The sequence below is a fragment of the Binatus sp. (SeqCode) genome (assembly GCF_049584895.1).
Taxonomy (GTDB): domain Bacteria; phylum Desulfobacterota; class Binatia; order Binatales; family Binataceae; genus Binatus.
The window spans coordinates 1-41,553 of the sequence record NZ_JBAUYR010000004.1 but is presented as its reverse complement, the minus strand read 5'-3'; the positions used below and the strand labels follow the sequence as shown (position 1 = coordinate 41,553).

General features: G+C 59.1%; 39 protein-coding genes and 1 tRNA gene. 19 read left to right on the top strand and 21 right to left on the bottom strand.

What is annotated here, in order from left to right; all coding sequences use genetic code 11:
* The first annotated feature begins 145 nt into the window (after positions 1–145).
* Positions 146–1,279, top strand: coding sequence for an AAA family ATPase (locus WB650_RS01070; protein WP_423959098.1), 1,134 nt, complete (start codon positions 146–148; stop codon positions 1,277–1,279).
* A gap of 6 nt (positions 1,280–1,285) precedes the next feature.
* Complete coding sequence (gene recO, locus WB650_RS01065) at positions 1,286–2,068, top strand: DNA repair protein RecO (RefSeq protein ID WP_423959096.1); 783 nt, start codon at positions 1,286–1,288, stop codon at positions 2,066–2,068.
* Between the two features lie 3 nt (positions 2,069–2,071).
* Here the strand turns inward: recO and WB650_RS01060 are convergent, their stop codons facing one another.
* The 12 genes from WB650_RS01060 to WB650_RS01005 form a co-directional block, all read right to left on the bottom strand.
* The gene (locus WB650_RS01060; RefSeq protein WP_423959094.1) at positions 2,072–2,674 is read right to left on the bottom strand and encodes a histidine phosphatase family protein; all 603 of its coding nucleotides are present in this window, start codon (positions 2,672–2,674) and stop codon (positions 2,072–2,074) included.
* A 57-nt stretch (positions 2,675–2,731) separates the two neighbouring features.
* A complete protein-coding gene (locus tag WB650_RS01055; RefSeq protein ID WP_422304934.1) occupies positions 2,732–3,511 on the bottom strand; it encodes a slipin family protein in 780 nt (259 codons plus the stop codon).
* 83 nt (positions 3,512–3,594) lie between these two features.
* Positions 3,595–4,932, bottom strand: coding sequence for an NfeD family protein (locus tag WB650_RS01050; protein WP_423959092.1), 1,338 nt, complete (start codon positions 4,930–4,932; stop codon positions 3,595–3,597).
* A complete protein-coding gene (locus WB650_RS01045; protein ID WP_422304938.1) occupies positions 4,929–5,720 on the bottom strand; it encodes a uracil-DNA glycosylase in 792 nt (263 codons plus the stop codon). The genes WB650_RS01050 and WB650_RS01045 overlap by 4 nt, the downstream gene beginning before the upstream one ends.
* Before the next feature lie 7 nt (positions 5,721–5,727).
* Positions 5,728–6,978: a bifunctional phosphopantothenoylcysteine decarboxylase/phosphopantothenate--cysteine ligase CoaBC gene (gene coaBC, locus WB650_RS01040; protein ID WP_422304940.1), complete on the bottom strand. Its 1,251-nt coding sequence runs from the start codon at positions 6,976–6,978 to the stop codon at positions 5,728–5,730.
* Positions 6,979–7,033: 55 nt separating this feature from the next.
* Complete coding sequence (locus tag WB650_RS01035) at positions 7,034–8,353, bottom strand: inositol-3-phosphate synthase (RefSeq protein WP_422304942.1); 1,320 nt, start codon at positions 8,351–8,353, stop codon at positions 7,034–7,036.
* Between the two features lie 19 nt (positions 8,354–8,372).
* Complete coding sequence (locus WB650_RS01030; RefSeq protein ID WP_422304944.1) at positions 8,373–8,708, bottom strand: YfhL family 4Fe-4S dicluster ferredoxin; 336 nt, start codon at positions 8,706–8,708, stop codon at positions 8,373–8,375.
* Between the two features lie 90 nt (positions 8,709–8,798).
* A complete protein-coding gene (locus WB650_RS01025; protein WP_422304946.1) occupies positions 8,799–9,848 on the bottom strand; it encodes an Mrp/NBP35 family ATP-binding protein in 1,050 nt (349 codons plus the stop codon).
* A 71-nt stretch (positions 9,849–9,919) separates the two neighbouring features.
* Positions 9,920–10,465, bottom strand: coding sequence for a hypothetical protein (locus WB650_RS01020; protein WP_422304948.1), 546 nt, complete (start codon positions 10,463–10,465; stop codon positions 9,920–9,922).
* 17 nt (positions 10,466–10,482) lie between these two features.
* Complete coding sequence (locus WB650_RS01015) at positions 10,483–11,613, bottom strand: efflux RND transporter periplasmic adaptor subunit (protein WP_422304950.1); 1,131 nt, start codon at positions 11,611–11,613, stop codon at positions 10,483–10,485.
* A 7-nt stretch (positions 11,614–11,620) separates the two neighbouring features.
* A complete protein-coding gene (locus tag WB650_RS01010; RefSeq protein WP_423959088.1) occupies positions 11,621–14,857 on the bottom strand; it encodes an efflux RND transporter permease subunit in 3,237 nt (1,078 codons plus the stop codon).
* Between the two features lie 112 nt (positions 14,858–14,969).
* Positions 14,970–15,437, bottom strand: a complete 468-nt coding sequence (locus WB650_RS01005) for a cupin domain-containing protein (RefSeq protein WP_422307070.1) — start codon at positions 15,435–15,437, stop codon at positions 14,970–14,972.
* Between the two features lie 249 nt (positions 15,438–15,686).
* Here WB650_RS01005 and WB650_RS01000 point away from each other — a divergent pair, with 249 nt between their 5' ends.
* From WB650_RS01000 to WB650_RS00965, 8 genes are all read left to right on the top strand, one after another.
* On the top strand, positions 15,687–16,145 hold the full coding sequence (locus WB650_RS01000; RefSeq protein ID WP_422307068.1) for an RrF2 family transcriptional regulator: 459 nt from the start codon (positions 15,687–15,689) through the stop codon (positions 16,143–16,145).
* A gap of 55 nt (positions 16,146–16,200) precedes the next feature.
* Entirely contained in the window at positions 16,201–16,398 is a 198-nt protein-coding gene (locus WB650_RS00995) for a YezD family protein (RefSeq protein ID WP_422307067.1), read from the top strand.
* Between the two features lie 49 nt (positions 16,399–16,447).
* Positions 16,448–17,383 carry a right-handed parallel beta-helix repeat-containing protein gene (locus tag WB650_RS00990; protein WP_422307065.1) on the top strand — a complete coding sequence of 312 codons (936 nt, stop codon included), beginning with the start codon at positions 16,448–16,450 and terminating at the stop codon, positions 17,381–17,383.
* Positions 17,384–17,503: 120 nt separating this feature from the next.
* Positions 17,504–18,988: an OprO/OprP family phosphate-selective porin gene (locus WB650_RS00985; protein WP_423959086.1), complete on the top strand. Its 1,485-nt coding sequence runs from the start codon at positions 17,504–17,506 to the stop codon at positions 18,986–18,988.
* A gap of 12 nt (positions 18,989–19,000) precedes the next feature.
* Positions 19,001–20,035, top strand: a complete 1,035-nt coding sequence (locus WB650_RS00980) for a sulfate ABC transporter substrate-binding protein (RefSeq protein WP_422307061.1) — start codon at positions 19,001–19,003, stop codon at positions 20,033–20,035.
* Positions 20,036–20,038: 3 nt separating this feature from the next.
* On the top strand, positions 20,039–20,878 hold the full coding sequence (gene cysT / locus WB650_RS00975) for a sulfate ABC transporter permease subunit CysT (RefSeq protein WP_422307059.1): 840 nt from the start codon (positions 20,039–20,041) through the stop codon (positions 20,876–20,878).
* A gap of 8 nt (positions 20,879–20,886) precedes the next feature.
* Positions 20,887–21,771 carry a sulfate ABC transporter permease subunit CysW gene (gene cysW / locus WB650_RS00970; protein ID WP_423959084.1) on the top strand — a complete coding sequence of 295 codons (885 nt, stop codon included), beginning with the start codon at positions 20,887–20,889 and terminating at the stop codon, positions 21,769–21,771.
* Positions 21,768–22,841, top strand: a complete 1,074-nt coding sequence (locus WB650_RS00965; protein ID WP_422305426.1) for a sulfate/molybdate ABC transporter ATP-binding protein — start codon at positions 21,768–21,770, stop codon at positions 22,839–22,841. The genes cysW and WB650_RS00965 overlap by 4 nt, the downstream gene beginning before the upstream one ends.
* 53 nt (positions 22,842–22,894) lie before the next feature.
* Here WB650_RS00965 and WB650_RS00960 read toward each other — a convergent pair whose 3' ends face one another.
* The gene (locus WB650_RS00960; protein ID WP_423959081.1) at positions 22,895–23,770 is read right to left on the bottom strand and encodes a hypothetical protein; all 876 of its coding nucleotides are present in this window, start codon (positions 23,768–23,770) and stop codon (positions 22,895–22,897) included.
* A gap of 44 nt (positions 23,771–23,814) precedes the next feature.
* On the opposite strand from WB650_RS00960, the gene WB650_RS00955 reads away from it, so the two are divergent.
* From WB650_RS00955 to WB650_RS00945, 3 genes are all read left to right on the top strand, one after another.
* Positions 23,815–24,936 (top strand): substrate-binding domain-containing protein, encoded by a 1,122-nt coding sequence (locus WB650_RS00955; protein ID WP_422305430.1) that lies wholly within the window; start codon positions 23,815–23,817, stop codon positions 24,934–24,936.
* A gap of 273 nt (positions 24,937–25,209) precedes the next feature.
* Positions 25,210–26,952: a hypothetical protein gene (locus WB650_RS00950; RefSeq protein ID WP_422305431.1), complete on the top strand. Its 1,743-nt coding sequence runs from the start codon at positions 25,210–25,212 to the stop codon at positions 26,950–26,952.
* Positions 26,953–27,466: 514 nt separating this feature from the next.
* Positions 27,467–27,913 (top strand): hypothetical protein, encoded by a 447-nt coding sequence (locus tag WB650_RS00945; RefSeq protein WP_423959079.1) that lies wholly within the window; start codon positions 27,467–27,469, stop codon positions 27,911–27,913.
* An 83-nt stretch (positions 27,914–27,996) separates the two neighbouring features.
* On the opposite strand, the gene WB650_RS00940 is transcribed toward WB650_RS00945, so the two are convergent.
* The 4 genes from WB650_RS00940 to WB650_RS00925 all read right to left on the bottom strand — a co-directional run bounded on the left by WB650_RS00940 (position 27,997) and on the right by WB650_RS00925 (position 34,411).
* The gene (locus tag WB650_RS00940; protein WP_422305433.1) at positions 27,997–28,449 is read right to left on the bottom strand and encodes a universal stress protein; all 453 of its coding nucleotides are present in this window, start codon (positions 28,447–28,449) and stop codon (positions 27,997–27,999) included.
* A 23-nt stretch (positions 28,450–28,472) separates the two neighbouring features.
* Positions 28,473–29,903, bottom strand: a complete 1,431-nt coding sequence (locus WB650_RS00935; RefSeq protein ID WP_423959100.1) for a TolC family protein — start codon at positions 29,901–29,903, stop codon at positions 28,473–28,475.
* 186 nt (positions 29,904–30,089) lie between these two features.
* The gene (locus WB650_RS00930) at positions 30,090–31,178 is read right to left on the bottom strand and encodes an efflux RND transporter periplasmic adaptor subunit (protein WP_422305437.1); all 1,089 of its coding nucleotides are present in this window, start codon (positions 31,176–31,178) and stop codon (positions 30,090–30,092) included.
* 74 nt (positions 31,179–31,252) lie between these two features.
* Positions 31,253–34,411, bottom strand: coding sequence for an efflux RND transporter permease subunit (locus tag WB650_RS00925; RefSeq protein WP_423959077.1), 3,159 nt, complete (start codon positions 34,409–34,411; stop codon positions 31,253–31,255).
* Positions 34,412–34,984: 573 nt separating this feature from the next.
* Between WB650_RS00925 and WB650_RS00920 the strand changes: the two genes are divergently transcribed.
* Positions 34,985–35,386 carry a hypothetical protein gene (locus tag WB650_RS00920; RefSeq protein WP_423959099.1) on the top strand — a complete coding sequence of 134 codons (402 nt, stop codon included), beginning with the start codon at positions 34,985–34,987 and terminating at the stop codon, positions 35,384–35,386.
* Here WB650_RS00920 and WB650_RS00915 read toward each other — a convergent pair.
* Positions 35,346–35,423: transfer RNA gene (locus tag WB650_RS00915), tRNA-Glu, on the bottom strand. The two genes, WB650_RS00920 and WB650_RS00915, sit on opposite strands and share 41 nt — an antisense overlap.
* A 118-nt stretch (positions 35,424–35,541) precedes the next feature.
* Entirely contained in the window at positions 35,542–36,387 is an 846-nt protein-coding gene (locus tag WB650_RS00910) for a hypothetical protein (protein ID WP_422302510.1), read from the bottom strand.
* Positions 36,388–36,436: 49 nt separating this feature from the next.
* Here WB650_RS00910 and WB650_RS00905 point away from each other — a divergent pair, with 49 nt between their 5' ends.
* From WB650_RS00905 to WB650_RS00885, 5 genes are all read left to right on the top strand, one after another.
* Positions 36,437–37,471, top strand: a complete 1,035-nt coding sequence (locus WB650_RS00905) for a ketopantoate reductase family protein (RefSeq protein ID WP_422302512.1) — start codon at positions 36,437–36,439, stop codon at positions 37,469–37,471.
* On the top strand, positions 37,468–37,938 hold the full coding sequence (locus tag WB650_RS00900) for a Mov34/MPN/PAD-1 family protein (RefSeq protein ID WP_422302514.1): 471 nt from the start codon (positions 37,468–37,470) through the stop codon (positions 37,936–37,938). The genes WB650_RS00905 and WB650_RS00900 overlap by 4 nt, the downstream gene beginning before the upstream one ends.
* A gap of 257 nt (positions 37,939–38,195) precedes the next feature.
* Positions 38,196–38,441, top strand: a complete 246-nt coding sequence (locus WB650_RS00895) for a type II toxin-antitoxin system RelE/ParE family toxin (RefSeq protein WP_422302516.1) — start codon at positions 38,196–38,198, stop codon at positions 38,439–38,441.
* A gap of 23 nt (positions 38,442–38,464) precedes the next feature.
* Complete coding sequence (locus tag WB650_RS00890) at positions 38,465–38,803, top strand: HigA family addiction module antitoxin (protein ID WP_422302518.1); 339 nt, start codon at positions 38,465–38,467, stop codon at positions 38,801–38,803.
* A 177-nt stretch (positions 38,804–38,980) separates the two neighbouring features.
* Positions 38,981–39,391, top strand: a complete 411-nt coding sequence (locus WB650_RS00885) for an endonuclease domain-containing protein (RefSeq protein WP_423959074.1) — start codon at positions 38,981–38,983, stop codon at positions 39,389–39,391.
* 209 nt (positions 39,392–39,600) lie between these two features.
* On the opposite strand, the gene WB650_RS00880 is transcribed toward WB650_RS00885, so the two are convergent.
* Both WB650_RS00880 and WB650_RS00875 read right to left on the bottom strand, forming a co-directional pair.
* Positions 39,601–40,908 (bottom strand): MFS transporter, encoded by a 1,308-nt coding sequence (locus tag WB650_RS00880; RefSeq protein ID WP_422302522.1) that lies wholly within the window; start codon positions 40,906–40,908, stop codon positions 39,601–39,603.
* Positions 40,909–40,928: 20 nt separating this feature from the next.
* Positions 40,929–41,372, bottom strand: a complete 444-nt coding sequence (locus WB650_RS00875; protein ID WP_423959072.1) for a nitroreductase family deazaflavin-dependent oxidoreductase — start codon at positions 41,370–41,372, stop codon at positions 40,929–40,931.
* Between the last annotated feature and the right edge of the window lie 181 nt (positions 41,373–41,553).

Below are 41,553 nucleotides of genomic sequence, written 5' to 3'. Positions count from 1 at the left end.
CCGCTCAGCGCCTTTTCCATTGCGATCCTCCTGCCGCGTACAACTACCTGATCTAGCGCCAGCGGCGGAGCGGCGGCAAGCCTCGAAGCGCGCATGGGGTTAAGTCTTTGGCTGCGGTCTGGTAGAGATCATGATTAACAGGCGAATGGCAGACACCGCATTATCGAAGCTCGCGCGAATCCGCGAGGAACTGAACCGGATGTTCCTCGAACGAACCGATCTGATCGACGGCGCAATCGTGGCAATGCTGTCGGCGAATCACGTGCTGATAATCGGGCCTCCGGGGACGGCCAAATCGATGCTGGCCGACGAACTTTGCCGGCGAATCGAAGGCGCGAACTATTTTCAGTGGCTGCTGACGAAGTTCAGCACGCCGGAGGAAATTTTCGGCGCGGTCAGCCTGAAGGGACTCGAGGAAGACGATTATCGGCGCGTCACTACGTACAAACTGCCCGAGGCGCACATCGCGTTCCTGGACGAAATCTTCAAAGCCAACTCGTCGATCCTCAACGCGCTGTTGACGATCATCAACGAGCGCATTTTCCACAACGGTCGCGAGCGCGTCGCGGTGCCGCTGATCACGATGTTCGGCGCGTCGAACGAACTGCCCGACGAAGACGAGCTGACCGCGCTTTACGATCGCTTCATGCTGCGTTTCATGGCCGATTACATCACCGAGGAACACGGCTTCATCCGCATGATGGCGGGCGGCCCGGAGCGCGCGCGCACGACGCTAAAGTTTGAGGAGCTCGACGAGTTGCGCGCGGCGGCGTCGTCAGTCACGGTGCCCGGCGCGATCCTCGAGGCGATTGCGCAAATTCGGCGCGAGCTCGCGCGAGAGCAAATCGTCGTGTCAGATCGGCGTTGGAAGAATTCACTCGGCATTTTGCGCGCGCACGCAATTCTCGCGGGTCGTTCCGCAGTCGCCGAAGACGATCTGATGTTCCTCGCGCACGTCCTGTGGAAGGATCCAGAAGAGCGGCCAAAAGTGATCGAAGCGCTGCGTCGAATCGTGCGAGGTTACGAGGACAAGCTGCAGGAGCTGGTGTTCGAGAGCCGCGAGCTGCGCGAGTACGCCGAAGGTGCGTGGGAGAGTGAGGAGCTGCGGCGTCGCGCGTTGACCGAGGCGAACGCGAAGCTTGCAAATATCGCCGCGCGTTTCGATGTGCTGATGAAGGAAGCGTCGGACTCGGGCCGCGCGATTGCCAACGCGGAGCGGATGCGCGTCGAGGTCAAGGACATTCAGCAAGCCGTCTTCCGCAGAAGCGTCGGCGATTAGAAATTAATGCCGATCGAAGAAACAACTCCGGCGATCGTGCTTCGCGCGCGCGACTACGCCGAGTCCGATCGAATCGTTACGCTGCTAACGCTTCACGCCGGCAAGCTCAGCGGAATCGCGAAGGGCGCCAAGGCGTCGCGGCATCGCTTCGAGCGCAAGCTCGAACCGTTTTCGCACGTCGTCCTGCACTTTCGGCGGAGACCGCACGGACAGTTGGTGTTTATCACGCGCGCTGAAGCCGCCGATCTGACGCAGCATGTGCTCGACGACGACCTCGCGAAGATCGCGCTCGGCAGCTACATGCTTGAGCTCACCGACGCGCTGACGACCGAAGAGAGCGAAGCGGCCGAGGCCTATCGTGTGTTGTCGGATGGCCTCGGCGCGCTCAGCACTCGGTTCGCCGACGCTGCTTTGCGGCAGGCGTTCGAGATGCGACTGCTCGGATGGGCGGGATTCGGACTCGAGTTCACGCGCTGCCGAATCTGCGCGACTCTTAATGGAAACAACGGCGACAACGGCGCGGCGGTTTATTTCGTCGTGGCGCGCGGCGGTATCGTATGCGCGAAATGCCGGCCGTCTGTGCCGGAAGCCGCGATCAAGATGACGAGCAGGGCTGCGACGATCCTCGCACGGCTTGGCGTATTGCCGATGAGCGATTCGCCCGGCTCTGAGGCGGCAGGCCCGGACGGTGCTCTCGCGCTCGCGCGATTCATCGGATCGATCATCGATCGACGACTGCGCAGTCAGGAATTTCTCGATTCAGTTTTGCCGGGCGCAGGTAAAGCCTGAGATCTATCCGCCGGTTTCGCTCGCCGGAGTTTCTCCAAAAATCACTTCGGGCTTGCTGTAGCGACCGCCATGATGTTCGATCACGACTATGCCGCAATTCGGCGGCACGTGCGCATTTTCCCAGCTTCCCGTAACATGCGACCACACCGCTCGCATCACACCGCCATGACTGACGACCACGATCTCGTCGTCGAGATATTTTTTCGCAACCGCATCGAGTACCGGCGCGACCCGCTTGAGTACATCCTCATGACTCTCGCCGTTGGGCGCGCGCCATACCCATGAACGCTTCGGATCGTAGTTGGGATCGTTGGCGATCGAGTCGTACGGTTTTCCGGCGAGGTCGCCAAGACTCATCTCGCGAAACTGTTCTTCGTATTCGATCGGGATACCCAGTTCAGAGGCAATGATCAGCCCGGTCTCTCTCGCGCGCGCGAAGGTGCTCGCAATCACCAGTATCGGCTTATACTTCAGCTTGATTCTGACGGCGGCTTCCAGAGCCTGACGGCGCCCGAGGTCCGTGATCTTCGCCTCGCCCGAAGTAGTGAAGCGTCGGATCGCGTTGCCCTCGCTCTCGCCATGACGAACCATGATCAGCTTACCCATAAGCTAAAAATTTTCTCCGAAAATCAAATTTGGTGCTAACGCTAAGACGCACCGCTTTCAGGTCTTGGGCTTGTCGTCACCGCCGCCGCTCAATTTTGAGAACGCGCGGAACGGTTCGAACAGATCGATCGGCATCGGAAAAACTGTGGTGGAATTGTTTTCCGTCGCTATCTCCTTGAGCGTCTGCAGATAGCGAAGCTGGAGCGTGATCGGACTCTTGCTCATGATCTCGGCCGCATCCGCGAGCCGCTGTGACGCCTGGAATTCGCCTTCGGCCGCGATCACCTTGGCGCGGCGCTCGCGCTCCGCCTCGGCCTGCGCCGCGATTGCGCGCTGCATGTCCTGCGGCAGATCGATATTTTTCAGCTCGACCAGCGTGACCTTCACGCCCCACGGCTCAGTTTGCGAATCCACTATTTCCTGGATGCGCGCGTTGAGCTTGTCACGCTGGCTGAGCAACTCGTCCAGTTCGGTCTGCCCGCCGACGGAACGCAACGTGGTTTGCGCAAGTTGCATCGTGGCGAACAGGTAGTTCGCAACCTCGGTGACCGCGCGCGACGGATCTACCACGCGAAAATACAGCACCGCGCTGACCTTGACCGTCACGTTGTCTTTGGTGATGACGTCTTGCGGCGGAATGTCGAGCGTCACAGTCCGCAGATCGATGCGCGCCATCCGCTCGAGCACGGGGATCACGAAAATCACGCCCGGCCCGCGATAAGGAGTGAGGCGCCCGAGTCGAAACACGACGCCGCGCTCGTATTCATTGAGCACCTTGAGCCCGCTCAAAACGAAAATTACGCCGATGAAGACGACTATGCCGACTCCGCTCGCCATCGCGATTCTCCTTCGCCCCCAATGCGCGCGAGGCTTGTCGATACCCTACGCTATCTTCCGGGCTCTGCGAAATCTCGCGAGCTTCACGCCTTCTGCACCTGTAATTCCAACCCGTTGATCGACTGGACTCGTGCGCGCGCGCCGGGGCTGAGCGCGTCGGCGCTGACGGCGCGCCAAATCTCGCCGTGCACGAAAACTTTGCCAGGCGTGCCGGGAGCGATCGCCTCGCGCACTTCGCCAACCTCTCCGATGATGCCTTCTGCGCCGGTGGTCGCGCGGTTGCGTCGTTCGCGCGCCACGATATATCCGATGCCTAGAATTATCAGCGTCAGCGCGGCAGCAGCGCCGTATATAATGTTGCGATTCACCGCCAGGTCGGTCTTCGATGTGTCGATAAAAAACAGCGAACCGATGACAAACGCCGTGACGCCGCCCAGGCCGAGGATTCCGTAGCTGGTGACAAAGGCCTCCGAGATCAGCATTCCGACGCCGAGAAAAATCAGCAGCAGGCCGGTGAGATTAACCGGCAGCACCTGGAACGACGCGAGCGCGAGCAGCAGGCAAATCGCGCCTGCGACGCCGGGAAAGATCACGCCAGGATGCGCGAACTCGAAGTACAGGCCAATCAATCCCGCCATCATCAGCAGGTAGACGATGTTTGGATCGGCCAGTACGTTGAGCAGTTGCTGGCCGGGCGTCATCCGAATGCGGCGCACCGCGGCGTCCGCCAGAGCGAGCGTCACTGTTTTGCCCTCGACCTGCACCTTGCGGCCGGTCGCCTGCGTCAGCAGGCTGCGGATGTCAGGCGCGACGATATCGACGACGTTCTTCGCGAGCGCCTCGCGCTCACCAATCGCAATACTGTGGCGGACGGCCTGCTCGACCCAGTCTTCGTTGCGCCCGCGCTGCTGCGCGATCGTGCGCGCGAAGGTTGCGGTGAAGTTCTCAATCTTCTGACCCATCGCGCCCTTGATATCTTCGCCGCCCTGTTCCACCGGATGCGCCGCGCCGATCGTCGTTCCAGGAGCCATCGCGGCCACGTGCGCGGCTTCGGTAATGAACACGCCGGCGGACGCGGCACTTGCGCCCGACGGGGCAACGTACACGATCACCGGCACCGGAGCCGCCAAAATTGTCTTGACGATCTTTTCCGCGGAATTCAGCAGCCCGCCCGGCGTGTCGAGCTCAATCACCAATGCGCTTGCGCCGTCGGTATTTGCGGACGTCAGCGAATCGTCGATGTAAGAAGCGACGGCGGGATTGATCGAGCCGTCGATCGTGATCAGCTCAACCCATGGCGGCGTATGAGGCGCCGCTTTCGCGGGCGCGTCGGCGGCAAGGATTCGTCGCGACGTGAACGATCCAATCGCAATCGCCAACGCCGCGACGACAACGAAAACGAATCTTGCGCGCGCGCTCACGGCGCGGAACCGCCGCGGCGCGGGATCGGCATCCCGAGATATTTCATCACTTCTTGGATATCCGCCCACACCAGCCGCTTGTCGCCGGGCGTGCGCAGCAGATACGCGGGATGAAACGTCGGCATGAACCGGATACCACGAAAGTCCTGCCAATTCCCGCGCAGCTTGCTGATCGGAATCTTCACCTTGAGCACCGCCTGCACCGCGAATGTTCCCAGCCCGATGATCGCGCGCGGTTTTACGATATCAATCTGACGAAACAGAAACGGCTCGCACGCCGCGACTTCGTCCGGCTCGGGATTTCGATTGTCGGGCGGGCGGCACTTGATCACATTGCAGATGTACACGTCCTCTCGCCTGATCCCCATCCCGCGCTCGATGATGTCGGTCAGCAACTGACCGGCGCGGCCGACGAACGGCTCACCGCGAGCGTCCTCGTCGGCGCCAGGCGCCTCGCCCACGAACATCAGATCTGCGTTGGGATTGCCGACACCGAAGACAAGATTGGTCCGTCGCGGCGCCAGCTTGCATCGCTGGCAATCTCCGATGAACTCGCGCAATTCGTCGAGCGTCGAAGACTTTTCGAGCCCTGGATATTTCGAGAACAATTCGGTCGACATCGGCGCGGAGTCAGCTTTGCTCGGAGTAACAAGCGGCGCAGCGGGCATCGCGCGCGGCGCGGGAGATGTCGATGCCGGCAGCCCTTCCATGCCCTCTTCGCGCAACTGCTCGACGTAGTCGCGGATCGTTGCGACCAGCGTGCGGCGATCGAGCGATGAAGCGTCCATTCGAGGGCTATCTGACGGCGCGCAAGCGCGAGGGTTTATCCGCGCGGCCCGACTTCGGTTTGGCGGCGCGGAGCGCGACGACTCGATCGAGTATCAGGTCGGCGACCGCGTCCTTGGACATCTGTGGATGGCTCTGAGAGCTACCGTCAGCGCCGATCAGCGTGACAATATTAGTATCGACTTCGAAGCCGGCGCCCTCGCGGGTCACGTCATTGGCGACGATAAGGTCGAGTCCTTTGCGCTTGAGCTTGACGCGCGCGTTCGCTTCGAGGTCGTCGGTCTCGGCTGCGAATCCTATTATCAGGCGCGAGCCTTTCTTCGCTGCCAGCAGCGGCATCTCGTCCACAATCGATTCCATCTCGAGTCGAAGCCCGCGCGCATCTTTCTTAATCTTGCCGCGCGCAGGATTCGCAGGCCGGAAATCCGCAACCGCCGCCGCCATCACGAGCGCCGTAGACCACGGAAAATTGCTGGAGGTTTTCGCGAGCATCGCGGACGCCGTCACCGTGTCGACTCGCTCTACGCCATACGGAGTCGCGAGCGCAGACGGTCCTGAGACGATTCGCACCGCCGCACCGCGACGCCATGCCGCGCGCGCGATCGCAAATCCCATCTTGCCCGACGAACGATTGGTGACGAACCGCACCGGATCGATCGGCTCCTGCGTCGGCCCCGCCGTCACCAGGATGTTCTCGCCCGCAAGATCCTGCGCGGAGAGCATCTTCTCGATTTCCGCGACGACGACCGCCGGGTCCGGCAGGCGCCCCTTGCCCTCGTAGCCGCATGCCAGAGCACCCTCGCCCGGCTCTATAATCACCGCGCCGCGCGACCGCAGCCTGGCCAGGTTCTCGGCGACGGTAGGATGCTCGTACATGTGCACGTTCATCGCAGGCGCAAACGCAACTTTCGCGCGCGTCGCGAGCAGCACGGTGGTAACAATGTCGTCGGCGATACCTACCGCAGCCTTCGCGATAACGTCTGCCGTCGCAGGCGCGATTACGATCGCATCGGCACTATCGGCGAGCCTGATGTGTCCGATCTCGGATTCCTGCGTGAGAGAAAACGTGTCGGTGGCGACAGGATTCGAGCTGAGCGTCTGCAGCGTGAGCGGTGTGATGAACTCCGTCGCGTTGCGCGTCATCATTACTCGGACATTCGCGCCCGCATTGACCAGCAGCCGCACGAGTTCCGCCGACTTGTAAGCGGCGATTCCACCGCTCACCCCGAGCACGATCGTCTTGCCGTCGAGCACGCCCATCGATGCTGATTCTAATGCGGCGCGCCAGCGGTTGAAACGGCCTGCGTATCGACGGTCAGTCGTAATACTCCAGCCCGAGATGCGTGATCAGGTCCTCGCCGCGCATCCAGCGCAGCGTGTTCTTGAGCTTCATCAGCTGGATGAAAATGTCGTGCTCGGGATAAATGTTCGGCGCATGCATCGGCGCCTTGAAGTAGAACGACAGCCATTCCTGAACCCCGCGCATGCCGGCGCGATGCGCCAAATCCATGAACAGCACCAGGTCGAGCACGAGCGGCGCCGCAAGGATCGAATCGCGGCACAGAAAGTTAATTTTGATCTGCATCGGGTAGCCGAGCCATCCGAAGATATCGATATTGTCCCAGCCCTCTTTCGAGTCGCCGCGCGGCGGGTAGTAATTGATTTTCACCGAATGGAAAACGTCTTTGTAGAGTTGCGGATGCAGCTCCGGCTGGAGGATCTGATCAAGCACCGACAGCTTGGTCTCTTCCTTGGATTTGAACGAGCCGGGATCCTCGAGCACCTCGCCGTCGCGATTGCCCAGGATGTTGGTAGAGAACCATCCCGACATCCCGAGCATGCGCGCCTTCAGCCCCGGCGCGATCAACGTCTTCATAAACGTCTGCCCGGTCTTGAAGTCCTTGCCGCAAATCGGGAGGTTGGTCTCGCGCGCGAGCTCGAGCAGCGCGGGCGTATCGGTCGTCAGGTTGGGCGCGCCGTTCGCGTATGGGATTCCCATCTTGAGCGCGGCGTACGCGTAAATCTGGCTCGGCGCGATTTCGGGATCGTTGTTCGCGAGCCCGGCCTCGAACGCCTTCAGCGATTCATGCACCGCCGACGGACGATGGAACACCTCGGTCGAGCCGCACCAGACCATCACGGTGCGCGCGACTCCCGTGCGCTTCTGGAAATCCCGGATGTCGTCCATCAGCATCGCGGCCTTGTCCATCTTGGTGCGCGCTTCTTTAAGATTGCTGCCGCGGATGTTGCGCACGTAGTCCTGATCGAAAACTGCATCCATCGGATGAAGTTTTTCCAGCGGCTCGCGCACCTGCTCCAGGAGCCCGCGATCGAGCACCGCCGCGTTGAGCGCGGCTTCGTACGCGCTGTCTTCGTAAATGTCCCAGCCGCCGAATTCGAGATCCTCGAGCCTCGCGAGCGGTACGAAATCCTTGATCAGCGGCGTGCGTCCCTCAGTGCGTTTGCCGAGCCGAACGGTGGCGAGCTGCGTCAGCGATCCGATCGGCGCGCCGAGGCCACGCTTGACCGCCTCGACTCCCGCGATGAACGTCGTGCTGACCGCGCCGATGCCGGGAAGCAGCACGCCGAGCTTGCCGTCCGCGGGTGCGATTCGGACGGGACCTTTTGTCGTCAAACTTCAGAGCTCCTTGGGATCAACCCTTTCGAAACCGCGAGGGGAATTCGGCGCCGAAGGTTTGATCGGGATGGAGCACGCGAGCGCGCTCGATCAACACCTCTTCAGTCTCGGGAATGTTGGGGTCGGGGATGCAGCAATCGACCGGGCATACCGCCGCGCACTGCTCCTGATCGAAGAAGCCGACGCACTCGGTGCATTTGTCGGGGACGATGTAATAGATGTCTTCCTTGATCGCCGGCTTGGTCGCGCCGTTGAGCTCCCATTGCGCGCCGCCTTCGTAAATCGCGGTGTTGGGGCATTCCGGCTCGCACGCACCGCAGTTGATGCATTCTTCTGTTATCAGCGTCGACATCTTCCAGCTCCGCAAGCGGTCTTAGAACGATCGGACCGAACGGCAACAATATCGGCGCGTGGCAGGTGGAGCAAGTAACGCGCTATCCATTCAGTCGGCGACGGCATCTGCGATACGACGTGCAAGTTCCAGGAACGCAATGCTCGCGGGATGCGCGGGATTCGCGACAACTATCGGCATCCCGTCGTCGCCCGCCTGCCGCACGTCGGGATAGATCGGGATCCTCGCGAGCAGATTCGTCCCCTCCTCCGCTGCCATCTTCTCGCCACCGCCGTAGCCAAAAAGTTCATCGCGCTCGCCGCAATCGGGGCAAACGAAATAGCTCATGTTCTCGACCACGCCGAGAATCGGGCAATGCACCTGGCGAAACATCTTGACCGCGCGGGTCGCGTCGAGCAGCGCAACGTCCTGCGGGGTCGTGACGATTACGCAGCCATCGAGCGAGACCTGCTGCGCGAGCGTGAGTTGCGCGTCGCCGGTGCCGGGCGGAAGATCGACGATTAGAAAATCCTGCGAACCCCACAGCGTGTCTTTCAGGAACTGTCTTACCGCGCCCATCACCATCGGCCCGCGCCAGATAACCGGCGCCTTCTCTCCGAGGAAAAATCCGATCGAGATCAGCTTCACGCCATACTTCTCGATTGGGTAGAAATTCTGTCCGCCCGCCGACTTAGGGCGCTCGTCACCGACGTTGAACATCATCGGTACCGACGGCCCGTAAATATCGGCGTCGAGCAACCCGACGCTGAGCCCCAATCGCGCCAGCGCCACCGCAATGTTTGCCGCTACGGTGGATTTGCCGACTCCGCCCTTGCCGCTTCCGACTGCGATGATGTGCTTGGTGCCTTCGAGCCGCACGCGCCCGGTTTTCTCGCCAAGCTCAGCTTCGATTCGATGCACACGGAGCTCGACCTTGGGCACGCCGAGATCGTGCGTGAGTGCGTGATGGATTTTCGCGGCGAGTTCGCGAATCACCTCGTCGCGCTCGCTGACCTGCCGGAGCGTGACCGCGTAGCTGCCGTCGGGCGCCGGCTGGGCATCCTCGACGATTCCAAGCGCAACAATGTCGGCGGAGTAACCGGGATACTTTACGTGTCCGAGCGCTTCGATAACCGCATCATTAGGTACCTGACGTGCCACTGCTGCGATTATCGCAGATGCATTAGCCCGTCGAAAGCATCGCAGGCCGCGAGGTTCGATAACTGTCGGAATCAGTGCGCGTGAGGAATTGACGTACCCTGATGGCGGCTGTGGCGGAAGCCCCAATACATAAGCTCTGCGGAGCCCCACCAAACTACCATGCTCGCCAGACTGTAGATCCACGGCGATGTGCTGACGATGCCGTCCAGCCAATCGTGCGGCGCGAACGATAAGAGCGCGAGCCACGTCGCGATCGTGATCGCGAAGCCGCCCATCAGAGCGCCGAGCTTGTCGCGCTCGAGCTGGTCGACGAATTCGATGCACACGGGGACCTTCGTCAGTTCGCAGGTTTTCCGCCGAAGCTCGCGAGTCGCCTCTTCGTGCTCAGGACATAGCGCCGGGTTGCCTCGTTGCGCCCGGACTATGAGTACGTACGAGATGGCGCTCAGGAGACCCCACGCTGCCGCCGAAATAGGTCCATACAACCATACCGAAAGGACGCCCAGGGAATCGATCCAGTTCGACGCAAAGGCCTGCGCCGCGGTCCAGGCCAGAACAATTATCGCGAGACCCGCACTGAGCGCGGCGACCCGCTCTTTTTCGTATGTCCTCTTCATCGCCCCCGCTACCGCAGCTAGTTGCCCTTTGCAATCAAAGGTCGGATCAATTCTCCTTCTACAGCCGCCTGGCCCAGCGCAAGCGCCACCGTCTCATCGCCCTTCAAGCCGCGGGTTATCTCGCAGTTGATCCCGTCGTCAAGACCGAGTTTCACATCGACCAGATGAATTCGATTGTCGCGCACGATCGGGACATAGACCTTCTCGCCGTTGAAGATCAATGCCTGGTCAGGGACCCGCGGCGCCCCGCTCGATCCTTTGATCGTAATCGCGATGTTCGCGTACATCCCCGGATACAATGATAGGTCCTGATTCTGCAGGTCGACCTCGAGCAGCATCGTTCGCGTCGCCTGGTCCAGCGCGCTCGGATGCCGCGTGATCGATCCTTTGTAATCGCGGTCCGGATACTCGTCGACTGTAACTACCGACGGGTCGCCGTCATGTACCAGCGGAGTAAAGGTTTGCGGCAGATATACATAGACGCGAAGCGGGCTCAGGGTCGCTATCTCGTAGATGCTCGGATTCGATGTACCCGCGGCGGACGGCGTGGCGACGAGCGCGCCCGGGTATAGGTTGCGCACGGTGATCATTCCGTCGAACGGCGCATAGACACGCTCGTATTGCTGCGTGGCATACAGGGATTTCCAGCTCGCCAAATCCGCGAGCATAGTCAGATGGCTTTCATCAGCAGTCTGCTGCGGGATGACGGTATTCTTTACGAGCACCTGATTGCGATCGTCTGTGATCTTCGCAAGGTCGTAGGTCGCTTTCGCGTTGCGGACTTGCTGATCGGTTTCAGGCGATATGATGGTGGCGACCAGCTGGCCTGCTTTCACCACCGATCCCTTATCCACGAACATGTCTTTCACGTAGCCGGAAATCTTCGCGTAGATCGGCGTCTCGTAAAAGCCATGGACCTCGCCCGGCAGAATGATCGTGCGCGCGGCCGTCTCTCCGTGCAGTTTGGTGCATAGAACAGTACGCCCTCGCGCCGCTGCCTGCGCCAGGTCGTCGCGCTGATTGCGGAGCGAAAGCTCGCGCGCCAGCACGATTCCGGCTGCCACGACGATGGCGATCAACGGAAGAGCGATCCACTTGAGATAAAAACCAAGGCCGCTCGAGGATGTGGTGGAGGTTTGTTCAGCCATCGAGTTTTTACATCTGCGCTTCTTTCGCGGCTTCGGTCAGTGCCCAGGTCCGACGCATTTGCGCGTCGCGCTGCAGCTTGCTGATCCGAGTGCCGCCCACGAACGAATACACGATCGGAATCACCAGCAGCGTCATGAATGTCGCAGCTATCAAGCCGCCGATCACCGCGCGCCCGAGCGGAGCATTCTCACCTCCGCCGGCGCCAAGCGCCAGCGACATCGGCAACATCCCAAGAATCATTGCCAGTGCGGTCATCAGGACCGGCCGCAGCCGCGTGGTGCCCGCCTCGATCGCAGCCGTCATCGGATCGACGTTCTCCTTCTCCATGTACTCGTTGGCGAACGTGATCAGCAGATTGCCGTTGGTGGTCGCGACCCCGACCGACATGATAGCTCCCATCAACGATTGAACGTTGAGCGTGGTATGCCAAATCACAAGCATCCACAACACGCCCGCCAAGGCTCCCGGCAGCGCCATCATGATCAACAGCGGATCGAGCCACGATTGGAAGTTTATCGCCATCAACAAGTACACAAGGACCATCGCAAGGATAAGCCCGGAGCCCATTCCGCCGAACGCCTCGCGCATCGCCTGGCTCTGGCCGCGAATCTGGACCGTCGTTCCCGGCGGGATGTCCTTGAGCGTAGCTATCGCCTTCTGCACGTCCGCGGCGACTCCACCGAGGTCGCGGCCTTCGACCCCGCAGTTCAGATCGATTACCGGCAGTACGTTCATGTGCGCGATTCCAAGCGGCGTCACCGTGTGTTCGATCGACGCGATGTTAGACACAAATTGAGTCTGCGCGTTGCTGCTGCCGGTGGTAGTGCTATCGCTGTTGCTGGTGCTGCTGACAAGGCCATTGACCGGCGTCTTGAGGACTTCATCGAACGAGTTGACCACGTGCTGCGGCGTCTGCACAGCAACGCTGTAATTAACACCGGTGTCCCAATCCAGCCAGTTGTTGGGAGCGACAACGACGCTCGAGGCGAGCGAGTTGAGCAGATTCTGGGCAGCCAGGTTCTCCGAAATACCCAACTGCAGCGCCTTGGCCCGATCGATATTCACTCTCAGCGTGGGATAGTCGAAAGTCTCCGGTATTCGCACATCAACCGCGCCCGGGATGACTTTGATTTTGGGGAGCAGCTCGACTGCGAGCTTGTACGACGAGTACGCGTCCCGGCCTTGAAACTGAACGTCTATCGGCGCCGACAGGCCGAAGTTGAGCACCTGGCTCGTGATGTCCGCGGCCTGCGAATAAATCTGCACGCCGGGCATCTGCTCGTTCACCGCTTGACGAATCTTCTTGATGTATCCCAGGCTCGGATGATGCTTCTCTGACAATTCGATCTGCAGATCCGCGTCCTGCGGACCGATCGTATCGGTCTGGTAAAAGAGCAGCGCCCAGTAGACCGGCAGACCGATGTGATCGGTCATCAGTTGAAGTTCGTCGGAAGGAATCGTCGAGCGCACGATGTTCTCGACCTTCGCCATCATCCGCTCAGTCTCTTCCAGCCGAGTTCCAGCCGGTACCCGCACGTGCAGTTTGATTTGACCCGCGTCGACGTACGGAAAAAAATCCTGGCCAACCGCGAACAACAGCAACATCGACGATAGAATCACTACCGCGATGCATCCGAGCACCAGCCCGCGATGCTCCAGCGCGGTCGTGAGTCCGCTTTTGTATCTCCCTTTGAAACGCTCGAAAGCCTGGTCGAACCGCTCGAGGTACTCGCCTACGCGCCCGCCGATTCCGTGCTCATTGGGATCCTCGGGCAACAGGTTTATCGCCATCGTGGCGACCAGCGTTCGCGAGAGCAGATACGACGTGAGCATCGCGAAGATTACGGCCATCGCGAGCGGAGTGAACAGGAATTTCGACACGCCTTTCAGCATCGCGACCGGCGCGAAGACGATACAGATGCAAAGCGTGCCGACCAGCGCCGGCATCGCGATCTGATGCGCCCCGTCCAGAATGGCGACCGCCAGCGGTTTACCCATCGCATGGTTGCGATGGATATTTTCAACCTCGACGGTCGCGTCATCCACCAGCATTCCGACCGACAACGCGAGCCCGCCGAGAGTCATTATGTTGATCGTTTGTCCGGTCACGTGCAGTGCGGCGATCGAGGTCATGATCGCGAGCGGAATCGACGTGATCACGATGAGGGTGCTGCGCCACGACCCCAGAAAAACGATCGTCATAATCCCGACCAGCACCGAAGCAATGAAAATTTCCTGAAAGACGTCGATCAGTGAATCTTTGACGAACAGTGATTGATCGAAGGCCAGGTAAATTTTGGTCCCTTTGGGCGCCAGAGCGTTAATTCGCGGAATGACGCCCTTGACGTCGTTAACCACGTCGAGCGTCGACGCCGACGCGAGCTTCAGCACGTAACGAAACGACGCCCGGACCCCGTTCACACGCGCGATGTCGGTTTGCACCGCGTAGCTGTCGCTCGCGGGCGCCACGTCGCCAACAAACACCGTCGCGTTGTTCTGGTACTTGATCGGGATATGGTTGAACTCGTCGACCTTGATGGGACTGCCGTTTAGCGTGACGACATATTCGTAGTTACCGAACTTTGCGGTGCCGCCCGGCAGAATCACGTTCGATGTCTCGAGCGTGTTCAAAACGTCTTGCGGGGACACCCCTTTCGCATACAACCGCCCCGGATCGAGGTTGAGCATCACCTGCCGGGTCGCGCCGCCGAACGGAGCCGGGCTCTGCACTCCCGGCAGGGTGAACAGGAACAACCCGACAAAGTTGAACATGTAGTCGTAGAGCTGCATCTCCGACAGCGTTTCGCTGGTGCTGATGACGTCGATGATCGGGACGTTGGTCGCGTTGAAATTCAGGATGGTCGGCGGTGCGATGCCCTGGGGCAGAATATTTCTGATCGCGCTAGTGACTGAGGACAATTGCGCAATCGCAAGCGCGGTGCTCGCGTTCTCTTGAAAATAAATCTTGACCACCCCGATGCCGCTAAAGGAGTTGGACTCGATGTGATCGACTCCGGTGACGGTCTGCGAGGTCGCCCGCTCCGTGATGTTGACGATCCGCTTTTCGATTTCGGGCGCCGACATTCCCGGGTAGTACCAGACCAGGTTGACTTCGGGCAGGTTGACGGCGGGAAAGATGTCCTTGGACATCGAGAAAAATGAGTACAGCCCAAACAGCATCATCAACGCGGCCATCGCGATGATGGTGACCGGACGCCTCAGAGCGAGTGCGACTATCCACATATTGCAACGATTCCTGGCCCGCGGCTCTCTGTCCGCTCAGCCACCATAAAATCGCGCAATCCCGGCTGAGGCAACCTGCAATCGTATTCAAGTGCGAACGAATTGAATCCCGTCAGTTACTCCTGTGAATAGGGTCGATCCACGCGACCGCCTCGGGCTTCTCCACGGCTTCAATGTCGAGGTTGACAACCACAGCTTCCTGGTCGCTGCGGACAATCACGCACTCGAGCGGGTCTTGCGTCAGAGCATTTATTTCCTGATGCGGCACGTAGGGTGGGATATAAATGAAGTCTCCCGGCCCAGCCTCCGCGGTGTATTCCAGATGTTCGCCCCATCGCATACGCGCGCGCCCGCGTATGACGTAAATGACGCTCTCGAGCGATCCATGATGGTGCGGTCCGGTTTTGGCATTCGGTTCGATTCTGACCGTCCCGGCCCAGATTTTCTGGGCTCCGACCCGAGCGTGGTTGATAGCCGCGGCCCGAGTCATTCCAGGCGATTGCGGAGTGTTCTGATCCAACGAATCGCCAGGAATGATCCTGACGCCATCGCTCTTCCAATTTTTTTCCTCGCTGGTCATGGCGTTCTCCTTAGCTTCTCTGCTCGAATTGGCGAACACACCGGGCGCTCAGCCACCATAAAATCGCGCAACCCCGGCTGAGGCAACCTGCAACCGCGCCTCGCTTTGGCGAGTGCAGTCTTGGGAACTTGGGCACTGGTTCTCAAACTGAACCAGTGCCCAATAGGCGCATCGGAAATTCGAATCCTAGCGAGAGTCTTGACTAGATTGAGCATTTAGTCTAGTAAATCTATCGGCTTATAAACAAATATGCTTTCAAAGAAATCCAAATATGCCCTCAAGGCGATGCTGGTCCTGGCCAAGGAATACGGCCAAGGACCGGTGTTGATTTCTGATATGGCGCAGCGCGAGGGTATCCCGCGCAAGTTTTTGGAACTGATACTGCTCGAGCTCAAGAACCAGGGGCTCCTGCAGAGCAAGAAGGGCAAGGGCGGTGGATATTTCCTTGGACGCGAGCCTCACTTGATCAGCGTCGGGCATATAATACGCGTGCTGGACGGGCCGATCGCGCCGTTGCCATGCGTCAGCAAGACGGCTTACATGCGATGCCGCGAGTGTCGCGACGAGCGCAGTTGCGGCATCAGGATCGTGATGAAAGAAGTCCGCGACGCGACCGCGAGAATAATGGATTCGACTTCGCTCGAGGACATGCTCAAGCGGGTCGAGGCAGTGGTCAGCGGCAACGAATCGCTGAGTTTCTCTATCTGAAAATGGAGTCAGCCTTTTTTTGAAAGATTAGTCTAGTCATCTAATAGGATAGATTATGAAACCAGATTCGAATCTGAACAGCCGCGTCGACCTTCAACCAGATGGGGATCCGGGCAACGAAATCCTCCGGCGAATCGCGAACGCAATCAGCGGGGTGCGCTTCGGATCGGTCGAGGTCGTGATCCAGGACTCGCGCGTCGTGCAAATCGAGCGCAAAGAAAAGTTTCGCTTCGACAAGACCGGTCGTGGATAGCCGATCGATAAGAGAGGAGTCCCGGACCAGGGAAGGATCCGGGTACATCATGCCAGAGCCGTCAATCACCAACTGCGAGCTGACCGGTCATCCGGAAGTTCCCCCAGTCGACGAGGGACTTTTTGAGATGAGAAACCGCGCTACGCTCCGTTTTCCGTGGATCCTGCCGATACTGGCGACAACTGCTGGCTTGATGATGCCCGCCGCGGCCTCCGCCCAGACCGCATGCCCCCCGACCATCAATTCGTGCGGATGCAGCATCGTCAAATCGGGATCCTACAAGATCGGGCTTGCAATCGATTCGACACAGGGACTCACACCGGCCGGTGCGTGCATCGAGATCGCCTCGAGCTTCGTGATCCTGGACGGCGGCAAGAAAAACATCACCGGCCCCGGCGGCACGAGTCCAACCGGAATCGGAGTTTGGGTTCACGCTCCCTTCCGCTCGGACTTTCTGGAATTTCGGGGCTCCGTTATTAGCGGATTCGACATCGGCTTGCTGATTCAGAGCAGGCAGACCGTCGCCGACGATGTCACGGCGAATACCAATGGAACGGCGGGCGTCGAGCTGTTCAAAGCCGAGGACATCGAGCTGACTAACACTACGGCGGAGAACAATCTCAACTACGGAATATGGCTGAGGCAAACGTCTGTCAGTGACGTGACCAATTCGAAAACTGAGTCCAACGGCGATATCGGACTGTACGTAGGATGCTCGGCGATCGGCCCGACCAGCTCCGGATGCGGTGGAGGACCGTCGCCCGGCAACTACATTTTCACCGGCAATATCCAGGCGAACGCCAACTATGGAGTCGCGCTGGATATCGGCGCCAAAGATTCGATCGTGACCAACCAGGTATTGAGCGGCGGCACACACAATCCGAAGGACGATCTGTTCGACGCGAACTCGAGTTGCGGCAGCAACAAATGGTTCGCCAACGATTCGACGGCGACCAACAACCAGCCGGGCGGCTGCATCAAATGACGAAAACTCAGGAAGGAGCTCGGACCAGGGAAGGATCCGGCTGCACCATGACAGAGCTAATTTCCAACCGCGAGCTGACCGGACATCCGGAAGTTCCCAATACGATGAGGGGCTTCCGAGATGAGAAAACTCACTTTGCCGATTCTGCCGGTCATGCTGGCGGCGGTAATTATCGGGGTGGTCTTCGCCGCCCGGCCGGCGCACGCGCAGTCGACACCCGCCGCAGATCCGAGAGATCAGGAAATTCAATTGCTCAAGACAGAAATCAACCAGCTCGAGCACCGGGTCGATACGCTCGAAGGACTTGACCAGAAGGTGAAAGTGATCGACCGCAAGCTGGAAGTCCAGCAGGAGACCGTGCAGGCCGAGCATCAGAAGGCGCTCTCGATGCCCGTGGTCCACGTAGGCGAGGAAGGATTCTCGCTCTCCTCACCCAACCACGATTACAATCTCAATTTGAGTGGAATCATCCAGGGCGACGGCCGCTTCTTCACCAGCGGCTCGGACAAGGACGTCGGCAGCACATTCTTCCTGAATCGGGTGCGGCCGATTCTGACCGGCTCGCTCGGCCAGTACTACAACTTCAACATCACGCCCGACTTCGGCCAGGGCAGGGTCACGCTGCAGGACGCGTACATCAATATGACCTATTGGGACTATGCCAGCCTGAGGGCCGGGAAGTTCAAGGCGCCGCTTGATCTCGAGCGCTTGCAGTCGGACCGCGACCTGGAATTCAGCGAGCGTTCGGAGATCCAGAACATTGTCCCGAACCGCGACACGGGTGCCAGCCTGCACGGCAGACTGCTCGATGGCCGCATTTTCTATGACGCCGCACTGATGAATGGAGTACCTGACAACACTGCCGCGGATACTACCGACCTCGACAACAATGACGGCAAGGATTTCGTCGGCCGTATCTTCGCGACGCCGTTCGAACTCAGCGAGACCCGATGGCTCAAGGGGCTGGGCTTCGGTTTCGCCGGCACTTATGGCGATGAACGCGGCACCACGACCTCGGTCTACCGGACCTACGGCATGAGTACCTGGTTCTCGTACAACTCTGGCGTAACCGCGTCGGGCTTGCGCGCTCGTCTCGAGCCCCAGGCTTACTACTACTGGCGGGGTCTTGGCTTGATGGCCGAATATGCGCAGGACGAGCACTCGCTGAACCTGTTTACTACCAAGGGTAGTGCTCCGTTCAAAAGGCTAATCGATCGCACCGATACCTTCACCGACACCGGCTATATGGCGCAGGCTTCCTACATACTGACCGGGGAAGACGCGTCGTACGGTTGGGTCAAGCCTTATCATTCGTTCGACCCGCGCAATGGATTCTTTGGCGCATGGGAGGTGGCGGCCAGGATCAGTAATGTCGCCGCGCAGACCCGGCAGTTCCAGCTCGGTTTCGCCAATCCGAGCTTGTCGGCAAAAACCGCGACCGAGTTTGCTGCGGGCATCAACTGGTACCTGACCCCCAACGTCAAGTGGCAGTTCGACTATGCGAACACGTTCTTCAACGGCGGCGCCGGCACGGCCACCGACGTAAAGGATCGGCCCAACGAAAGCGTCTTCGAGTCGCAACTGCAAATTTCCTTCGGATCTTAACTGGAGCAAAGAATGTTTGGTCACAGATTAAGATTTGCTAAAGCGCTCGCCGCCGTCGTCGTGATGGCGGCGAGCGTTGCTTTTGCCGTTGGGCAATCGCGCGGCGCAGAAATCACGCTCCTCAACGTCTCATACGATCCAACTCGCGAACTCTACGAAACCGTCAACGCGCAGTTCGCCAAGGATTGGAAAGCGAAGACCGGCGACGACGTCACTATCAATCAGTCGCACGGCGGCTCGGGCAAGCAGGCGCGCGCTGTGATCGACGGACTCGAGGCTGACGTGGTGACGCTCGGCCTCGCGGGCGATATCGATGCGATCGTCGAGAACGCCGACTTGTTGCCGGCAAGCTGGCAGTCGCGTCTGCCCGACAATAGCTGTCCCTACACGTCGACGATTGTGCTGCTGGTGCGCAAGGGTAATCCGAAAAAGATCCACGATTGGGATGACCTGGTGAAACCGGGCATCTCGGTGATCACGCCGAATCCGAAAGCCTCGGGCGGCGCGCGATGGAACTTTCTCGCGGCGTGGGGCTACGCGCTCAAGAAGAATGGCGGCGACGAGGCCAAGGCGGCGGAGTTCGTCGGCGCGCTCTACAAGAACGTGCCGGTGCTCGATTCGGGTGCGCGCGGCTCGACCACGACTTTCGTCGAGCGCGAAATAGGCGACGTGCTGATCGCGTGGGAGAATGAAGCGCGGATGGCGATCAAGCAATTCGGCGCCGACAAATACGAGATCGTGTATCCGTCACTGAGCATCCGGGCCGAACCTCCGGTCGCGTGGGTCGACAAGGTGGATAGCCGTCACGGCACCGCGGCTATCTCGAAGGCGTACCTGGAATTTCTGTACACGCCGGCAGGACAGGAAATCATCGCGCAGAATTTTTTCCGTCCTCAAGACCATACCGTCGCCGCCAAATATGCGAACCAGTTCCCGAACCTGCCCCTCCTTACAATCGATTCGGATTTTGGCGGATGGAAACAGGCACAGCCGAAGTTCTTCGGCGACGGCGGCGTGTTCGACAAGATCTATCAGCCGGGAAGTTAGCGGATGGCAACGAAAGCTAAGACGAGAAACAAGAACGTGCTGCCAGGATTCGGGCTGACGCTCGGCTTCACGCTCGCCTACCTCGGGATTGTCGTGCTGATTCCAATCTCGACGATCTTCTTCAAGACGTTTACGCTGACCTGGCCTCAATTCTGGGCCGCCGTCGCGAGTCCTCGCACAATCGCGGCGTACAAGCTAAGCTTCGGCGCCTCGATCGCGGGCGCCCTGATCAACTCGGTGTTCGGTTTCATCGTTGCGTGGAGCCTCGTGCGCTACGAGTTTCCCGGCAAAACTTTGATCGACGTGATGGTCGATCTGCCGTTCGCACTCCCGACTTCGGTGGCGGGAATCACTCTCACCGCGATTTATGCGGGCAACGGATGGATCGGTCGTTACCTCGCGCCGCTCGGAATAAAAGTCGCGTACGCGCCGCTCGGAGTGATCGTCGCGCTGACTTTCGTCGGGCTGCCGTTCGTGGTTCGCACGATACAGCCCGTGCTCGAGGATCTCGATCAGGAATACGAAGAGGCTGCGGCGACGCTCGGCGCGAGCCGATTGCAAACGTTCATTTTGGTAATCGCGCCCGCGCTGGTGCCCGCGCTGCTGACTGGATTTGCGCTCGCATTTGCGCGCGCTCTCGGCGAATACGGCTCGGTGGTTTTCATATCGGGCAACATGCCGATGCATACCGAAGTTGTGCCATTGCTGATCATGAGCAAGCTCGAGCAATTCGATTACGCCGGCGCAACCGCGATCGCAGTGGTGATGCTAACGGCGTCGTTCGTGATTCTGCTCGGTATCAACGTGCTGCAAAGGTGGAGTAGCCGCCGGCTGGCGGCTTGACGTTCCAGATGGCTGCTCAGTCGCAAGGCGCACCGAAAAAACCCGGGACTGCTGATCCGCCGGCGGTCAGAATTGCGTTGATCACGATCGCGCTGGTGTTCGTCGCGCTATTTATTTTCATTCCTGTGATCGCGGTCTTCACCGAGGCGCTGCAGAAGGGAATCGGTGCGTACTTCGCCGCGATAACTGATCCGGAAGCACGCGCCGCGATTCGACTGACGCTGATGACCGCTGCGATCGCGGTGCCGCTCAACGTCACCTTCGGCATCGCCGCATCATGGGCGATCGCGCGCTTCGATTTTCCCGGCAAGCAAATGCTGCTGACGCTGATCGACATCCCGTTCTCGGTCTCGCCGGTGATCGCGGGGATGCTGTTCGTGCTGCTGCTGGGAGTGCGCGCGCCACTCGGCGGATGGCTCGCTGATCACGGAATCAGAATTATTTTCGCGGAGCCGGGAATCGTGCTCGCGACGATCTTCGTGACGTTTCCACTCGCCGCGCGCGAACTGATCCCCATTATGCAAGCCGTCGGCAGCGAGGAAGAGGAAGCCGCGGTCGTGCTCGGCGCCGGCGGCTGGCAAATGTTTTTTCGCGTGACGATCCCCAACGTAAAATGGGGCCTGCTGTACGGGATGGTGCTGTGCAACGCGCGCGCGATGGGCGAGTTCGGCGCGGTCTCGGTGGTGTCGGGGCATATCCGCGGGCATACCAACACGATGCCGCTGTACGTCGAGATTCTGTACAATGACTACCAGTTCGCGGCCGCGTTTGCGGTCTCGTCGCTGCTCACCCTGCTCGCGATCGCGACGCTCATCGCCAAGTATTACCTGGAGCGCCGCGCGGTGCCGGTGAAGCAGGAGCAGGACGACATGGCGGTCAAAGTTGCGGCATGAGTATCGAGCTCAAGAACATCAGCAAAAAGTTCGGCGACTTCGTTGCGGTTGACAATATCAATCTGCATATCGAAACCGGCGAGCTGGTCGCGCTGCTGGGCCTGTCGGGCTCGGGCAAAACCACGCTGCTGAGAATAATCGCGGGGCTGGAAACGCCGGACACCGGCGAGGTGCTGTTCCACGGCGAGGACGCCAGCGCGGTCAGCGTCCGCAAGCGCAAGGTCGGCTTCGTCTTTCAGCATTACGCGCTGTTTCGCCACATGACGGTGTTCGAGAACGTCGCCTTCGGAATGCGCGTGCTGCCGCGGCGCGAACGTCCGGCAGAGGCCGAAGTCGCGCGGCGCGTGCATGACCTGCTGAAACTCGTGCAGCTCGATTTTCTCGCCGATCGCTACCCCTCGCAGCTCTCCGGCGGGCAGCGCCAGCGCGTCGCACTCGCGCGCACGCTCGCGGTCGAGCCGAAAGTCCTGTTACTCGACGAGCCGTTCGGCGCGCTAGACGCCAAGGTCCGGCAGGAACTGCGCCGATGGCTGCGGCGGCTGCATGACGAGATCAAGATCACCAGCGTCTTCGTCACGCACGATCAGGAAGAGGCGCTCGAACTCGCCAACCGGATCGTCGTGATGAACCAGGGACGCATCGAGCAGATCGGCACGGCGGAGGAAGTCTATCACCATCCCGCCAATGCGTTCGTGTACAACTTTCTCGGCAACGTGAATCTGTTCCACGGCCGAATCGAGAACGGCCGCGTGTTCCTCGGTGACACCGCGGTCGAGCTGGAGAACACGCACACGCATGCGCATCCGGACGAGAACGGCAAGGCGGTCCTCTACGTGCGGCCGCATCTGCTGGAAATCGTGCTGAGGCCCAACGGCAAGCAGACGTTCCCTGCTACCGTGAAATCGATCAACCCGGCCGGGCCGCAGGTCAAAGTCGAGCTGGTCGCCGCATGGGGCGACATGGTGCAAGTCGAAATCAGCCACGAGCGCTACCAGGTGCTGCAGCTGGAAACCGGCGCTAACGTGTTCCTGAGACCAAAGGAACAGAAGCTGTTCGTGTATCAGATCTAGCGGTTGCCGTCCTTAGCTCGCGGCTTTTTTCCTGACAAATTCGAAGCGCTTTTTCAGAACGGAATGCGCGCGGTCAGGATGACGTTGTGGTTGTAGTTGCGATGCATCGTCACCGCCACCTGATAACCAGCGCCGAACGTCAAGCCGATGCGATCGTGAATCGGGATGCGCCCGATCACGAGCCCAGGCGTGAGATAGAGCGTGCTGTGCCCGGTGTCGGCGCCGTACGACTGCCATGTGTAGTTGGTCTCGAACTCCGGCCAGAAATATTTGAAGAGGCGATATTGAAACGCGGTATTCCATGCCAGCGGCATCCCGAGCCGGTCGAGGCCGCCGCTGGGAAACGCGACTCCAACCGTTGACTGGACGTCGAAATTGCCAAATCCCTTACCGGCCGCCAGCGTCGGCGTGAAGATCCCATGACCGTTGCCGTTGACCTTCGATCCGGTCGGCACGCTGAATCCCATGAAGGCGGTGACGATGTAGTTGCCGTTTTCCTCGTTGCCGGAGAGCAGCCGGTACTTGATCAGAAATGGCCAGTCGGCGAAGCCATCGGTGTTGCGCGGAATGTTGCGCTTCAGGAACGCAGGCACCCCGATTATGACTTCAGTATTCTGAAACGGGATCAGCTCGATTCCCTTGCCGGCGCCGAAGTTGTCGGTCGCGACTCCGTCCCGCATCGACTCGAAGTACTGGTCGTAGCGCACTTCTTCTTCAAGCCGCGGCGTTACAGTCACCAGCGGAGTCACCCAGTGCGGCTGCTCACTCTGAATCTGGGTGACGCGCGGAAACCAGTTTACGAAGTAATTTATGATATCTGTGCCAAAGTCCTGCGCGCGGCATGGAGTCGCCGCGGCGAGCAGCAGCGCCAGCATGATTGCGGTAGAGGTTGGACGCGGTGGAAGCCAGATGATTTTATGTCTTTTCATAAGGGCATATCATATGCCATGTTAAGAGCGGATTGACAAGTATCATGGCATCAATTGGCAACGCCGTCGGACGCGCTCGAATGGCGCGCAATCTCACCCAAACCGAACTGGCCCGTCGCGCTGGAATCTCGCGGCAGGCGTTGGGCGCGATCGAGTCGGGCGTTTATCATCCCGGCGTGGCAATCGCGATCCGTCTCGCACGCGAACTCGGCGAGAGTGTCGAGGAGCTCTTCGGCGAAAGCGGCGATGAACCCTCGATCGTGGTCGGCGCCGGATGGTTCCAGAACGAACCCGCGCGCCGGATTGGCCCGCAATCACGGGTGGCGCTCGCGCGGGTGCGTGGAAAAGTCGTGGCCGTGCCGCAACCCGCGGCGCATCTCACGCTCGCCCCGGCGGCCGGTGTGCTTCAGCGCGCGAAGCGATCCGGCGCCGACATCGCGACGTTTCAATCGTTCAACGAAATCGATTCGACGATCCTGATGGCAGGATGCGATCCGGCGGTCGCCATTCTCACCGACTGGCTTGCGCGCCGACGGTCGCCGGTTCACGCGGTCGCGCTTCCGTGCTCGAGTCGAGCGGCGTTGCAGGCATTGGTCAATGAGCATGCTCACGTGGCCGGCGTGCATCTTCGAGATCAAAAGAGCGGAGAGTACAACCTGGCGCCAATCCGCCGCGCGTTGGGGCGGCGCCGTTCGCTGGTCGTCAATTTCGCCCGCTGGGAATTGGGCCTTGCCGCGGCGCCCGGCAATCCGCTCGCGATCCGCAGTTTCGCTGACCTGGGCAGACCGGGCTTAAGAATCGTGAATCGCGAGGATGGTTCGGGAGCGCGGTTGGCGCTCGACGAAGCGCTCGGCATGCTCGGCATCCAGCGCGATCGCGTCAAAGGTTATGATTTGGAAGTCGGCGGCCATCTCGAGGTCGCGGCTGCGATCGCGGCGGGCATGGCGGACGCCGGGGTCACCATCAGGCTCGGTGCCGACGCCTACGGGCTGCATTTTATTCCACATCAGGACGAGCGCTACGATCTCGTGATCATCGAACAGGAGGCTGAGTCGGCGCCAATCAAGGCGATGCTCGACGCGCTCAACTCGCGGCGTTTTGCGCGCGAGATCAGCCAGCTATGCGCCTACGACACCTCACAAATGGGACAGGTCGTCAGCATCTGATCTGATACTCCGACACCCTACTTGCTCCTGCTCCGATCCCTGCCTGTGAATTTTCGCTAATCCTCGACCCTTCTCAGCGTAAGAATTCGCGAGTTCGTAACAATCGACTCATCATGTCGTAACGACTCCTTTCTAGTTTGCCGTTGCCGCGGAGGGAGGACGCCGATTTCATGCATCGAGCGGGCATTTCGCGTCCTAGGGTTCTCGTCGAGAGTGTTTCGGCCGGCGAGAGTTTTCGCATCGTGGATTAGGGAGAGTCCAGGGAGGACGATGATGAGACGAACGATACGAATGGTTACGCTGTCGATGCTTGGCGCGGCGCTGATGCTCAGCGCAGTCGCGATGACGCCAAGACCGGTGTTTAGCGACGAGGTGCGGGCGATCACGCTGTACAGCGATCCCACCACCGGGCAGGTCTTCACCAAGCGATGCAGGCGATGCGTCAGGCTTGGCGAGTACATCCCGGCCGGATCGACCGAGGAGATCGAGCGCAAGGTCGAACGTCGAGTGAGCGCGCAGACCCAGGCACAACTGGATCAGGAGCGCGCTGCGATGCAGGCCGAGGAAGCGCAAAGGCAAGCCCAGCAGCAGCAGTGGAACGCCGAGATGGCCAAGCAGGTCTCGACGATTCAGCCATGGGCTACGGAATTCGGCGATCGCTGGTACAAGAAGATCTCCGTCGGCACTCTTATCTATGCAGATTACCGATACTATTCTCACACCGGATTTGGCCCGCAGTTCCTGACTCAGCAGGTCTGGCCCGGAGTCGGCAACAACAGCTTCAACTCGTTTGACATCACGCGCACCTATCTGGATTTCAAATTCACTCCAATTGACGACATATCGGCGCGCGTGACGCCTAATATGTATGTGGCGCTCAACACCGGGACCACCTGCACGGCGACCTCGACCTCGACCTCGACCGGAGGAATCAAGACCACGACCACGACCAAGTGCGTAGCCAGCAGCGGCGACAAGAGCGGGGCCAACTCCGGATTTGCCCAGACCGATGATGGCGACCTCGGATTTAGGCTGAAGTATGCGTACATCGACTACAACACCTTCTTCCAAAAGGTTCTGAAATTCGCCCCGATGCACGACGACAAAATCACTTTCGGCCAGCAGCAGAATCCGCTCGTCGATTGGGAAGAGAATCTGTGGGGCTTTCGCTACACAGCCCTCACGCCTTGGAACTATCTGAGTTTGAGTTCGACACAGGTCGGTGTCGCAATGAAGGGGCCGATCAAGTTTAACGAGAAGCAGTGGGCCGACTACGATGTCGGCGTGTACGACGACGCCAGCTTCCACGCCGTCGAGCAGAGCGCCTACAAGCAGGTCATGGGTCGCGTGACGATCAATCCATTCGGCGCAGAGTCGCGCTACGACGGCCTTGGCCTCACCGGCTTCTACGACTACGGCTACTCGAACAAGTGCACACCTGATGAAAACGAGCTGACCAACAACAACGGCACCTGCGGGCATATCGCGCGCGCCGCGGGTATCGCTCATTACAACGGATTGACTCCGTGGGATCAGACCTGGGGCGCTTTCGCCGAATGGGACTACGGTCACAACGCGTTCAGCTCATCCAACTTGTTCTCGGGTAGTGGACCGTCAGACGCAATCGGTATCCCGAGCACGGGCCCGAGCAGCTTCGCCGCCTGGAACAAGATGGTCGGAGGTATCCTGAACTCACAGTCAGTGCAGATGGGCGCAGACTTGGGCGGCCACTTCGATATCCCGTACACCCCATTCACGGCCTTCGGCCTGGCGCAGTGGTTTCAACCGAACACTCGGATAAGCAAAGACCCACTCGACTTCACCCGCTACGACCTGGGTGTGCAGTGGATGATCAACAAATACTTCAGGGTCGCGTTCGATTCACAGGCTATCCAGTACTACCACAGCCAGTTCACGTTCGCTCCGGGACAACTGGGCGCGAAGTCGGTGGCTGTGCCGTACGCGGTACCGCGTGACACCCACGCATTCTTCCTGCACCTGGAGTTCAGATACTAGTAGGATTCGGTACGGCCTGGCGCGAGCACCCAAAATGCTCGCGCCAGGCTGGGAGAGTCAGAGGCGTGGCCAGGCATCTGCGTTGAGCAATGTTGGCCCGGCCGTCACTTTGTCGGTCGCGGTGCCTCAGCCAGTCGGGCAGGCTCTGCACGTGAAGCTTAGCCCGAGTTCTGGCAGGCAGCGCGGCGTGGCGCACTCAACCTAAACTAAATCTCTGCCACCGTTCTGTCGATGTTTCGAGAGTCCTGCTGTTCGTGAGAGCCAACGCGCCCCGTTTCCACCCGGCGTGGCGCGTCCTTTTGTAAGTATGGCGCTTGACACTCACGGCTTGTTCTTTACCCGAGCTTGGAGATAGTGGGTTGTGATTAGAGTTGCTGTGTGAGATGTCTTCGATCATAGAGAAGCACTCTCAAAGCTTGTGAGATTTATGGCCCACCGCAAATTTGGTTTCGAAAACGTCTTACTACTGATTGCGCTTCCGGCCTTGTACCTATCGTCGTGCTCGTCGACCAGTATGTCATACCGGGATCGCACGAATTTGATCGAAAAGTTGCAGGAAGCGAGGCGGTCCGATCTAAGCGACGCGATGGATCCCGGGTTGGGTCCGGCTGCGCAGGGCGACTACATGACACGGGCCGCGAGGGCGCAAACGGCGATCGATGATCTGAGTGAACACACGAACGTTCCCGATTCGGAAATATCGGACGCGCTATTCGTTCCGCCCAAGCATCTCTCGCCCGAAGAGCGAGTCGTCCTGATCAAGCAACTGGAGCATGCGAAAACCCTGGACGATCAGATATACCACGACCATCTGGGCGGATGGGATCCGATACTTACCGAGGACTGCACCGTGCAGGACAAGCGGGTAGATCGTGTAGTCCGGGACCTCGAAGCTGAGCGACCGGTTTCGTGGTCGCAGATAGATCAGGCAATGTGGGTTCCGAATGAGAATGCTTGGTAGGTTTGCCTACTCAAAACACCGGGCGCCCAAGGTGGTCAACCATTGGGCCACGCGCGACACGCACGGATTCTTTGACTTCATCGTTAAGCAGGCCCCGTTGTCGGAGCGGTGCAGTGTAATACGAGCACGGGACAAGGAGCTTCGCGAATGACGTGCTCAGTGACGCTGCCCAAAACCAGGTGCTCAAGCCCGGTGCGCCCGTGCGTCACCATTACAATCAACTCTACTCCGAGATCGCGCGCGGCTCGCACGATATCAAGGTCGGGCACACCCGTTCTTACCTCGATAACACATTGAACCTCGGGCTTGATGGTCTTCTTGACTATCTCTGCGAGCCTGGACCTGGCTTCCTTTTCCCAGCGCGGATCGGAGTCAAACGGTAGCGGAACGTCCATGTCCGAGGTGGGCACTCTGGCGATGTGCAAGATGTAGAGGGTAGCGTTGCTTTCCTTTGCCAGCGTGCCCGACAACAGCAACGCCGCCGTCGAATTGCCGTCGAATTCGAACGCGCACATTATCTTGTTGTAATTCAGCATAAGCCTTACCTGGATTTGTGTCCTCAGAATTCCGCCAGCGATCGACCCGTTGCTCTGTCAACGGCTGCCTTGGTGACCGAGAATCCGTAAAGAGCGTCGGCGTACGCGGCATCGTCAGCGGTGTAGCTGCGTTGCGCATCTTCCAGTTCGATAATACTTGTCAGCCCCGCTTCATAGCGCTTCTCGGCTAGCTCCAGTTCTGCGCGCGAAGCGGCAAGAGTCTTTTCCGCGCGGGAGATACGCTGAAGAGAAGCCTGCCAATTCAGATACGCCGTATGAACTTGCAGGATTACCTCTTGCCGCAGGTCCTCGATCTCGCGAAGGATTGCATGTTGCCGGAACCTGGTCTCTGCAATTTGATCGGTAGTAAGAAAGCTATTGAAGATAGGCCATGTGATAACTATCCCGGCGTTGAAATTGTTTGCAGCCGGAGTTCCAGTTCCCATCGCCGAGTATCCTGCCACTGCATTAACGGTAGGAAAGTAGTCACTGCGATACTGAACAATCCTGGCTCCCATAGCCTTTGCCTGATCATCGAGAGCCGTCAAATCCGGCCTGCTCCGGAAAGCCGTATCGAGCAGAGCGTTCAATGATTCGTTAACTGGATAGTAGGTTAAAATATCAGCAAGCTCGTACGCGGGCGCTGAATCGCTGAGGCCCAAGGCGTTATCAAGCGCGACTTTTGCGTCTTCGTCGCTGTTACGCGCATCGACCAGATGCAACTGCGCGCGCTCGACCTCGGCCGTTGTGATATAGGTATCGAGTTGCGGCCGCAGACCGGCATTAGCCTTAACCTGCGCCTCGTGCAGGTGATATTGACGTTGCTCTAAAGCTTTCTCGTAAACCGCGATCAATCGTTTCGCCTCCAGCAGCTCGAAGTACCTTTCAGACACTTCGTAGATCAGATCCAACTCGGTGAGTTGCTGATTGGCCGCTGCGGCTGCAGCTTCGAACTGACGTTCGGAAACAAATCCATGTCGACGGCCGAAGTCGACCAGAAACTGAGAGAGCATCACACCTCCCATGTAGTTATTGCTGGTGTCCCAACTTTGCGAAAAGTCATTCGAAGGCAGGTTGTGATTGGTTCCAGATAATCGCGGGAACGCTCCGTCTGGATTGTAATAGCTCGTGTTGCCGATGCCATTGTCGGTACTGCGAAGATACTGCGTGGCGCCAAACAACTGCGGTCCAAGGGACGATCGCGCCTGGCCGATCTGCTGCTGCGCGGCGCTGGTGTTGTCCGCGGCTTCCTGGAGTCTCGGGTGATATTTCAAAGCGATCGCGATCGCATTCTTGAGCGTCAGTTGCGATCCCGGCGGAATTGGACTTCCGTTGAGGTTACTGGGCTGGGATTGAGCCGATCGCTTAAGCGTCGACGGGCTAGCAGGCGACGAAGTCCCCGGTGGCGGGTTGACAGTCGACGAAGTTCCTGGCGGCCAGTTCTCTCCTGGCATCATTGGCGTTCCGGGAGCGGGCGCCGCAAATTGCGCGTCGCCGGGTAATTCCGCCGTAGCACCCGCCGCGTTGACCACTCCGTGCGCCAGGAAAAGTACCGATGCGGAGAGAATGAAGATTCGCAAAGATTTCATTATCAGCCTACCCAACTTTTCGTTGATTTGGCGTTGACAGTTTTGTTCGAGTCAGTCGGAGCTCTGAGCCGCCGCCGATGTAGCCTGCCCATCTCCATTCTGAATCCGACAATCCACCTGCTGTCCCCGAGTCAGATTGTTGCTGTAGGTCGCGACTACCAGCGATTGTGGCGACAAGCCCGACGTTACTTCGACATAGGAGCCATTGTTGATCCCGGTTTTCACCGGAACTTCGACCAGCCGCCCGTCATTAACAACCAATACGCGCGCCGACTCTCTTGAACCTTGAATGGCAGAGGCCGGGACGCTGAGAGCGTCAGGATGGCGCACCAGTTCGATTGTGACGTGAGCATAGCTTCGCGGGTAGACCAACCGCTTCGGATTATCTATGTCGACCTCGGTCAGCATCGTCCGCGTTGCCAGATCGAGCGACGACGCATACCTGGCGACGGTGCCGTTGAACACTCGGTCCGGAAACTCGTCGAAGCGCAGACTCGCCGGCGTACCAACATGGATGAACGGATATGAAGCTTCCGGTACGTAGATATAGACACGTAATTTATCTATCTCGGCCAACGTGAGGATCGGACCGCCGCCCTCGCGGTGACCTCCGGCTCCCTCGGTAGCTCCCGGAGAAATCATCCCCGAAGTTTCGTCGACTCCAATGTCGCCGCCGCCAGCGCGAATCAACGCCCCGGGATCGGCGAATCGCCCCGTGATTACTCCATCAAAAGGGGCGATGATCCTTGTATATCCGAACATAGTTTGCAGGGTTGCAACCGCGGCCTGCGCCTCACGGTACTTGGCGTAGGCCATGTCGACGTCCTGTTGTGAGATTAATCGCGGGTCGCTCTGCTGAACCTTTCTCAGACGTTCGTAAGTTATGCGCTCGATTTCGAGGCTCGCCTGCGAGCGCGCCAGGTTCGATCGCAGTTCCGGCACTTCGATCTCGGCTAGTACCTGCCCCGTCTTAACCGAGTCGCCTTTGTCGACGCTGATACTTTTCAGGTATCCGGTAACCTTCGCGTGAAGCGCGGCTTCATAGAAACCTACGACGTCGCCCGGCATCTCAATAGTCTTGGCTATATCTCCTTGGCGTGGATGGACCACATCCACCGTCGCTCGTTGAGTCGTAGTCATGGGAATCACAGGCGCATCGCAGCCGCCCGCGCACAAAACGGCAATCGAGAAAGCAATCGCCCAACCAATGTTCCTCACTGCTCCACCTCGGGCGCTTGCGCGATTGCGCTATCCTGGATCCGCCGATAGAAGAACTCGTAAACGCAAGGAACAAGGAACAGCGTCAGCACGGTGGAAACGATTAGACCACCCACTGCCGCCCTCGCCAGAGGCGCCGAAGCTTCGGATCCCTCGCCCAATTTCATCGCGATCGGCATAAGACCGGCCACCGTCGCCAGGGCGGTCATAAGTATTGGCCGCATTCTTATTCGCGCCGACTCGACCGCCGCACGCCTAAGCTCCTGTCCCTGGCGGCGTCGCTCGTTGGCGAAGTCGACGAGCAATATCGAATTCGACACCACGATGCCGACCATCACGATGATCCCCATGAAGGACTCGATATTGAGCGTAGTTCCGGTTAACCACAGCGTCCAAATGACTCCTATCAGCCCCATGGGAACGGCGAACATGATGATTAGCGGATCCAGGAAAGAACGGAACTGCGCGACCATCACCAGGTAAAGCAGAACCACCGCCAAAGAGAGGCCGAACCCAAAGCTGGCGAAAGATTTCTGCATCGAGGCTACTGCGCCGCGGTACCGGACAGAGACTCCAGGCGGAAGCGTCATCTTGCTCACCTGGTCCTGGATCTGTTCCTGCGTGCCACCCAAGTCCTCGGTGCTGGGCGCGACCAGCAGATCGACCACGCGTTGAATGCTGTAATGATCGGCTTCTGACGGGTTGAACTCGGGTGAAATAGACGCCACATCTCGCAGCAACAGGCTCTGCGCGTGCCCGGTTTCCTTGTTCACCGTCTCGATCGGAATGTTCTGCAGCACTTCAAGAGAATCAAAGCCTTTGTCTGAGCCTGGGTACTGCACTGTGAGAAAGTAGTCGTCCTTGTTCGCGCGATCGATCCAGATCGATGGCTTGATATACAGGTTCGAGTCGAGCGCCGTGATCACGTTCGATATGACTTCCTGCTGCGCGACGCCCAAGCGCGCCGCTCTCACGCGGTCGACCTTTATGTTTAATGTCGGATAGTTCAACTCCTGCGCGACGAAACTCTGCGAAACCTGCGGCAGAGCGCCAATTCTCTCTTGAAGTTCCTTTGCCACCTTATGCAGTTCGCTAAAGCTGTTGCCGGTAAACTCGACATCGATGGGAGCCAGCTTCCCGAGATTGAGAACGGAATCGACTATGCTGCCCGAGGAAAACAGAGTCCGGGCGTCCGGAACTTGCAAGGGAAGAAGTTTTTTCAACTGGGAGACATAGTACTTGGTCGGATGCCGATGACCGGGCTTGAGCGCAATCTGCATGAAAGCTGAATCCTGGGCCGCGTTAGGCGAATAAATCGCGGATATGCTGGGGGCAATGCCGATATTCGAGACGACGGTGTCGAGGTCGTCCGGCGGGATCACCTTGCGGACGATGGCCTCGATCTGACGCGCCATCTCGGTGGTCAATTCGATTCTGGTACCGGCCGGCGCGCGAAAATTGATCGTGAAGGTTCCCGCATCGGTCTCGGGAAACAACTCAGTACCAAGAAGCGGATACATCGCTAGGCTGACGAGGAACAGGATCGTAACCGCGCCGACGACTACCGCTTTATGGTCCAGCGCATTTTCGAGCAGACGTTCGTAACCCAAGGCAAAACGCTCATACACGCGATTGAAGGCCGCGAATATACCGGATGCTTCGCCATGTTCCGCCGCGAGCGCCTGTTCTCTGGTCAGAAAACGCGCGCAGTAGAGCGGTATTATGCTCATCGAGACCAGGTACGACGCGGCCATCGACAACACCACCGCTAGCGCCAGTGCGCTGAACAGATACTTGGCGACTCCAAACAGAAACATCACCGGGAAGAAGACGATGCAGGTAGTTATCGTCGACGCGAGAACTGGAAGTGCTACTTCCTCGGCTCCTTCTCGTGCGGCGACGTGCGGTTCCTTCCCTTCTGCCAGATGGCGATTGATATTCTCGAGCACTACCACCGAGTCATCGACCAGTCGGCCTATAGCGAGTGCGAACCCGCCAAGCGTCATGATATTGATGGTCGAGCCGTTCATGAAGAGACCGAATCCACCTGCCAGAATGGAAAGCGGAATGGATAGGAAGATAGCAAAGGTAGATCTGAAGCTACCGAGAAATATGAGAATCACCAGCGAGGCCAGAACCGAACCCGATATAGCCTCATGTTCCAGACTAGCCACCGCTTGCCTGACGTAAATGGATTGGTCGAAGATAGTCTTCAGTTTCATCCCGGCCGGAAGGCCGAAGATCTTCGGCAGCAGCTCCTTGACGCCATCTACTACCGATATGGTATTCGCGCCGACCTGACGTAGCACCGGCACATATACTGACGGTTGCCCGTTGATGAGCACCTGGTTGTACTGAATCTGCGATGAGTCCTCGACCTTTGCGACATCATCCATCAACACGGGCGCCTGACCGCGTCCTATCTTCACGGGGACCTGTCCTATGTCAGGCACCTTCTCGATCATGCTGTTGGAGTAGATGTAGTAGTCCTTGGAGCCGATCTTGACGTCTCCAGCTGGCAGAATGACGTTGGACGTGTCGAGCGCCTTGACGACGTCCATCAACGACAGGCCGCGCGCTTGCAGCGCCTGAGGATTTGCGTACGCCATGACCTGGCGAAACCTTCCACCAAACGGTATTGGCGCCGACGCGCCCGGCACGGTAGCGAGCTGGTTCCGAACGTTATAGCGCGCTTGATCCTCGAGTTGAGTCTCGTCGTAGCCCTTACCTTCAAGCGTGACCAACACCACCGGCAAGGAAGATGCGTCATACTGCAGCACCAGCGGTGGGAGCGTGCCCGGCGGCAGGATCCCGAGATCGGCCTCCGCCAAGGTTCCCATTTGCGCAGCCGCAGATGTGACTTCGGTGCCCGGCTGAAAGAAGACCTTGATGATGCTTACGCCCGACAGCGAACGCGACTCGATATGCTCGATGTTGCTGCCCAGCGTAAAGAATCGCTCGTAACGGAAGGTTATGTTGTCTTCCATGTCGAGCGGCGGCATGCCCTGGTAAAAGGTAGCCACCACAACCGCTGGAATTTTAATGTCCGGAAAGACGTCTGTCGGCATCTGCGTAAACGCAGTTACTCCCAGAATCACGATCACCAGCGCTCCGACAATGATCAGGTACGGATTGCGCAATGAGAAACTTGGCACGATGCAAACTCCCAATCCCGGCTTGGTACATGCGCCGGCGGACTTATCGCTTGATCACAACTGCACGCGAACATTTGCTCGCGCGCTTGGCGAATTGCGGGCGTAAAGTTTTCCCTAGAGTGGGTCTTGGTTTTCCGCGCGCGATGGGAGCAATTTGGGCGGTCTGACTATCAGTTGCACGGAAGGGATCGTAAATCTGAAACTTATCAACGGTTTGACGTTTTGATCGTACGAAATCAGTTTCAGATCCTGCGGTAGCGGAACGCCATTCACTTCATGGCCAGCTTTGAGATCAGGCACGCGAGACGAATCATCGGTGAAGCGCTGCGGACCGCTAAAAGTTGTACCGTCGGTCGAACCGCAGGAGAGACGTAGGTGCGGATGCAGCACCCGAGGAGCGAAGGCCACAATACTCATCGCGACAAGAATCATGGCGACGAGCTGCGAGTATCGACGAGAAAGCATTGTTTTAATCGATCGCAATTGTATCACATTTTGGATGGAAGCCAAAAATCGCGAGTAAGCACGAAAACCAGTTCGCGGTTGTGTGGCCTCATCCTGTGAACTTTTCCGTTGAGCCAGTCGGTAAAGATTCGAACGCTGACACCCAGTCTTCTGGCGAAGCGTTGCTTCTCTCAATCACCCGACCACTACCGCTATCACGACGTGCTCCACTTGGGGCATCTCGTCTTTCTGGGCTGGCCGCCCTCGATCCGCAGCCTCCTGCGGCGCAAACGAAAGTCCGATCTAATGGTGGACGACAACGAAGATGGTCTCCGCGCTGTGCAAGGCGGAAGAGCACGTCACAAATCTCATCCACCGTCGAGCAGAGCGCGTCGGCTATTTCTGTACAGCGCGCCGAGTCGAGACCTGTCTTCTGTGATCCCGTGGCGGTCAATTGCGGCTGTCAAACGCCCTGAAAACCAGAAAATGTTGGCGTCCCCGACGGGATTTGAACCCGTGTTACCGACGTGAAAGGCCGGTGTCCTAGGCCGAGCTAGACGACGGGGACGTGGAAGCGATGCTCCAAAATACGAACGCGCGCAGTGCGCGCGTATGACAGCCGAAAGTATCAGAGCCGCAAGAAGCGGAGCAAGTCATCAAGGACAGCGGTCGCGCCGCGTGAATACTCATCCGGTAAAACGAACTTTGCCCACGATTTCGGATACTGATTTGTGGCTATGCTCGCCAAGAATTGAATCGAGTTCACGATCGATTCGACCGAGCGCGCCCGCGCCTTCCTTCATCAGCGCCGATCCGACCTGCACCGCCTTTGCGCCCGTCAAATGCGCGACGTAGGCATCGCGGCCGCTGTTGATTCCGCCGACCGCCATCACGTCGAGCAGATTTTCGCTCTCTTTGAAAAACGCATGCGCTTGCGACAACGTGCGCGCAGGGCCCTGCACAGTTCCGCTTGCGATCTCGACCGAGAGATCCTTCGACAGATCGTTGGCGCATACTGCGACCGCGATTCGCATCGACTTGAACAGGTCTGCGATTGCACGCGGCTCGAACGGGATGCGCGGCGGCGGCACTTTCACCGCCAGCACGCATCCGGTTTCGCTGCGAACTCCGCCTATGAGCGATTTGAGCCGCTCGAATGACGCGAACGGCGCCACCGACTTTGTCACGTAGTCGTCGGCCAGGTTCAGCTCGACGATACTGACGCCGGCGCGATCGAGCATGCGGGCGACGTCGATAAATTCCTCTTCGCTCGCGCCAACGACGCTGCCGATAACTCGCTTGTTGCGAGCGGTGAGCTCGCTGGCAATTGACTGAAAATGTTCGACGCCGCGATTTTTCAGGTTCTCGGGCGTATCGAGTCCGCTGCGATTGCACGATTTGAAAACGATCGCGCCGCTATGCACCGCGCACAGTTCGTAGATCTCGCCGCGTTCCGCCGATCGCGCGCCCGACGCGTTCATGACCGACGATGCCAGCTCGACGCCGCCCAATCTAATCGAAGTCCGTTCCATCCCTACTTCCTACTGCGCGCGATTGTTCGACCGCAAGCGACCGAACACGTTGTCTAACCAATCGGCGACCGATAACTTCGACTGGATGACCGACACTCCCATCCTTATCGCGGGCGCGGGCGCAATCGGCTCGATCCTCGGCGGTATGCTGCAGGAGGCGGGTCACGACGTCACGCTCCTCGGCCGCCGAGCGCATCTCGAGGCGATCGCCCGTGGAGGTCTGAGGATCTCGGGCCTGCTTGGCGATCGAACTGTCGGCGGCATGAAACTGGCCGACGATCCCGCGAAGTTGGGCGGGCGCTTCGGTTTGATTCTCTGCGCGGTCAAGAGCTACGACACCGAATCGATCGCCGCAGCGCTTCGCGAGCGATTGGCCGACGACGGCGTGATCGTCTCGCTGCAAAACGGTCTCGGCAACATCGAAGCGTTGATCGAAACCTTCGGGCGGCGGCGCGTATTGGGCGCCCGCGTGATTTTCGGCGCCGAAGTTCCATCGCCCGGATGCGCGCATGTGACGGTCTTCGCGCAGCCGGTCGCAACCGGCCCTGCACCCGCGCTTAATCTTGAGGATTCGCCGACGCTCGCGGAGCGCGCCCGCGCGATCGCCGCGATGGTCGACGCCGCCGGCGTCCCCACCATCGCCGTCGACGACATCATGCCGGTGCTGTGGACCAAGATTCTGTACAACGTCGCGCTGAATCCGCTCGGCGCGCTTTTGCGGCTGAACTACGGCGCGCTTGCCGCAGATCAGGACGTGAGGCCGATCATGGATCGCGCAATCGAAGAGGCGTTCGCGGTCGCGCGCGCGGTCGGCGTCGCCCTTCCCTTCTCGAGCGCCGAAGAATATCAAAAGTTCTTTTACGAGCAATTGATCCCGCCGACGGTTAGTCATCGGCCAACGATGATGCACGATCTTCATGTTCGCGGACGCACCGATATCAGCGCGCTGAACGGAAAAATCGTCGAGCTTGCCGATCGTCTAGGTCTCAACGCCGAGACAAATCGGATGCTCACGCGCCTGATTAGAGCTGCCGAGCGCGCATTTGAAAATTCTAAAAGGACTGAAAAGAGAGAGAAGCGATGAAGGCAGCATCGATACGCCGCGCGAGCATGGACGCGATCGTCGCACAGGCCGAGCGCGAGTTCCCGTTCGAATGCTGCGGCTTCATCATCGGCGACAACACGGTCGAAGAGGTGCGCCCAATCGCCAATATCCAGAACGCGATGCACGCGAAAGATCCTGCGGCGTACCCGCGCGACGCGCGCACCGCATTTCTGATGGACCCAAAGCAGCATCTCGCGGTGCTGAACGAGATCGACAACCGCAAGCTAGCTCTACGCATCGTCTACCATTCGCATCCCGATCACGACGCATACTTCTCGCCGACGGACCGCGCCCAAGCATGCTCATTCGACCCGTCCGAGCCCGACTACCCCGATACCATCTACATCGTGCTGTCGATCCGCTCCGGCAAATTCGCGAAAGCCGCCGCCTTCGCCTGGGACGTCGAAAAGAAGGAATTCGCTGAGACACCGCTGACGATAGAGTGAGGGATTTCGGCCCGCGAAATCCGGAGCATTCTGCGAAACTGATGTTATTTCTTAGGATCCAGAGCCAAACGTTTCACGTGAAACGTTTTTTAGTTCAGGAGAACGAAACGCGAATCTCGAGTTGCGCGATGTTGAGGGTCTATCAGCGTTGAGGGTGTCACCGGTAAACGAAGTATCAGTTTGACGCCTGTCGCGCGACAGGCGATAATCCCTTAGGGATGGGCATTCGCTCGATTCGGCATCGAGGCCTGAAGCGGTTGTACAAAAGTGGGAACGGCCGCGATTTGCCAACTTCCATGGTGGAGAAGATTTCCGACATTCTGCTGGCGATCGATGAGGCGGCACATCCCGACGAAGTGGGATTATTCCCGGGCTGGCGATTGCATCCGCTGAAGGGGGAACTGAAGGGGTTTTGGAGCGTGACCGTGAGTGGAAACTGGCGAATCATCTTTCGATTTGAGGAAGGTGACGCATTCGATCTTGATTTTGTCGACTATCATTGAATGAGGCGCTGGAAATTATGGCGATGAAGAATCCTCCGCATGTTGGCGGTGTAATCCGCCGCGAAGTGATCGAGCCGCTCGGACTGACAGTAACCGAGACCGCCAAGTTACTCGGTGTCGGGCGGCAGGCGCTTTCGAGCTTGCTGAACCAGAACGCGACACTTACGAGCGAAATGGCTTTGCGAGTCGAGAAGGCGTTCGGACCGAAGATGGAACATCTGATGCGAATGCAGCTTGCTTTCGATTTGGCTCAAGCGCGCGAGTCGGAGCGCGAGATCCGCGTAAAGCGCTACGTCGCGAAAAGACATGCGACTATCCGGGACGGTTCTGGAAAAAAGACGAGCAGCGCATCTACAGCGTAGTTCTTCGGCCGCCGGAAAAACCCTCTTAGAGTTCACTGATAGGCTTTGTAGCCTACTGACGTCGGTGCCATCAATGACACCTTAGTAAACTCGGCGCGGCGCTCTTCCCCTCTCCCGCGGGGAGAGGATTGAAGGTGAGGGACCTTATTCAGCGCGCATTTTTTCGCGCGCGATTAAATGTTTTGGTTCTCGGCGTGCCTTGTGTTTCTCTCCGAAACTGCAAAATTCCTGAAGGCCATGCCTTCGTCCGAGTCGTCTCACGAAACAGCACGCAGACTACGCCGCGATCAGACGGTGGCAGAGAACATTCTCTGGCGTCATCTTCGAGGCAGGCGGCTTTGCAACATTAAGTTCAGGCGTCAATTTCCGATTGGTCCGTATTTCATCGATTTCTGCTCAATCGAACGCCGACTGATAATCGAAGTCGATGGCGGCCAGCATGCGGATCGATCTGCCGACGACGAAATCCGCACAACCTATCTCACCTCGCGCGGCTATCGCGTACTTCGATTCTGGAATAATCAGGTGCACGCGAGTGCTGACCAGGTTCTTGCCGATATCGAAAAATTCCTGGGCGCTCATTCTTGAAAATCCTGAATCGCGCGCGGGGCGCGCGCTGAGCAAGGTCCCTCACCTTAAATCCTCTCCCGTCGGGAGAGGGGAAGAGCGCGGACGCGGAGCGCTCAGGCCTGTTCTAGCGGTTGCTGGAGGCCCAGTACCCTCACCTACCGGCGGCTGCGCCGCCGGCCTCCTCTCCCGTGACTTAACGGGCGAGGTATTACGAGCAGCGCGGCCCGCTAATTCTCAGATGTGAATTCTTCCTCCTTGCCGGCCATCTCTAATGACATGCCGCGGGTTTCGTCGATCATGATGCCGAATAGGATTGCCGCGGGGATTCCTACTATCGACAACGTGCCTACTACTATCGATAGGCCGCCCATTTTGTTTGCCAATAGTGCTACTGCGGCGTTGGAGATTACGGCGCCGATTGCGCTGACCAGCGCGAACCATCCTATCATCGTGCCGCGCAGAGGTGTCGGGAACAGTTCGGTTGCTGCCACGTTGCTGGCGACGGTGCCGCCGTTGTCGCATAGGTTGAACCAGAAGAATCCCGCCGATAGCCACATCAGGGGCCATGCGAAATGGGTCGGCGGGCCCCAGAAGTACCATAGGTGTCCGGCGGTGATTGCGATTCCGAAGGCTACCACTGTCGGCACGCGGCCGAATCGCTCCGCAGTCCATGCGCCGAATGGGAAGCCCAGCAATCCCAGGCCGCCGGCGACGATCGTCATCGCGCTGGTGCCCGCCGACGACATACCGACCACAGAGACCGCGTGGTAGTAGCTGAATGCGTTCGCGCCCGTGGTTGAGATTGCGGCGGCGAGCGCGCATATGATCATCGTGATCGATCGCTTGCGATAGAGCGGCTGAAAGACATCATAGAACCGCGTCCTGCTAGTGATTCCCGACGCGTCGGAAACTTCCCATCGCCCACTCTCGGGCAACAGCCGCGCCATCGCAGGCAGCATCGCGATGCCCGCCGCCGATATCACGAACATCCATCGCCACGACCATCCGTACGCATCGAAGATCGGCATCAGGAACACGCACAGTCCTGCTCCCACCGAGGCCGCGAGGCCGCCGAAGCTCTGGCCGCGTGCGCGACGCGCTATAGGCAGTTCTTCGGAAAGCATCACGACGCATCCCGAGCCCGCGGCGCCGACCACCGCATACAGTCCGATCTGAAACACCGCGAACCAGATCAGTTTGGTGGATACTGCGGTCCCGATGCTGCAAACCGGAATCGCGGCCATGCACCACAGGATCATGCGGCGGCGTCCGTACCGATCGATCATCCGCGAGAGTGCGAGCGCGCCCAGCGCCGAGAGCGAGATCCACGCGAACAGGCGCGCGATTCCGGCGCCGTCGAGATGGAAGCTGGTTCCGATCCACGGTGCCGCGACCGAGACGATTGCGACCGCGAAGCCCTGGTAAAAGAGCATCGCGACCAGCGCGAGAACGGTCACGCGCTCGCGCGCGGCGGAATCCGCAGCTATCTGCTCTTCATTCGGAGGCGGACTCGGCGACGGCGCGGGATCATCCACAATATAAGGTTTCGCAGATCCTACGAGCCGGACATCAGCTCAAACACCGGCGTGCGCGACGCAGTGGCGCGAAACGCGTCGACCGGCGCGCCGGCCTTCACGTCGAAGAAACGCTGAACCTGTGAGGCGAAGCGATCGAGGAACGCCTTGATGACCTCGGGCTTGTCGGCGTCGGCAAGCTCGCGAACGATCATCGATTCCGCGCTAGACCCTCGGCGCAACACGACATGGCCGGCCGCGCGCGCATTGCGCGCCCACGCGGTCTCGCCTCGCGCAGCAACCAGCCATCGCCGACCATTGAAATCGAGCACGTTGACCGGAGTGGTGAAGGTCCTGCCCGACTTCCTGCCGCGAACCTCGAGCAGCCGCATGTACCCAGGCGCAAATCCAAGCTTGAGCGCACGGCCCATCAGGCGGTTGAAGAATCGGTCGAGCGTGCTCTCCTTCTGAAAAGTCTCGGGCATAGAGGTGAGCATATATAATGAGACAAAAATTAAGAAACGTTAATTTTAAATGTGGAACCCGCCGTGGGTTCCACACCTCCCTGGGCAGGGGTAACCCCTGCACCTTAGTGAGAAGAAAGACGTGGCACAGGCTTTAGCCTGTGATTTTCTGGTCTCATGCAAATCCAGGAAGGAATCACAG

Coding starts and splice junctions, on each gene's coding strand:
- WB650_RS01070 (WP_423959098.1), top strand. CDS start 146: ATGGCAGACACCGCATTATCGAAGCTCGCGCGAATCCGCGAGGAACTG.
- recO (WP_423959096.1), top strand. CDS start 1,286: ATGCCGATCGAAGAAACAACTCCGGCGATCGTGCTTCGCGCGCGCGAC.
- WB650_RS01060 (WP_423959094.1), bottom strand. CDS start 2,674: ATGGGTAAGCTGATCATGGTTCGTCATGGCGAGAGCGAGGGCAACGCG.
- WB650_RS01055 (WP_422304934.1), bottom strand. CDS start 3,511: ATGGCGAGCGGAGTCGGCATAGTCGTCTTCATCGGCGTAATTTTCGTT.
- WB650_RS01045 (WP_422304938.1), bottom strand. CDS start 5,720: ATGGACGCTTCATCGCTCGATCGCCGCACGCTGGTCGCAACGATCCGC.
- coaBC (WP_422304940.1), bottom strand. CDS start 6,978: ATGGGCGTGCTCGACGGCAAGACGATCGTGCTCGGGGTGAGCGGTGGA.
- WB650_RS01030 (WP_422304944.1), bottom strand. CDS start 8,708: ATGTCGACGCTGATAACAGAAGAATGCATCAACTGCGGTGCGTGCGAG.
- WB650_RS01020 (WP_422304948.1), bottom strand. CDS start 10,465: ATGAAGAGGACATACGAAAAAGAGCGGGTCGCCGCGCTCAGTGCGGGT.
- WB650_RS01015 (WP_422304950.1), bottom strand. CDS start 11,613: ATGGCTGAACAAACCTCCACCACATCCTCGAGCGGCCTTGGTTTTTAT.
- WB650_RS01010 (WP_423959088.1), bottom strand. CDS start 14,857: ATGTGGATAGTCGCACTCGCTCTGAGGCGTCCGGTCACCATCATCGCG.
- WB650_RS01005 (WP_422307070.1), bottom strand. CDS start 15,437: ATGACCAGCGAGGAAAAAAATTGGAAGAGCGATGGCGTCAGGATCATT.
- WB650_RS01000 (WP_422307068.1), top strand. CDS start 15,687: ATGCTTTCAAAGAAATCCAAATATGCCCTCAAGGCGATGCTGGTCCTG.
- WB650_RS00995 (WP_422307067.1), top strand. CDS start 16,201: ATGAAACCAGATTCGAATCTGAACAGCCGCGTCGACCTTCAACCAGAT.
- WB650_RS00990 (WP_422307065.1), top strand. CDS start 16,448: ATGCCAGAGCCGTCAATCACCAACTGCGAGCTGACCGGTCATCCGGAA.
- WB650_RS00985 (WP_423959086.1), top strand. CDS start 17,504: ATGAGAAAACTCACTTTGCCGATTCTGCCGGTCATGCTGGCGGCGGTA.
- WB650_RS00980 (WP_422307061.1), top strand. CDS start 19,001: ATGTTTGGTCACAGATTAAGATTTGCTAAAGCGCTCGCCGCCGTCGTC.
- cysT (WP_422307059.1), top strand. CDS start 20,039: ATGGCAACGAAAGCTAAGACGAGAAACAAGAACGTGCTGCCAGGATTC.
- cysW (WP_423959084.1), top strand. CDS start 20,887: ATGGCTGCTCAGTCGCAAGGCGCACCGAAAAAACCCGGGACTGCTGAT.
- WB650_RS00965 (WP_422305426.1), top strand. CDS start 21,768: ATGAGTATCGAGCTCAAGAACATCAGCAAAAAGTTCGGCGACTTCGTT.
- WB650_RS00960 (WP_423959081.1), bottom strand. CDS start 23,770: ATGAAAAGACATAAAATCATCTGGCTTCCACCGCGTCCAACCTCTACC.
- WB650_RS00955 (WP_422305430.1), top strand. CDS start 23,815: ATGGCATCAATTGGCAACGCCGTCGGACGCGCTCGAATGGCGCGCAAT.
- WB650_RS00950 (WP_422305431.1), top strand. CDS start 25,210: ATGAGACGAACGATACGAATGGTTACGCTGTCGATGCTTGGCGCGGCG.
- WB650_RS00945 (WP_423959079.1), top strand. CDS start 27,467: ATGTCATACCGGGATCGCACGAATTTGATCGAAAAGTTGCAGGAAGCG.
- WB650_RS00940 (WP_422305433.1), bottom strand. CDS start 28,449: ATGCTGAATTACAACAAGATAATGTGCGCGTTCGAATTCGACGGCAAT.
- WB650_RS00935 (WP_423959100.1), bottom strand. CDS start 29,903: ATGCCAGGAGAGAACTGGCCGCCAGGAACTTCGTCGACTGTCAACCCG.
- WB650_RS00930 (WP_422305437.1), bottom strand. CDS start 31,178: ATGACTACGACTCAACGAGCGACGGTGGATGTGGTCCATCCACGCCAA.
- WB650_RS00910 (WP_422302510.1), bottom strand. CDS start 36,387: ATGGAACGGACTTCGATTAGATTGGGCGGCGTCGAGCTGGCATCGTCG.
- WB650_RS00900 (WP_422302514.1), top strand. CDS start 37,468: ATGAAGGCAGCATCGATACGCCGCGCGAGCATGGACGCGATCGTCGCA.
- WB650_RS00890 (WP_422302518.1), top strand. CDS start 38,465: ATGAAGAATCCTCCGCATGTTGGCGGTGTAATCCGCCGCGAAGTGATC.
- WB650_RS00885 (WP_423959074.1), top strand. CDS start 38,981: ATGTTTTGGTTCTCGGCGTGCCTTGTGTTTCTCTCCGAAACTGCAAAA.
- WB650_RS00875 (WP_423959072.1), bottom strand. CDS start 41,372: ATGCCCGAGACTTTTCAGAAGGAGAGCACGCTCGACCGATTCTTCAAC.